Here is a 41554-nt window from a genome sequence, read left to right as displayed (position 1 = left end):
GTGGGTGGGTGGGAGCTGGCGGGTCTGAGTCCGTGTCAGGGCAGCCATCGTTTGATCAGGTCATGTTCGGGCTTGGCAGGGTCGGCGTAGACGGCCGCGTCGACGTGCCAGAGTTTGCGCTCGCGGTCCCAGCGGGCTTGGGCGATCCGCTTGGCGGTGTCCTTGTCGTCGAAGGGTACGTTCAGGAAGAGTCTGCCGTCGACGACGGTCCCCGCGCCTGTGGTCTCGCTGCTGGAGTCCGGTGGTGCCGGTGCCGGTGCGTTGCCCGGCCGGCCGGTGTTCCAGGTTCGGGCGGGTCGGTCCTCGCGGGCGCTGTCCAGGATCCTGCGCACCCGCTCGCATGCCGATGCGCTGGTCAGCCGCATCATCAGGTCGCGCGAGCCGGTGTGGGAGAGCAGGTTCAGCGAGCCGTGCCACAGGACTTCGGAGTCCAGGATCAGTACCTTCTCGTGCATCCTGTCGCGGGTCTGCACGTCGCACCCGGCGGCGCGGAGGCGGTCGATCTGTGTTCGCTGTCCGTCGCCGGCGGAGCCGGATTCGCCGGGCCTGGTGTAGACCGTGACGGTTACACCGGCATCGACTCGATGCTGGAGGTGGCGCAGCCATCGGGCGACGGCGGTGGTGCCGAGGAAGGCGCAGTAGATCTCGACGTTCTTTCGGGCCCGTTCGATGTCCCACTCGACGGCCTTGGTCACCTCGTCGGCGGGAAAGAACGCCGGGCGCTCGAGCTCGTCGGCGGACATGCGGCCGAGGTCGGAGGCTTCGCGGATGGGGATGAGCTCCTCGACCGGCCAGCGGGTCGCGTGCTGCTCCAGGTGGTCCAGCATGCGCAGGGCCGGTCCGCCGGTGAGCTTGCCGCGCAGGAACTCCACGTCGGCCAGGACGATCAGGTGGTCCTGGGCGCGGGAGAGCCCGACGTTGAGAAGGCGGCAGGTCGTCGAGGAGAGTTCGGTGCCCTCGTAGAACTGCCCCGGTTTGGTCCCCGCGCCGGCGACGGTGTCGAAGATGACGATCGGGCGCTGGCTGCCTTGGAAGCGGTGGACGGTGTCGGCCAGTCCGTCGTGGCTCTCGCCGAACCTGTACTTGATGCTGGCGGCCAGGTTCTTCACCTGCTTGCGGTAGGGCGCGATGACGGCCAGCCGATCGGTGGTGCCGTGTCCTTGCTCTGGTCTTCCGTGCTTACGCCCGGGTAGTGCGCCGTCGTATTGGAGTGCTCTGATGATCTCGTGGACCAGCGCTTCGTGGACCTCGTTGGCGAGGTGTGCTTCGCCGCGATGGTGGTGGGTGATTCGCCTGGTGGAGGTGTCGACCAGGACGAGGGCGGAGTCGAGCAGTCCGGACAGGTCAGCCAGCGGGGCCCGGTCGTCGCGGCCGGTGTGAGGTGGTGAGTCGGGGTAGGCGACGGCGTTGACGAGCTGACAGATGGGCTCCCGCATCCGGTACTGGGTCCGGAGCGACACCAGGCGCGAATCGCGTTCGGCGACCGCGCCGTCGTGGGCGATGCCGGCGGCGTGGAAGGCGTCGCGGGCGGTCCAGTCGGCCGCGTGGCGACGGTCGTCCGGGCTGGCCTTGCGGTCCTGCACGCCCTTGGTCACCGCTGGGAGTTGGCGAAAGTCGCCGGCCACGATCAGGCGTCGCCCGGCCAGGCCGGCCGCGTACCAGGCCGACGGCAGGTCGACCATGCCGGCCTCGTCAATGACCACCACGTCGACGCTCTGGAGCAGGCGCTGGGAGACGATCGCCTTGGCGACGGTCGCGCCCATGACCCGGCACCGGTCGCGGACGGTCTCGATGACCTTCCGCAGTCGCTCGTCGACCTGCTTCGTCCGGGCGGCGAGGTCGCGCTCGTGTTGCCGCAGTTCTGCGGTGCTGGGGAGTCCTGTGACGTTGTTCTCCGGAAGCCCAAGCGTCGTGACGGCGGTCTCGTAGGCCCGGTGCGCGTCGGTGCGGCTCGCAGCGACCTCGCGCGACTGCTGTTGGTGGACCGAGAGTTGGGACCGTGCCTGGTCGAGTTGGGCGGCCAGCCGGTCCAGTCGGGACTGCTTCCGGAGGACGAATCCGCTCTCCAGCCTCGTGGCCTCGTCGGTGAGGTGTGCGATGTCGGCTTCGGCCTGGGCCGCGAGTCCTGTCAGTTGAACGCCGCGCTGATCCAGGGCTTGCCACTGGTTCGAGGCGGTGTCGCGCTGCTGCTCCAAGGTCTCGACCCGACGCCGGGCGGCCGTCTGGGCGGCGACGGTCGCCGTTTGCCGGGCGAGGAGCTCAATCTCCTGCTTCAGCTCCGCTGACAGCCGCTCCGCGATCTCCTCGGATCGGATCCGGTCGCCGTAGGAGGCCGCCAACGTCGGCAGGGCGATCTTCCCGGCCCGCTGTACGAGGTCCTCGTCGAAGCCGGACTCGGGCTCCAGCAAGCGGCAGATCCGTTGCAGCGCCTGGTCGACGGCGACGTTCGTCGGGGCCAGGAACAGCACCGAGAGTCCCTGTCGGTAGCAGCCTTCGACGATGTGCGAGACCACGTCGGTCTTGCCCGTTCCCGGCGGTCCCCACAGGAACAGCACGTCGCTGCCCAGCGCCCGTTCCACGGCAGCTCGCTGCTCGGGGTTGAGTGTCAGCAGGTCCCAGCCCTGGACTAGCTCGGCCACGGCATGCTCGGTTCCCAGGGCTGGACGGCCGGCGCCCAGAACCCAGTCCGCGGCCTTGACGTCGGCGGCGTCCGGTTTGTCGAGCGCGGCTTGCAGGCGGGCGGCGAGCTTCTCCCACCCGGCCGCGTTGTCCTCGCGAACCTGCAAGTTCGGCGGCCGGGCGCCCAGATCGGTCTCCGTGACTACCCTGCGCCGCCCGTCGGGGCCCGACGTGACCTCGGCGGGCACCCACTCGCCCCGGCCGGAAGCCGGGCGAATGACCAGGTCCACGTCATCGAACGACACTGGCCAGAACCGGCAGGCGAAGCGGTACTCATACCGGCTCCCCTCAGCGCCCGCGATCCGTTCGCCACCGGTCAGCGTTGCCTTGTCCGCGGTCTTCGCGTCGTCCCGACGTGCCGCGACGATCTCCAGCTGCGCTGCCTTGAGCAGATGCCCGACGGCGCCGCCCGACCGCTCGATCATGCCGTCCCCGATTCCCCAGTGCCGCTATCGGTCTATTTACGCGGAAGTCTGACACGGTACCAGCCACCGATATCAGAGTGCTGTGAAACTTGACGGTGCCCCACGGCTTGAGGGCTTGCGGGGGAGGAGGCTGTTGAGGTCCGAGCCAGTCAGCGGTCGTCGTGGACCGGGTGGCCGCGGAGATACCCCCGCCAGACGTCGGCGCTGATCCGGCCCCGCTGGGAGACCTCGACGTCGCACATGCGTGCCCAGGCGCGCACGTCGGCCGCAGTGGGCTTGGCGGTCCGGTCGGGCCCGCTGTGACCGGGCCCGGCGATCCGGGCGGTCGCGTGACGGGACGGTCCGGGTGGTGGAGCGCTGGTTGTGGTGAAGCCGAGCCTTTCCAGCAGCCGTCTGCGTTTTCGGTGTGAGCGTTCCAGCCGGGGAACGACAGCGTCGAGGTAGTCGTGGACTTCGACGCCTGTCTTGTCCGGTCCGGTGCGCATGACGCGGCCGACTTGCTGGATGACGCGGCCCCGGAACGATACGGGGTTCATCAGGAACAGCGTGTCCAGGCCGGCGTCCAGCCCTTCACCGGCGATCTTGTCGATGGTGAGGACGACGAGTGGCCCGGGACTGTGCGGCGACATGGCGGCGCGGACGCGGGCGCGGGCGCGTTCGGCCGGTCTCAGGCCGCCGTGCAGTTGCAGGGCTGGTACACCATGTCCGGTCAGGGCGGCGGCGACGGCGGTGAGGTGTTCGACGCGGTTGGCCAGGGCCAGGATGCGTCGTCCGCGGGCGTGGGCGTCGGAGTCGGCCACGACGGAAGTGCGTCCCAGCTGCCAACCTGTACGGTCCGGCGCTTAACCTCTATCTTTCAGCCGCTCGGCAATGATGGCCTCGAACGACTCACGCTCAGCCGGGGTTACGTCCTGGCAGCTACGGCCGTCCTCACAACCGTAGACGTCTTGCTCGACGCTCCACTCGGCGTCCCTTACCTCGTAGCGTTCGCCGGCTAGCTCGACCGCCCGGTCGCCCTCGCGGACGTGACGTTCGGCGATCGCGACCGCTAGGGGATTGAGACCGGTGCGGCGTCGGTTGAGCGCATTGATGATCTCGGCTTCCGTCCCATTCGTGGGAAGGGCTCCGTGTATCTCGTCAGCCATGCCGCTGCCACCCTAGTTCCTTCGTAAAGCGCGGGTATCCCGCGGCCGGCTGAATCACCGCGGCCACGAGCGCCACGAAATCGTTTCGGAGGGTGACTGACTCTGTCAGGGCCGATGGCAAGTCAGGCAGCAAGACCTCAATTCACCCCTCCAGGACGTCGCCACTAGGTACCGGCGGGGTCTGTCTAGGGTACTGATCACGCATCACGCGTGCGGTCATACTCGGAAAAGCCGGTTGCCCGGGTCGACTGGCCCCTGAGAAGCGTCGATCGATCGCAATGCGACGGAGTACCCCAGCTGATGTGCTCAAATGGCGCCGGGGTCGTAGCGTCGCGGATCTGGGCGGCGGACACGAACACATTGTCGTCCAGTTCATCTTGGGTTTCCCCGACGGGGTCCGGGACGATAGTGCCGGGAGCCGGGGTGATGAAGCCGTACCCTTGATTGGCGTCGAAGGAGGCGATCTGTCCGGTGAAGTCTGCCATGGGCTTCTCCTGGATCGGTCGGTCCGGGCGGGCAGGCACGGCGCCGGTCAGGGATTCTGGATGTTGCTGGCCTGCTTGCCCTTCGGGCCGTCCGTAACTTCGAACTTGACCTTCTGACCTTCCTTCAGGGTCTTGAAGCCGTCCATCTGGATCGCGGAGAAGTGGGCGAACAAGTCCTCGCCTCCTCCGTCCGGAGTGATGAAGCCGAACCCCTTGCCGTCGTTGAACCACTTGACGATGCCGGTGGCCATTCGATACTACTCTATATCTGGGTCCTAATTCGCAGCTCGGCGACGACCGCGCCTTCGTCCTCCTGCCTTCGGTGTAGTCGCCACAACCTGATCCACACGATCCGGACCCACGTCGGTGGACCAACCTGACATGGCGCCGGGGCAGGCTCATCGGGAATCAGGGCACGTCCATCGGAGCGGCGAAACTAGTCGACGCCGTAGCCCGCTTCGGCGCCTTGGACAACGCTCCCTACGACATCACCCTGGACCCCGAGACGCATCACGCCTACCAGCCGACCTACTATCACGCCCTTGGCCACGACGGTGTGGAGGAGCTGATCGGCAAGTACTACCGGGCGATGTTCGACTCCTTGTGCTGGCCATCGAGATCGAACTCGAACGCGCCACCAGCGACTGACCATGCCGGCCAGCGCTGCTCGGATCGAGCCGAGAGGCGCCGGCCGGTGGAACTGCCGCGACGAGGTAGCCGTCCAGCGAGTGGGGGTTGTGCAGTAGGTCCATGATTACGCTCGTCGTGACGCACCCGAGCAGCGAGACTCTGGTGGCGACGTTCATGTGGCGCTGTAGTGTCTCGTAGAGGCACTGGGGAGATACGCCAGCCGTTCCGGCGCCCAGGAGCAGGGCACAGGCCCTCGTCGAGCGGCGTTTAGGGGACCTGTCAAAGGCACGATTCGTTGATTGACGCGGGGATCCACCTCAGAATCCGCCTTAGGACCGGCTTGCCGCAAGACCTGCATCGAAACGTTCGTCGGCGTCCGCCTCCTGGGCTACCGGCGCCTCGCAACACACCACTGCGAACGTGGACGAGCAAAGCGGAGCAGCCGGCCGACGCCGAGGTTCCGCTCGCTACCGGATCGTTACAGATGGAGAGCCGATAGTATCGATGTTCCAGCAGCACGAGGCCGGATCACGGATGTGCCGTACTGGCTGGTGGATCGCGGGGTGCCAGTTGGTCTTCTCCACGCCGGACACATCGGCTCCGGAAGCATCGGCGAGGACTTCTCCCACTGGGTGTCGATATCACCACCGATGCTTCCGGCCGGGTATTCCGCGTCGCGCGACGCAGTGTTCGACCGATGCGGCGTCAGCCGTGGACGAGCATGGAGGACGTGGCGGCGTCGTCACGGTAGACGCGCGCCGGCATATGCGGCCTGAACCCGTCGGCGAAGATCGACTCCACGTTGGCGATCTCCGACGCGTCCGGGTGGTCGTTCGTGCAGTCGGTACCGGCGCTGTGGCCGGACATCAGAGCTGCGCAGTCGCCGTTGTAGTTGTCGGGGAGGCCGAGTATGTGGCCGAGTTCGTGCGCGGTGATCCGTGGTGCGGAGTAGCCCTCGGACACCGCCTCCTGGCCGAGCTCCACGGTGCCCGAGCCGGGGTCGTCCGAGCTGGTCTCCGGCCACCCGCTGGTGGCGATCAGGTGCACGGTGGCCTGGTGCTCGCTGTCGGCCTCGACGAACTTGACGTCGTCGACGCTGCTGTTCCAGACCGCCGTGGCCGTGGCCACGTCGGACTGCCAATCGCCGGCGTCAGTGTCCTCGTAGTACACGACGCGGACTGAGTCGTGCGGCGTCGCAGCGGTTGCGAACGACGCGGTCTGGGACGACGCGGCCTGGCTGACGGAGGCTGTCGCCAGCGGGAGGAGCACGCATACGCCGAGGGCGAACGCACGCGCAGTGAGTCTGGTACGCATCTGCGGTCCTTTGCGGAAGGGGAGTAGGGCGAACCGGCCGCCGGGATGGTGAACCCGGTGGCCGAACAGGTGGCGGGACGAACGTCCGGTGGCGCCGCTGACCGTCAATCCGCTATCAGGGTTCGAAGTCTATTTGCGGCCTCGTACCAGCGACAAGGGCGTGACCTTGTCCAGAACTGGACAAGGCAGGATTAGGCCGACGGTGTCCGGCGCTCCTAGCCGTACCAATGGAGTGATGGGATGGCCGGCGGCAACAGACCTGTTCCACAGGTGTATCGCTATGGTGCGCAATCCGCGATTCCATGCTGCCTGGCCGAGGCGGGCCTGATCTTCGCGATCAGGCGTGTGCTTGAGAAGGGCAGCCCATAGCGCCTCGCTGCCTCGTCGGTCGGCACGCATGCGGCGAGTGTGCTGGTCTAGGTAGTCGGCCGGTTCGTATGCGGGAGGGGCGCCGCTGCGGGGCCGAACAGCTGTCATCGCGGTGAGCGCGTTGCGGATGACGGTGGTGGTGCCGTCGTTGCGCTTGCCGTTGGCCAGGGCTTGTAGTCCACTGTGAGCCCAGTTCCCATCGGAAGAACGGTGCCGAGGATTCAAGTCGCCGTCGGCAGCCTCGGCCAGCAGATCGGCGGTCAGCGGTCCGTGATGGCCGAGCCGTCGCGCGTCGAGCGCCGCAGTAAGCAGCGCGTGTTCGCGGGGGGTGAAGAATTCGCCTGGGCCTTCAAGGTAGGCGGTGAGCAGCTCCGGCCCACCGCTGAGGTGCTGGACTACGCGGCCATCGCTTGCTCCCGCGTCTAGGGCGTGCCGCAGGCGGAAGTCGTCGGTGCTGTCAGCAAGGTCCTGCCACGCTGCCAGGTCCTCGCCACGGACGTGCGTGGGAACCTGAATGCGTATCGCGAACTGCGGGTGTGTCAGCAGGGCCCGGGCTTGTCCGTGTGGATCGCCCTCGGAAGTGGCTGTCAGCTGGTTCCAGTAGGGTTTGGACCACATAGTACCCACGGCCGCAATCCCTGAGGTGCGAGCCAACAGGTTGTGCAGCCGGCTCGCGGCCCTCTCTCCGCCTGCGCCGTACAGGTAGCGCTGCGCCTCGTTCAACCACAACACGCATCCGGACGGAATTCGTTTAGACTCCAGCAGCAAGAGCAGGTCTGCGGTGTCCGTGACACGAAGCAACGGCGCCTGAGGCGCGCCCTCAAGTAAGGCTTCGTACAGGGCGCGCGTCTTGCCAGTCGAGGACTCCCCGGTCAGCATTACCAGCCGAGAAGGTCCGCCGGCGAGCGCGAGGGATAGCACGTTCCGGAGCTCTGCATCGAAGGCACGGGGTAGGTAGGCCGTCAACTGAGTCTCGAGCTCTGCTGCTGCACGGCCTGAGGCTGCATGCGCGATGTCGCCTGCGTTGTGTACCTCCAACGCGGCTGGTCCGAGGCTTGTGGCGGTTTTTACTGGCGGATCCCGGTCTCCACGAGCAGCCTGGAGTAGCAGACGTTTGACGGTGGCGTAGGTGCGGTGATCGTGCGACGTCGGTCGGGCGATCGAAAAGTGGTCACCGGGCAGTGCCGCGGCCTCCGGGAACATCGCTTGTGCCGAGGCTCGAGTGACCACCCCGTCTTGCTCGCCGACGTAGATGGAGAACGGGATTCGGCAGGACCGATCACTCGGCTCGCTGGGGGCGTAGATCACGTCGAGTGCGATGACGCGCAGCGTGTCGGCCATCAGTTCGTCATACGGGCGCAGGGCCCTCTCCTGAGGGTTGCTGCGGATCAGAGCCCGTCGGGCGGCTAGCGCCAACTGGGATCCGGTGTTCGGTGTGGCCAGCAGGACCACCCGTCGGATCCGGGCCAGTTCCCGGCCCCGGCCCTCAGACAGCAATCGCACCAGGCATCGTTGAATCACCAGGCCGCCCTGACTGTGACCGACAAGAACCAGGCCTTCGTACCTGCCGGCTTCGGTAGTGAGGTATTCCTTCAGGCTGTCGGCGGCGGTGGTAATCGATGGGATCACCTGTAGTGGGCGCCACCACGGCCGCCATAGGCCTGTGGCGTAGCCGAACCGCGGTGTCGGCTCGGCTAGGATCTGCGTCAGCTCTGGATCGTGAGCCAGTAGATCGGCGAACGCGTCCCACATGCTTGGTGACGAGTTGATTCCGTGTACGAACACGATGCCCAGCATTCACACCCACCCCTCCGAAGACGTGCCGTCCGGTACGAGGCCGTCGAGGTGAGCCAGACTACTGAATGGTTGTGTGGAGCATGCCCGCGCGGCGGCGTGTTCGATGGCGGTGCGGATGCCGGAGTGGCTCCTGCTGAACGCGGCCTGGCGTTCATGCAGGGCAGGGCCGGTAGGCGTTAACCGGGACGAGGTCGCTGCTGCTGACGCCGTCGTATCCGAGGTCTACCATGGTGTGCTGTCCTGCGAGCAGTTCGGCCTGGCTGGAGGCCGCATAGGCGTGTGCCAACGCATTCCGCCGCGACCGGCGCGCTACCCCTGTTCGCGTTCCCTGCGGGCCGATGGCCGGTAGGCCCTCTCCGCGGCTCGACCGTATATCAGAATCTTCCTATGCTGGTATTCTCCGACTGGTCTTCGAGGTGCATGATCGGGCTGAGGGGGCGAATGTGCGATCTCGGGCGTCGGTGACTTCTCGGTGCGATACACGGTGACGGGGCGGTCTCGCCACGCTGGGGAAGGTAGCGACCGGATCGACGTCGCGAGCGCCGATCGTGGCGTCGGCGGGCTCCCTCGCGCTGCGGATGTGCTGCGTCGTGCGGCGGGGACTCAGAGACAAGCTGGTGCAGACTGACGGAGACGTCCACGGTGGCGTCCATATGTGAGCTCAAGTTCAGGCTGAAGGCTCCGCATCCAGGCTCTAGGGCCAGGTCGGCGTTTCGCGAGCCACTAGGCTGAGCTCATCGACGCCTTCAGCCGATCGATGAGATCAAGGACCGGATCGACGCCGATGTCGACTTCGTACCACTGCGCGCGAAACTTCAGTTCGAGGGCGGCGTCTTCCAGAACCGCCGGGTCGGTCGTCTCATGTGTCAACGCCTCGAGCTCGCCCATGATGATGTCCGCGGCCCGGCGGCGAGCGATTCGACGTACCTCGGTTGTCGCCATCGAGACGGGGAGATCCTCGTATGCGTCCAGGTCACGGATGCTGGCGGCGTTGCCGAGAGCCGTCTCAGTCAGCCGGTGCAGGAGGGTGTCGGGCACGGTCGGCAGCAGGCGAACCTGCCGTGCCAACGCTAGCGACTCGACGCACGGCATCCTGCTCGCCTGGCTGTCGATCAGTGTGTGCACCTCCTCTACGATCCAAGCCGACGTCTCCGCGTCGCCGTATAGGCCTAGCAGCGCGGCTGTGTCGCGGAGGCGAAGCAGAGTGAGCCCCAAAGTGCTGCTCGTGCGCGCTTTCCAGTCGTGCCACCAGCGCTCGAGGTGTGTCGTGAATTCTGTTCGGTACTCCATAAGTACGTCGGCCAGAGTTCCGCGTCTATGCGGTGCAGTGAACGGATCCGCGGCGTTCGGAGGGAGGAGCCCGGCAGCCTGGCTGATGGAGATGAGTTGTTCCAGCTGTCGCAGGCGGTCGGCGACGCAATCCCGGGCGAGATCGTCGTCGTCGAGAAGCCCGAGCAGGTAGTCGCGGCAGCTGGGATTGGCGAACCGCGCCGCCCTGCGGCTCGCGGTGCCGATGATGGTGATCCAAGTGGGCTCAAGGGACTGCAGGGAGCGCTTCCAGGCAAGGCTTCCGCCGTCCGGTGAGGCGATGCTTCGCAGGTTCTTGAACGAGACCGGCCTGGCGGGGAACGAGGCGAGGGCCAGGACGATCTGTTGGGCCAAGTCGTCGAGTACGTCGAACGAGACTTTCCACAACTCTGCCGGGTTGCCGAGCGCCGCTGTCAGCCGCTCCGCCAGTGCCTGCCTGGTCGGTTCGGATGTGCGCTGCTCGATCGCGGTGCGAATCAGACGCGGATTGAATCCGGGATGTGCCGCGACGGCTCCCCAACGTGGGTCCCGCGCCGCCTCGTCGACCGGGTAGCCGGAGAAGTGCAGGTGGTTCTGCAAAATCTCTATCCTGGTCTCATCGTTGAGTGCTGACATGGCCAGTCTGCAGCGGGTGGGCTCGATGGCCAGCGTACGGAGGCGGTCGCTGTCGCTATGGGCGGCCTGGCTGAGGACTTGTTCCCTGGCCGTCAGAACCAGGCGTAGGCGGCTCTTGTTTCTCCGGACGAAGGAGACGAGATCCTGCAGCTCGGACGCCGTGTCTGCGGCGTCATGGCGCAGCCTGGCCTGCCCGAGAAAGTCGTCGATCCACAACAGTCGCCTGCCTTCGTTGCCGACCACGGCCCAGGCGGCAGTGACGCCACCGGATAAGTCCACGATCTGCCAATCCTCCTGGACCGCGTCGAGCATGAGCTTCTCGGCGAGGAACGTCTTGCCGACGCCCGGGTCCCCGGTGATCACGCAGACGCCATCGGTCGCGAGAGTTTCGCGTGCTTGCGCGTACGCGGGGATCTCGGCCCAGTACTTGATGCGGCTCGCGACTTCTTCGAGTCGGGCCTCGGTTCGCTGCCACAGGCCCGCGTTGACGACCTGCGACAGCACTGTCGTCGAGTTCAGCCAGAGCTTGAAGTGCCGGCGCTCGATCTCGGGATGCTCTCTGAGCACACGGTTGATCCGGCCGGGGCCCCAGACGTCACTCACGCTGATGCCGAGAATTCCGGCGACTCTCGTCTCGCGTCCCGGCGACAGCGGGCGCGAGGTGACAAGGAGATACCACCCCGCGCTCTTTACCGCTGATTTGTTCGACTCGGTCTCGATGGCCCGCAGGAACGTCGAATCGCTCGAATCGACATAGTGCTTGCACTGTGCGACGACAGTGGATCCGTCGTCTGCGATCTCGCGTAGGTCGATGCCGTCGTCCCGGCCGGCGGGAAAGGAGTGCAGGCGTAGCCCCAGGTCGGTGTTGAGCACGTCGCATGCCAACCGCTCGAAGTCGCCGGGTGAGAGCGTCCGGAAGTCGTACTCCGTCAATGGATTCCCGCCGATCGCACGTAGATCTCCTTTGGGCCGTGCAGTCTAGTCCTGTCATCATGACTCGAAGATTCTCGCCAAGAGGGGCGGATCCGTGAAAATAAACCTCGTCGCATATACGCGTGTGGCTGCCGGCCTTGCACCGAAACCTCCGGTGTCGCAGCGCGTCGACTCGCCGATCGAGGGCTTTCTGAGCGCTCATGTCACAGATCTGCTCGAAAAGGCGAACAAGGATGATGCCATGCCGCCGGGCAGGTTCAACGACCCGGAGGTTCGGGACCTCTTCCAGCTGCTGTATCAGGGTTCAGATGACGACTTCCCCGGTGCGACGCTTCAGCTGGCCGAACGCCTGATCGCCGTGATGAACGGGAGGACGCGGGAAGGGTTGTTGCTCGCGCTGCGCGCCGACGGCGACGCCGGCCGCGTCGCCGGCTTGCTCAAGCTCCAGGTCGTTGCCGAGCACGGTGCGGTGCTCGAACGCCTTGATTCGGGGGAGCTGCAACTGTCGGCTGTGACGGACATGCTGGAGAAGCCGGGAGATCTTCAAAAGGGGGCGCTGGTCACGCGTTCGCTGCCACCGGACGAGGTGTACTGCGCGGATCGCCTGGTTACCGCCGCGCACTACTTCCCTGAGGCGTTCGGCATCCGGCTGTTTGCGAAGCCCTCGGCCGCGACGAAGACGTTCTTCGAGGTCGCGCACCGGGTCGCCCCGGAGCAGATGGCAGAGATCGCCGCGCGTTGGCCGGCACTGGAGTCCGGATATACGCGCGATGTCATAGGCCGCCTGGCGGCGGAGGTGCCGGATCTCACGCAGGAGATGCAGGAGGAGATGATCGAGAGGTTGGCGGACTCCCCGCGCTCTGTAGTCCGACTCGACACCGGCCGCCGGGTAAAGGAGACTTACAAGATCGGCGGGATCACCCTCTCGGGCCCGATCGAAGAGATGGTCGGCGGGGTGCACGTGCAAGAGCGGCCGGAGGGCGGCTGGACTATCACGCTTAACTCCTCGGACGAGCCGTCGCCTGTCTACACCTCGACGATGGCGAGGTGAGCCGGGCGCGGCGGGAGCATGCCGTTACGCGGGTCGACCGCGGCCGACGGCTCCCAGTCCGACGTTGGCCGAACCGCGTCTACGGTTTCGCCTGGTCGTCGCGCCGACGCCGCCCCGGTCCCGGTCCGGTACGGGCGACTACTTCGTCTCTGGTTAGTGGCGCAGGAGCATGGTGCGTTAGGCATAGGGGTGTCTGGACCCTGGTAAAGCCCTCGCCTGGACGTGCCGCGTAGAACGTTCCGGTGGTCAGTACGCCGATATCTGGGATGGAACTCCCCTTGGATTTCGCGATATCGCGGGCCGCGTCCAGGTTTGCAGTGCCGCTGAGCATGCCGACGAACTGGGTGGCGCAGTTGTTGGCGATCTTGGTCTGGAGGTTGCGCGGCGCTTGTGTCGCGAACACGAGTCCCAGGCCGTACTTGCGGGCTTGCGCGGCCAGAACGTTGGTGCTTCCGGTGCACGGCGTCTTCCCGCTCGTCGGTGCGAAGGTCTGGGCTTCGTCCATGACATAGAGCCCGCCTAAGGGGCGGTCTCGCTCGGGGTGCGCTTTGATCCAGGTGAACAAGGCGATCTGCAGCTGGTTGACAAAGGCCTGCCGTTGTTCCTCCGAGCTCAGGCCGATGAAGCTGATCACCGACACGCGTGCGCGCTTCCCTGGGCTCGGGGTCAGAAGGAGTCCCGGGTCCAGAGGTGTGCCGCTGCCGGCGAACAGTGAGTCGTTGGTCTTCGCCGCCTCCAGCAGCCCGGCCAGATCCGCGGCGATCTTGGGGCCGTCCGGTATCGACAGCGCCGCCGCAGGGAGATTCGCGAGCTGCTTGATGAACGCAGTCAATGACGTGGATTCGTTCGGTTGTCGGCGTGCATGGTAGAGCAACGCCTGACGGAGAATCGCCTCGCCCTTGGCTGCCTTGCCGGTAGCTCCGGTCAGTTTTGCCCGCGGGCCGAGGATGTTGATTGCCTCGTCGAGGATCTCGCGCTGTTCGTCGCTGTCGTCCGGCGCGGCGCTCAGGTCTGGAAGGCTGGGCAGGATGAGGGGGCGTCCGTCAGACACGCCTGGCGTCCAGATGACCACCTCCACTGATGCGTGGTACTGCGCCGCCTTCGTAGAGTCTCCCGGACTCCACGCTGCGGGCTGAGTCGGCCACGGATCGCCGAGACGTGCCAGATCGTTGTTCGGGTCCAGGACGATCGACGAGACGCCGAGCAGTGCGCACTCCTCGACCATCCTGCGAATGAGCACGGTCTTGCCGGAACCTGAGCCCGCGAACACGATCGTGTGCTTGCGCAGCGACGCCAGGTCGATCGCATACGCGCCGCCGGTCTCGACCTCGGTGCCGACAGCGATGGCGGGCAGGGTCGAGTCTTCCGTGATGAACGGGTCAGTGGACGATGCCTCGGAGTCCGGACTGCTGCCTCGGAGGTCCGGTACGCCGGCGGGTACCGGTTCCAGACGCGGTCTATCCGTGGCCGTGCCTCGTGGCGGTACGGCCCCGACCGTTGCGGGGGCGTCCGCGAACGGGACGACGCCGACCAGAATCTCTTGCAGTAAGGCCGTGCTCCGAGCCGGACGGCGGGTCGCGAGCCAGGCCGGAAGCTGGTTGTCGTCCTCGTTCAACAGCGTGCGAAGGGCCGCGAAGATCCTCAGGTCCGACTCGGAGACCGGGCGGACTTCGCCGCCCTGCTGGGTGAACGCTTCGACGACCTCCGTGGTGCGGGGGCCGCGCGGCCACGGCGTGTTGCGCAGCAGGATCACACGGCGGGCATAGCGGCCCGTAACGGGGACAGCAGTTGTGCAGGCCGCTCTGACCCGACTGATGACCGCGTTGGCGTTTGGGCTGGCGATCCCGCGGAACAACCACCGGACTTCGAGTTCGTGGGCCGGTTCCAGGACTTGCCGCAGCGTGGCGTGAACCGGTGGTCGAGGCGTGGTCGTGACGCGCACGTTGTAGGCGTCTTCGCTTACTCGCGATTCGATGACCCAGGCCCGAAGGCCGGCGGCGAGCAACTCGGGCAGCACCTTGTCTTCCTTCAGCGGATCGAGAGCCGCTGCGACGTCGGCTCCGAGCCGTAGTTCCGCGAACCGGGCATCAAGGGCTGCGAATGTGGTCGGACCGAACGGGCGCGCTGACGATCCGGGCCCAGACGCACGTACGGAGCCTTCGTCGTACCCGGTGTTCGCCGTCGCCGCCACGGCGTCGAGGTGGTCCAACGTGAGGATCTCGTCTTTGCGTACGCACATGGCGATGTGCGCCTCGACTCGCTTGATCAGTACTCGCGGCGTGTAGTGGCCGGCTGTGTCGTCGAACGCCGTCGGCGCGACGGGCCAGGTCGGAAACGGCGGCCGGAACCCGGCTTCGGCGAATTTGATCTCGAGTCGCTTGGCGACGATGAGGCGGGCCATGCCATCCGTCGGTATCCGTCCCAAGATGAGCGTCTCGCGGAACCTGTCGGGCACCGGTCCAGCTGCGTCGCGTTTGATCAGGGCCCACGTGTCGGGGAGGCACGCCACGACGGTGAGCGTGCGGCGCGTGGTTTCGCGCAATTGGAGCAGGCTGTCGGCGATCTGGCCTAGGGTGCGCTGGATCTCGGGGTCATCGCCGGAGCCGGAGTGCAGCACCGACCCGGTCGACTGGGCGAACAGCGAGTCGAGCTGGTCGATCGCGATGACCGTCGGGCCGGTCAGTGCGAGCAGGCGCGACATCTCCCGCAGCACTTGCTGCGGGACCTTCACGGGCCCACGGAAACCCCACGCGTCACGCAGCCCGGGGTCGCTGGACCGATCGCTTTGGAGATACGAATCACCTACGTCTTGAGCGGCCAGATCGGACGATGCCAACAGGATCAGTGCGCGCAGGGTGTCCTGGACCTCGAGGCCGAGGGGCGCGTCGTACCGGCGTAGCGTCGCTACGATGAGGTCCAACACCTGCGGCGTCAGACCGCTTCGTCCATTCAGGACGATCTCGCGCACGTCGTTGGGTACGGTGATGATCTCTGCAAGCCGCCCTAGGAAATCATGCAGCTGGCTGCGCTTCTCGGCACCCGATTTCAGCAGATCCTGCTTCAGGGCCGCGGCAGCGCTCTGCCAGAAGGGGACACCCTTGGTCAGTTCGATGAGGGAGAAGTAGCCGCCGGCTCTCTGGGTCCGTTCGCGGACCGTACCCAGCAGGTGGGTTTTACCCGCGCCGGCCTCGCCTCTCACAGCGACGCCGATCGGGCTGGATTCCGCGCAGGCCCGAGCGTCCTCCAAGCCGTCGGTGATCCGCTCGACGGCTTCGGCGTGCAGCTCGGCGATGTGGTACGGCGAGCCCCGCCAGACGTCGCCGGACGTCTGGGCGTGGTCGAACCTCAGATGACGCAGAACCCTGCGTTCCTCGGGGTTCATTCGGCCTCGATGGCCAGGGCGTGGCAGTCTTGGCCGCCGAGCCGCAGCGCGGCGAGGCGATCAGCCTCGGTCAGGGACTTGAGATTCGCCACCGGGATGATGTGCACTCCTGACCGACGGGCCAGCTGACGCAACGCCGCGTCGATCTCCGACGGTGCGAACACGGCGAGATGGGCACGCAGCGGAGCCAGACCGACCCAGTCGCCGCCCGTCGCGGCCAGTTTCCCGTAGGCAGTGCGGATCGCCCACTCGACTTCGGCGGGATCTGCAGCAGCCGACTCGACGGCTGAGGCCGCGTCGGTGGTCGCAGGTCCGCTCGAGTCCTCGGCTCGGCTCGGGTCGAAGAACTGTCGTGGATCCAGGTCACGCCGGTTCAGCGCGGCACCTAGCCCAGCCAGCACCGCGAACAGCGCACCGCCGAACGATCCGGCCCGTGCGGGACGTTCGGCGGCCGCGAGCAGGTCCCGGCAAACGAGCCAGCCGTCGGCGGTGAGTTCGTGAGTGAAGGCCCGGCCTTGCTTGCGGGATCTGACGAGGCCCAAGTCGTTGAGCGTGCGGCGTTCCTTGCCGGTCAAGTCGAATCCAGCGAGTTCCTTGAGCTGTGGATTCGTCAGTGCTTGGGCCCCTGACATCAGGACGATCAGACTGGCGAACTCGGGTTGGGTCAACTTGGGTAGGGCGCGGACGGCTGGCACGTCGACTGGTCTCCAAGGTCTGCGGGGCGGGGGCGGCGGCTGCGCAGGAGCCGCTCTATCTGGGTGAGCACGTCGACCACGTCAGTCAGGACGTGGTCGTTGGTGAAACGCAGAACTGACTGGCCGTCGAGTTGGAGCTGGACGTCTCGGCGCCGGTCGGCCTCATAGCGTTCAGCGGACCGATGTTCCGGGCCGTCGACTTCGATGACACAGCGTTCGTGTTCCCACCAAAGGTCCAAGCGGTAACTCGGGGCCAACGGGCCGCTCTGATACGTTCGATTCCATGCTCGTCCGCCCGCCCAAGGCCGGTTTCGCAACGCCGCCTCGAGAGCGAGTTCAGCAGGGCTATCCGGGCGGGGGGCGCCCGTTACGCGCGAATGGATGGGCGCATTGCGGTCGGGGAGCCCGCTTTCTGCTCGGCGACCTGAGACCGACGGGCTGATGGCGGACGGTTCAGCAGAGTCGTTTGCGCGCGGCGCCTTCGCGGTCGGTATGACCGGCACCAACCCGACGATCCACCCACCGTGATACGCGATCCAGCTCGCGGCAGCGGTCAGCGATTCTTCGGCTGTGACGGGCAATCCTGACGGAATCTCGAACAGCGCGGCGGCGGCAGATCGCTTATGGCTGGCCGCGATGACGAGAGCGAGAGCCGCGGCGCGAGTCGGAGCGGGGAATCTATGGTCGGAAATGGCGACGTCGACGCGGGCCGAAGCAACATCGACGCCAGAGAGAGTGTCGGAAGCGGCACGCAGTGCCCGTTCGGCCAAGTCGGCGAGAAACGGACCGTAGTGTGTCGACCTCGCGGCGATGTCGGCGGCGATTGATCGCACCGCAGCGACTCCAGCTCCTTGTGGACTGACGATCCCCGCCGAGTCGGGAAGCCAGAGCGGAAGGATCCGGATCGCGGCGCGTTCAATCTCATCCAGCAGGCCCTCGACGCCATAGACTCGATCCGTTCCGGAGCCGGCGTCGGCCGATCGGCACCACACGATTGCGGGTGCTCCGATGGGCAGAGGGTCGAGCGACTTGCGTAGCCGATCGGCGGTGCTGCCCTCCAGCCTGACAACTCGTCCGGGTTCGACGCCCGTCCACCAATCCAAGGCGGCCCGCTGTGCCCACGTCACAACACATCAGACTACTGATGACACGCCGGCGATGACTACGAGATGCGAAAAACTCAGGGCGCACGGCGCCGAGGGCAGTCTTGGTCGCCGGTGGAGAGTAGCAGCGCCCACTTCCACGGTCCTCACCGTCGCGGGCGGTCCGATATCGTGGCTCAGCCGCGCCGTACGGGCGTCGCCTAGCGCACCGGTTGCCGCCGGTGCCGTGGGCGGGAACCGCACTTCGGGAGGCAACTCACGGGGCCCTGGGTTGCCCCGCTGCAACGGCGGGGGTGGCCGCGTCGGCGGCTGCGCACGGGGCAGACGAACCGTCGCGGATCGCAGGGGAGCGGTGGCCTTAGATCCCGTCGAATTCGCCGCTGCGCGCGCCGTGGAGGAAAGCCGTGAACTCGGCGTCGGTGAACAGCAGGCGGGGTCCGTCAGGGTTCTTGCTGTCGCGCACGGCTATGCCTTGGGTGGTTCGCGCGACCTGGACGCAGTTGCCGCCGCTGTCGCTCATGCTCGCCTTGTGCCACGTCAGCGTCTCGCCCGATCCGCTTCCTCGGGCTCGTCGGCTCGTCGGCTCGTCGGCTCGTCGGCTCGTCCTGCGGCGATTGTATTGTCCGTTTGGTCGAGTTGGGGGATGTGCTTCGGCATGTCGCCTCATTCCACTCGTTTGTGTCCGGTGCGCCAGGGTAGCGCTTTTCCGGCGCCGGGTAGGAGGGGCCTGATTTACTAGCAGGAGGAGCGTCGGGATCCCCGGCGTTCGGGACGGCGTGGACTGTCGTGGGGGTGCGGATGGGCGGCGATCGGGTATCGCACGGCGGGGACGTTCGGTCGGAGCTGTCCGGGTCGGCGGCGAACGCGGTGCTGGCGCGGGACATCGACGGTGGAGTCCATTTCCATGCTGCCGCGTCGGCTTTGCTTGTGCCGTGGCAGTTGCCGCGAGCTGTCTCACACTTTCGCAACCGCGAGGCCGAACTGGCCGAACTCGACGCCGCGGCGGATGTGCCGACCGGTCCCGGTTCGTGCCCGGTCGCGGTAGTCCGGGGCCCGGCGGGCGTCGGTAAGACCGCGCTGGCGTTGCGCTGGGGGCATCGGTCGGCCGCGCGGTTCCCCGACGGTCAGCTCTATGTGAACCTGCGCGGCTACGACCGGCTGGACCCGCTGGCGGTGTCGGCGGCGCTGGAGTCTCTTCTGCTCGGGGGCGGTGTCGATCCGTCCGCAGTCCCGGCAGGGGCCGAGGCCCGGGCCGCCCTCTACCGGTCGGTCATGTCCGGCAGGCGCCGGATGGTGATGCTGGACAACGCGGCGTCCTCCGATCAGATCACGGACCTTCTGCCGACCGCATCCGGGAGCTTCGTCCTGGTGACCAGCCGCGACCGGCTCAGTGAACTCGGGGCGTCGGAAGAGGTGCGCGAGGTGGCTGTCGACGTGTTGTCCGAGACTGAGGCCGTGGCCCTACTGCGCGGTGTGGCCGGGCGGTCCGGCGCCGCTGATGCCGACCTGCTCGCTGAGCTGGCCGAATTGTGCGCACACCTTCCGTTGGCGTTGCGCATCGCCGGGGAGAAACTCGCTGCTGGCCCGTCTACCCCGTTGGGGGAGTTCGTCGAGGGCCTGCGCGAAGAGTCGACCAGGATCGACAAGCTTTCCGGCACCAGCGGACGGACCGCGGTGCGTACGGTGTTCGGCTGGTCCTACCGTTCCCTGTCGGACGACGGCGCGCGGTTGTTCCGCGCACTGGGCTTGCACCCCGGGAGCGATTTCTCCGCCCCTTCGGCGGCGGCGTTGACGCAGGCGCCCGAGGACCGAGTCCGGGTTTGGCTGGACGAACTGGCACGGGCGCATCTGGTGTGGAGGAAAGACGACGGGCGGTTCGAGTTCCACGACCTGCTGCGGGTCTTCGCCGCAGACCTCGCCCGGGCCGAAGAGGGCCCGCAGGTCGCAGCCCGGGCCGTCACGGACCTGGCCGCCTGGTACCTGCGCGGCGCCCTGAGTGCCGGGAGAGCGATGGGCGTGGACAGTCTTCGCCTGCCGGAGCCGCCTGACGCCTTGCACGCCGCCGCGCCATCCTTCACGTCCTACGACGAGGCTCTGCGGTGGTATCTGGCCGAGCGGGCGAACCTGGCGGCGGCAGTCGGCGCCGCGTCCGATGCCGGTCGTTACGACCTGGCCTGGCTGCTGGCCGGGGCGCTGCTGGGGATCTACGAGGTGACCAACGAGTTCGACGACTGGATCTCCACATCCCACGCCGGCCTGGGTGCGGCGCGCCGATGCGGCGACCGCTTCGGCGAGGCCGTGATGCTGGAGAGTCTGGGCAAGGCCTGCCGCGCGGGGCACCAGCTCGACTTCGCCGAGCAGTACCAGCGTGAGGCGCTGCAGATTCGGGAGGCGATCGGCGACCGTCACGGGCGCATCCGATCGGTCAATGCCTTGGGCCTGGTCCACAGGCGCGCCGGGCGGCCGGATGAAGCACGCGACTGCTTCCAGCTGGCCCACACCCTCGCCGAGGAAGCGGGCGACGTCTGCTTCCAGGCCCTGGCTCTGCTGAACCTCGGCGGCCTGGACGTCGAGACGCGCCGGTACGTGGCGGCGCACGCCGAACTCGAACAAGCGCTGCCGCTGCTGCGCGCGACCGGTCAGCACGTGTACACGGTGAACGCACTGCAAGACCTCGCCGGCGCCCTGGCCGGCCTCGGCCGCCTGGCCGAGGCGCTGTCCTCGGCCACGGCGGCCGTCCAAACCGCCACCGGCCTCGGGAACCGGCTGTTCCTGGCTCGAGCGCTCATGGAACTGGCCCGGGTGCGCCGCGCACTGGGCGACCCAGAGCAGGCGCTGACCGACTATGAGCAGGCCATCGCATTGCACCGCGAACTCGGCGACCGCAACCGCGAAGCGATCACCCTCGACGAGGCCGGTACGGCCCACGCCGAGGCCGGGCGCTTCGACCGCGCCGTCGAACTCCATGCCGCAGCCGCCGGCCTTCATCACGAGCTGGGTGACACCGCACGCGAGGAGCAGGCACTGTCGCACCTCGCCGCCGCGCGGCGGCGGCAAGGGGCGGACCCGTCCACCGACCACGTCTGAGATCGGAGTGTGAGAACAAGCCATGGACTTCTCCGCGCTGCTCCTACCTGGAGCGCAGAAACTTGCCACCGCCATGCTCGGCGACGCGTGGGCGGTCACCCGCGACGCCCTGGCCCGTCGCTGGGGCCACGGCGACCGGGCCACTACCGCCGAGGCGTCAGCCGAACTCGATGACGCACGCTCCAGTGCGATCGCGAATTTCGGTGTCGACCAGGCGGACCAGCGGCTTGTGAACGCCTATCTCGCCGGCTACCTCGCCGCGATGCTCAGGGCCCACCCTGATCGCTGCGAGGCCTTGCTGAGCATGACGCAGGACTTTGCCCCGCCGGCGGTCGGGAGGACCGGGAACGTCAACAGCGGCAGAGTCGAAAAGCTCGTCCAGGTCGACGGCGACCTTCACGGCGGAGTTCACATGTGATGTGGTCAGCCCGCGTCTTCGTCGTCGAACTCACCGCCCTTGGCACCCACCAGGAACGAGTCCCACTCCGCGCGGGTGAAGCGCAGGACGGGTCCGTGCGGTTCCAGGCTGTGCCGGACCAGGACGTCGCCACCCGGCGGCCACGCCACTTCTGCGCACGTCGGGTTGTTCGCACTCTGCGAAGACTTCCGCCAGGTCAGCTCGCCGGAATCGGTCACGACTCACCCGACCCGACGACCCGACGACCCGCTTCTGATCGTATTGTCCTGAACCCTCCGGTGTGGGACGCGCGCCGCGCGCACCGGAAGGTTCAGGCGAATGTGTGGCCGCGTAGTGCGGTTCCTTCATCTGCCTCGCCCCCTTTCGTCGGAACGGTAGCGGGTGCGTCCGACGCTCCGCCAGCGCCGATCGTCAGGACCCTGAGTCATTTGCGTGCGTCCGTCGGTTCGGCGCCGGAGGCTCGGTGAACAGCCAGCCGCCTCGCCAGGAGGTCTCCGGCTCGCCACACGCCGCCGTCCAGGCTGGCAACATCTACGGCGGCGTGCACATCGCCGCGCCGCCGGATGTTGCACGCGTCGTACCGGTCGAACTCGCCCTGGCACCCCGGGTGTTCGTCAACCGGGACGCCGAACAGCGCGCGCTCGACACCGCCGTCGAGCGCGGCGACGGCGACACCCGGCCGCGCCTCGTGGTCGTGGACGGTACCGCCGGCGTCGGGAAGACGGCGCTGGTTCTCCACTGGGCACACCGCGCCTTCTTCCGCTATCCCGACGGCCAGCTCTACGTGGACCTTCGCGGATTCGATCCCCGGCCGCCGACGGCGCCAGTGGAAGTCCTGTGGCGGTTCCTGCGATCCCTGGGAGTCGACCCGCTCGCTGTGCCCCACGACCTGGAGGAGAGCTCTGCGCTGTTCCGCTCACGCGCCGCCGGGCGCCGGATGCTCATCGTCCTGGACAACGCCGCCGACGCGGCCCAGGTGCGCCCGCTCCTGCCGGGAACCGGCGCATGCGACGTGATCGTCACCAGTCGCAACGCGCTGCAGCGTCTGGTCACCCGGGAAGGGGCGCATCGGCTTACCCTCGGCTTGCTGCCCCGCCGGGAGGCGGTCATGCTCCTGACAGAGGTCTCCGCGCCGCTTCGGGCCCACGCGGACACCCCGGACCAGCTCGGCGCGCTGGCCGATCTATGTGTGCGGCTCCCGCTGGCGCTGCAGATCGGCGCCGAGCGCGCAGCGGCAGACCCGAACCGCACCCTGCCGGACCTGATAGCAGAACTTCGCCAGGAGCCGCGCCGCTGGGAGCTGCTGTCCGCCGACGACGCCGACGGAGACGCGACCGAGGCGGCACGCAGCGTATTCGCGTGGTCACTGCGCCGGCTGCCGTCAGAATCCGCACGCCTATTCCGCCTGCTGGGGCTGCATCCGGGTCCGGACTTCACATCGGCAAGCGCAGCGGCGGCCGCAGGCGTCGCCGAAGCCGACGCACGGCGCCAACTCGGCGTGCTCAAAGACGCCCACCTGGTCCAGGAGATCGGCGGCGGCCGCTATCAGATGCATGACCTGCTGCGCGGGTTCGCCGCCGAACGCTGCATCCGGGACGAGACCGCGCAGGATCGGCTGCAGGCTCTGACCCGCACGGTTGACTGGTACACCCTGCACTGCCACGCGGCCGCGGTGGCGTTGGGCAGCGACAACCTTCGGCCTACGCCGTGCGGGCAGGCCTGGCTGTTCGCGACTCCCGCCTTCGACGGTCCGTCCGGGGCCCGCGCCTGGTTCGAGCGCGAACGGGCCAACCTGCGAGGTGCTGTGCGCGACGCGGCAGAGGCCGGGCTGGACGAGCGGACCTGGCGGCTGGCCACCCTGCTGATGAGCTTCTACGAGGTGGAGAACACCTTCGCGGATTGGTTCGCCGCCAACGAGCACGCCCTGTCTGCCGCCCGGCGGCTCGGTGACCGCGGCGCTCAGGCGCTCATTCTGGAAAGCCTCGGCAAGGCCTGCCGGCAGAGCGGACGGAACGAGGAGGCGGCGTCGTTCTTGATCGAATCGTTCGATATTCGCAAGGAAATCGGCGACCTCGCCGGCCAGGCGCGCGCACTGCTCATCTTGGGGCTGGTGGACTGGGCCGCGGGACGGCTGGAGGACGCCTCTGAGCGTTTCGGCCGCGCCGAGTTGTCCGCCGCACAGGACCGTGCCGACGTCGAGCAGGCCTACAGTCGGCTGTCCCTGGCCGCGCTCGCGAACACGCAGGCCCGCCATGCCGACGCCTTGGTCCTGTTGGACGACGTCGCCGCGCTGTTCGGTTCCCGCGGTCTGTGGTTCGACGAGCAGCGAGCCTTGCAGGACACCAGCACGACGCTGCGCGGGCTGGGCCGGCCCGCCGAGGCCTGGGCGAACGCCGAGCTGTCCGTCGCGCGTGCCCGGGTGCTGGACAACGGCATGTACCTCGCCCAGGCGCTGCGCGAGGCGGCCTTCGTCCAGGCCGACCTCGGAGCGTGGGACGCCGCGGACGGGCTGCTGGGCGAGGCGTTGGGTATCCAACAGGTCGCAGGCGATCGCCGGCGCGAGGCCGCGGCCCATGAGGATATGGCCGGGCTGTGCGAGCGGATGGGCCGGCTGGACCGGGCCGCCGAGTGCCGGAGGGTGGCAGCCCGGCTAACGGCTGAGCTGGATCGCGAGTAGGGCGGTGCGGTGGGCGAGGGAAATCGGCGAATCGTCCGCTGACACGCGCACGGACGACTCTCGAGTCCGCTGACGTCACGGGTCGGCGCCCAAAGCTTCGAAGCGAACGAGGCACTGTCGGGCGTCCGGCTGGCGCTGTCAGGCGGTTTGAGCCGATGGGCGTCATGGAGGGCGTACTGAGTGCCCCAGATGATCGGGACCACCACGAAGGATCCCTCCGCCTGCAAGGAACACCGCCATCGGTTCGCTCCTGAAACCGCATGAGGACGTCTCATCCTCGCCGGTGCGGGGAGAGCTATTCATGCCCTGCGACGTGGCGGCTCAGTGCACGGCTACCAGTATTCAGTGTCTGACCACTACAGCTGCATAGCAGCCTTCCCGACGGGAAGGGCGGTGGTGCGCCGAAAGCCGCCGAGCGTGCTGTGCCAGACTCGACAGGTGGCTTCCGAGGTCTTCGACATCGCCGTCATCGGTGCTGGTCCCGCCGGTGCATTCGCCGCGTTCCAGGCCGCCGGGCGTGGGTTCACCGTCGCTCTGGTCGACCGGGCGGTCTTCCCCCGGGACAAAACCTGCGGCGACGGGATCGGTCCGGCCGCTGTGAAGGCACTCCAAGGGGCCGGACTGAGCGGGGTGTTCGACGGGTACGCACCAGTCGACACCGTCACGGTGTTCGGCCGGAATGGAGCCCGGTCCGACAGCCCGATCCCGGATATTGGCGGCCAGCCGGCCAGCGGCTTCATCATTCCTCGGGCGGCATGGTCGTGATTCTCATGGTGGGGTTCACGACGGCGAACGGGATGTGGGGCTGTTTCAAGGCCGTCACGATGATCCGCGCCGCGACGGGCGGCGCCCCGGCCGAGTGGCTGCCGTCCCGGCCCGAGCAGCCCACGGGCGTCAGCGCGCTGCACGAGTTCTGCTGGACCACCGCCGTGATCTTCAGTGCCGGCAGTATTTCCCTGCCGACGCTGTTCGTGGTGCAGGCCGAGCTGCCGCCCGCGGCCCGCGCGATCGTCCTGGTGTTCATCGCGATCCTGGCTGTGGGCGGGCTGGTGTTGTCCACGGTGCCGATCCTGTGGCTTCGCCGCCTCGGCGGCGACCAGAAGAACCAGGTCCTGGACTCCCTGGCCGCCCCGATCGAGGAGAGCCAGGACGCCGTCCTGCACGCCGACCAGTACTCGGTGGACGACCTGCGGCGTCGGGGCGATGTGCTTGACATGGCTTTGAAGCTGCGCCGGGAGATCGCCGCGCAGAACCCGGTCCCGCTGCCCCAGCTGGTCACCCGGGGCGCCACCACCCTGGCGCTGCCGCTGCTGTTGAGCGTCCTCCAGCTGTTCGTCACCGGCATGCTCAGCTGAGCCCAGCGGATGCCGAGCCGGATCGGCCACGGCAAACGGTTGTACCGGACGCGCTCCGTACTATCGCTATGGTATATAAGGATTTTGCGAACGTGGAGGTGGCATGCCAGCGGGAGGATCAGCGGCGTCGGGCGCACGCAAGGCGCGGGAGGAGGCCTTCGCGCTGGCCCGGATGGCTAAGGCCGCCCGCGACCGCGCCGGTCGCTTCGACGCGGCCGAGGCCTCCGAACGGCTGGTCGCCGAGACCCTTCTGACCTTGACTGGGCGGGGGTGGCGGCTGCTGGTGGATCGGCAGTGGCCCGGCACCCGCGCGGCGAACGTCGACATGATCCTGATCGGTCCCGGCGGGGTGTTCGTGATCGACGTCAAGAACTGGCGGGCCATGCCGTCGGTGTCCAGCGGCCGGCTGGTGGCCGGCGACAAGGACTGGCACGGCGAGATCGGGAAGATCCTCGCGCAGGCGCGGATCGCTGAGGACGCGGTCGCGAGCCTGGGCCTGGCTCCGGTCGCCGTGCAGCCGGTCCTGGCGTTCTGCGGCCACCGGCTGGATGACAGCTTGGGCCGGGTGCTGCTGCTCGGGCAGCTGGACATCGCGCGCGCATTTGTCACTCTGCCCCGCCGGCTAACGCCGGCGCAGGTCCGAGCGGTCGCCGACCACCTGGAGGAAGTGTTCCCCGCCTACGAACCCACGGCGATCGACATACCCGGGGCCCAGGCGGCCGGCAGCATCGCCGAGGCGGCGACGCTGTTCGACGTCGAGGAGATCGCTGACGCCACGCTGCGCTCGGCGCTGGCCGCGCCGATCGAGGGCTGGATGACGTTCCTGCACCCCGACCAGGCCGCGCTGGTCAAGCGCCGGTTCACTGGTCCCGCGCGGATCAGCGGCCCGGCCGGTACCGGGAAGACCGTCGTCGGGCTGCACCGCGCCGTGCACCTGGCCCAGCACAGCCCGCACCGCGTGCTCTATGTGACGTTCGCGAACAACCTGCCCCGGATCGGCCGCACCCTGGTGGAGTGCTTCGCCCCGGCCACCGTCGACCGGATCGAGTTCACCAGCCTGCACAACCTGGCCCGTGAACTGCTCACCGAGGCGAATGTCCCGGTGCGGCTGCATGGCGACCGGGCCGGAAGTTTGATGTCCCGGGCGTGGTATCGAACCGGGAGGGAGAGCGTCCTGCCACGGCTGGAGGCCAACCCCAACTACTGGAGTGACGAGGTCGAGTACGTCATCAAAGGCCGCGGCCTGACCGACCTCAAGCAGTACCTTGCCATCGAGCGGCGCGGCCGGGGCACGATGCTGCGGGCCGAGCACCGCGAAGCCGTGTGGGCGCTGTTCGAGCACTACGAGCAGCTGCGCACCGAGGACGGTGTCCACGACTTCAACGACGTCCTGGCCCTCGCGGCGGCTGCGGTCGCCGACGGCCGCACCACCCGCCGCTACTCGGCAGTCGTCGTCGACGAGGTCCAGGACCTCACCCTGGTCGGCGTCCGGCTCCTGCACGCCCTGGTCGGCGACGCCCCCAACGGGCTGCTGCTCGTCGGCGACGGCCAGCAGGCCGTCTATCCCGGCGGATACCGCCTGTCGGAGGCGGGGATCGCCATCGCGGGGGCCCGCGGGGTGGTACTGCGCACCAACTATCGCAACGCCGAACAGATCTGGAAGACGGCGATGGCGGTCGTCGCCGACGACGCCTTCGAAGACGTCGACGAGACCCGCGCCGCCGGCCGCCGGGACGTGGAGACCACTTATCGGGACGGCGCCGTCGTCCACGTGCAAGCCCCCACCGAGGCCGAACACGACAGGCTGCTGCTCGAAGCGCTGCGGGACCTGGGCGACGGCATCGCGGACGCCGCGGTGCTGTGCGCGAGGACGAAGGACGTCGAGTATTACCTGCGCCTGCTGGCCAAGGCCGGGACCCCGGTCCAGCGCCTGGAACGCTACGACGGAGCCTCCGGCGACGGCTGCAAGGTCGGCACGTTCCACCGTGTCAAAGGCCTGGAGTTCAAGCACGTGTTCCTGCCCATCCACGACACGCTGCTGCGCGATCAGGCCGGATACTCCGGCGCGGCCTCAGAACGCAGCGAACTCATCCGCCGCCAACTGTTCGTCGCCATGACCCGCGCCCGCGACACCCTCTGGCTCGGCTCCATCCGGCCGCCGGCCAGCTAGCCAAGACGCCCGGCGTTGCGGCACCGACACCCTCTGACCCGACCGCCGACAAGCTCTGCGCACCCTTCAAGGAGACAACCCGTGTTCGTGTACCACCTCGTAGACCCCCTCGACGACTTCGGCGGCCTGACCGCGTTGCCCGACTGGTTGCGCAACGCGACGCCGGACAACACCGCGTGGGTCTTGCAGGCGGTCCTCGCCCTGCAGACCGCGGCCAAGGAGATCGGCTGGGAGGGAGAAATGCGCCACCTGCCATGGGTCGGGATCCTCGATGTCGGCAGGGAGCCCCAGCGCTACCTGGTCGTCAAGCAGGACAACAACGGCGAGACGTTCCTCGTCAGCACGGATCGGCTGTACTGGCCCGAGAACGAGATCGGTGAAGTCCACGAGACCGTGACGCCACGAATCGGAGTCTGCCACCACCCGACCTTCGACGACGACCTCGATGATGCGACGGGCTGGCCGACTCGGTGACCGGCACGGCTTCCCGTCTCACTCCTTCCCCACAAGGCAGGAGCCCTCACTCGAAGTTGACCGACATGGACCGGGCCAGGATTCGAGTGCAGGTGACGGTCACAGACCCGAGCGACAAGGGGAGGCTCCAACCGAATTTCGAGACCGACGCGATCATCTTCGGCGAGGACACGGTTGCTCTGCGGCTCGGCGGCGAGCGGGTGGACGCGCTGGAGGCATACCGGCAGGGTGCAGGTCAGCCTGTGGCGGTCTATCCCACCGCCTGGGTGAAAGTGATCACGTTCCTCCCTCGAACCCCGCTTCCTGACTCGCCGATCCACGTGCCGTGGCCTCACAGCCGCACGAGACGCGCATGTGAAGCTTGCACGCTGTGTGTCGGTACTTGGACCAGGGACCGAGGACGCGGACGGCTATCCTGTCGCGGTGAAGGCGGCCAGCTTGTCGGGGTTGTTCAGCGCGATCCCGGCATACTCGTCCACCACGGTCGGCGCGACGCCTGGAGAGTCCTGCCGGTCGACGCCGCTGTGCGCGTCCAGCACAACCGGCCCGTAGTAGGTGCGGCCGTAGACGGCGCCGTGCCCGACCCCCGTCACCCACAGCGCAGTCCGATTCGCCGCAGTGTCCGGCAACGTCCACAGCTGCTTGCCGGTGACCGCGTCGAACCCGACGACGAAATCCTCCCCGGTGATAGTCGGGGTGCACACGGTCGACGACAGGCCGTCGAACGCGCACGAGGAGTACTTGAGCGGCGCGGTCGGCTGGGGTGCCGGTCCGGGAGTCGAGGAAGCTGTAGCGCGGGACTGTCGGGACTGTAAATTCAGCTTTGACAGACCCACTGCCGGTGGCCGCGGGTAATTCGACGCTACGTCGGATCGAGTTCGTCACCAGAGCGGCGAGCCAGGCTGTGCTCAAGTTGGCGCGCGATTCGAGACCCTGCGTCCGACCACGGCCGCGAACGGAACCACGCCGAATCCGGCCAACGCCCCAGCGCCTTACGCTGCAGTTACAGCGATCGCTCGGTGGCGCGCAGCGCGCGGGACAAGACGCCGCTCACCGGGTTCGTATACAGCCCGGCTGTGATGGCTGTGGTGGCGTGACCGGCGAGCATCGAGACGTCGGTGAGTGGCAGATGCCAGTCGTTCAACGCGGTGGTGCAGAACACGTGCCGCAGACTGTGCCAAGTCCACGCGTTGCCTCGATCAGCCCAACCTGCTGCGGCGCGTGCAGGGCCGAGGACCTGTCGTGTGAAGTTCGAGGCGCGTAGCAAGCCGCCGCGCGGCGCGGGAAACACCAACGAGGCCGTGCCGCCTTTCCCCGACCCGACGTCGTCGAGTTCGCGCAGCCTTCGATCGATCATCGCCCCCAGCGGGTAGCCCCTCGGGGTGACCGCCGGGTAGACCGTGGTACGGGCCTTGCCGCCTTTCGGCGCGGACTGCCTGATTCTGCCACGGAACTCCGAAGCCTGCTCGACAACCTGAATCGCTCTGGCCTCCGCATCGACACGGTTCGCACGCAGCGCCGCCATCTCGCCGAAGCGCAGTCCGGAACATGCGGCCAGGTGGACTGCAAGCTCCAGCTGCCAGGAATGGCGGGCCGCGAGCGCTGCGGCGAGCGCGGCGACCTCGCCATGGCCTGGAATCTGGTCGGGTTCGATGAATACCGCCGAGCACCCGTGCACGGCACCGCCGGACCGGCCCACGGCGACGATGCCGTCGCGCCAGTCGACGGAGGACAGCGACGTGTCGGCCAGGAAGCCTCCGTCCAGTCCTGCACGAACGAGACCGCCGATGACAGCCGCCAGCCGCGTCGCTGTGGTCGCGCTGGCGGGGGATCCCACCAAGGCGCGCAACAGGTTTGCCGTGACGTCGCCGCATCGCAGCTCGGCCGCGTGCGGCAGTATGTGGTTGTTGATGAGCACTTCCACCGACTCGCGGTAGGACGGCGCCCACTTCACCGTCTCGATCGCGCAGGTGAGCGCGGGTGCGACAGATCCGGCACGGCGCGAGCCGTTGGCCCTTGAGGTCCCTGGATACCAGACCGGGAAGCGGCAGACACGCTGGGCGGACGGCAAGCGACGCAAGATCGAGGACGTGCTCGCCGTCTTGTTCGAGGAACTTGAACTTCAGGCCGGGCAGGCGGCCCAGCGGAAGATCGACGAACAACAAGCGGAGGACGAGCGACGCCAGCAGTGGCAAGCGGCGATGGCGAAAGCCAGGGAGGCGGCAACCTTAGCGTTCTATATCAAGACCCTTGAGAAACAGCACAAACAGTGGCGCGAGGCTGAACGGCTTCGCGAATACTTGGCTGCGGTCGATGCCCGTGTCGCGCAGGCGGTGGCGGACGAGGATCCTGGAGTGAAGAAGGCCCAAGAGTGGATGATCTTCGTGAAGGCGTACATCATGACACTTGACCCTTTGAGCGGCCTCCCCACCATGCCGGATCCGCCGGCGCTGACGAACGACGACCTGAAGCCCTTTCTGGGACGTTGGAGCCCATACGGACCAGGCTGATTGCATTCTGCCAGGTAGGTCCATCCGGGACCCTGAGATTCGCCCTCTGGCCAATCTTGGTGAACGCGATCGTCTCGTCGACGACTTGGCGCATCAGGTGTGAGGGTTCTGATGCTCCTCTGTCCGTGACAGAATTTGATCGTTCTCGTAGCGCCTACCACGACGAAAGGGGATTCGTGTCGCGTGCCGAACCTGAGGACCAGCCCATCGGCCAAGTCGGTGGTGCTACCGCGAACGAGATTTCGGGGAGGGTCTCGGGACATGTGATCCAAGCACGGTCCATCGCCGGTGGCGTTCATTTCCACGCGCCGACGTCCTGGGGTCCAGTCCCGCGGCAGCTGTCCGCGCGAGTGGCGTCGTTCGTGAACCGTTCGGCTGAGCTTGCAGCGCTTGACCGGCACGCTGCCGAAGCCGGACCGGGAATCGCCGTGATCGCCGGCGGTCCGGGCTCGGGAAAGACCGCGCTGGCACTGCATTGGGCACACCGAACCCGAGCCTAGTTCCCCGACGGCGACTTGTTCGTGAACCTGCGCGGATACGACGCTGGCCCACCACTGTCGACGGACTGGGTACTGGACGGTTTCCTACGAGCGCTGAACGTCCCGCCCGGACACATTCCTGCGGCCACCGATGCCAAGGCCGCGCTGTATCGGTCGCTGCTGGCCGAGCGCAGGATCCTGATCGTGCTGGACAACGCCGCCGACGCCGAACAGGTGCGGGCGCTCTTACCCTGATCGGACGGTTGCGCCACAGTGATCACGAGTCGCAGCCGCTTGGCCGGGCTCACAGCTCGCGAGGGCGCGGCCCGGATGGATCTGTCAGCGCTTCCCGAAGCCGAAGCGCTGGAGCTGCTTCGAGCAGTGGCTGGCGCTGAACGGATCGATGAGACGCCGAACGCAGCCGCCCAGCTCGCAGTGCTCTGCGGGTACCGAGCCCGGCCCAGGCAGACCCGTACAACAAGAACCTCACTGATGCCCAGCGCACGTTCTTCCCGCTGACCGACCAGGTGCTGTTCAAACACCTGAGCCGACAGGCTGGCGAGCCCGACCGCGAAGACCTGCATGCCGGGCTCTACCCGATGCTGGCTGACGACCGCTGCCAGCTGCTGGTCGCGGATTTCGACGGCAAGGACGGCTCGGATTGGCGCGACGACGCGGTGGCGTTCCACGCCGCTTGCCGCGCGCACGCCGTCCCGGCGCATGTCGAGATCAGCCGCTCCGGCGCCGGAGCCCACGTGTGGATCTTCTTCGAAGGCCCCGTGGACGCGGCGACCGCGCGCGCGATGGGCCTGGGTTTGGTACGACAGGCGATCGGCGCCCGCCCCGGCATGTCGTTGAACAGCTACGACCGGCTGTTCCCGGCTCAGGACTTCCTCCCGGTCAACGCCAAGGGCGGATTCCGATTCGGGAACCTGATTGCGTTGCCGCTGCATGGCAGATCCCGCGCCGCCGGGACCTGCGTGTTCGTCGATCCCGGCACCTGGGCGGTCCACGGCGACCAGTTCGCCTATCTGGCCGCCGCCGAAAGGCTGTCGCCGCTGCGCGCGGCTGAGTTGGCCGAGCATCTGGGCCAGATCGACGCTGGACCTGCACCGGCCGACTCCCCGATGCCGGCCCGGCCGCGCCGCAGCCAACTCGGAAAAGCCCCGGCAGTCGTCCACGCCCGATCCGGAGCCATGCTCACGATCGCCACCGTCGGCATGGCGCCCCAACTGCTCGCCGCGATCAAGCACGCGTCCTCGTTCTTCAACCCCGAGTTCTTCCGCAAACAGGCCCAGCGGTTTTCCACCTGGAACGAGCCACGCCTGATCCGCCGGTTCAACGACACCGACCCCGACTACATCGTTGTGCCCCGCGGGCTGCGCGACGAGGCGGCGAAACTGATCGCTGCGGCCGGAGGTGAGTTGGCCGTCACCGATGAACTGCCCTGCCAGACCGAGATCGACCCCCGCTTCACCGGCACCCTCACCGAACCGCAACAACGCGCCGTCAAGGCTATGAGTGCCCACGACGCCGGCGTGCTGCAGGCTCCCACGGGCTTCGGTAAGACGGTGGTGGCCTGCGCCTTGATCGAACACTATCGACAGAGGACCGCGATCGTGGTGAACCGGGCCGAACTCGTGGCCCAGTGGACTGAGCGGCTGCGCCAGTTCCTCGACCTGCCCGGTACGGCCGTCGGAACTCTCGGGGCCGGGAAGGATCGCCGCGGCTTTGCCGTGGATGTCGTCATGCTGCAGTCCCTGGCCCGCCGCGACGCTGCCGAGCACCTGCTCGACGACTACGGTTTGGTGATCGTCGACGAGTGCCACTGCGTCGCCGCACCCGCGGCCGAGGCCGTCCTCCAAGCCGCCAAGGTCGGCCGTTGGATCGGCCTGTCAGCCACCCCATATCGCGCCGACTCGATGGACCCCCTGATCACCATGTTGCTCGGGCCGATCCGCCACGAAGCCGACGACACCAACCCCCTGGCCAAGCACCTGATCGTGCATCCCACAGCTTTCCGCACCGCCGAGACTGGCACCGACGGCGCCGCCATCCAGGCCGTGTACTCCGAACTCGCCGCCGATCCGGACCGCAATGCCCTGATCGCCGCCCACCTTGCCGACGCCCACGTTCGCGGACGACGCGTCCTGGCGCTGGCCAACCGCGTCGAACACCTCGCCGCCGTTGCCGACGCTTTGAGTATGCACGGCGTCGCAGCCATGCAGCTGCATGGCGGACTGCCGCCAGCCGAGCGCACCCGCGTTCGCTCCGCCATGTCGGCGGCCCACCTCGGCCCGCTGGTCGTCCTGGCCATCGACAAGATCGCAGGCGAAGGGCTCGACGCCGATCTGGACGCACTGTTCCTGATGAACCCCGTGTCGTTCAAAGGGCGCGTCATCCAACAGGTCGGGCGGATCATGCGCACTGGCCCCGGCAAGACCAACATCGAAGTCCACGACTACCTCGATGCCGCGGTGCCGAGGCTGGAGCGCAACCACCACAAGCGCCGGCGTCTGTTGGAAAAGCGAGGCTTCACTGTCACGAGCGCCCCTCGATCCACAGCCGCCACCCGACGACCGGCCGTGCCGGTCACCGCTGCACCACACCCTGGACGACCTGGACCCGCCGAACACACCGAACCCACTGCCTCCGAAGTGCGTGCCTGGGCCCACGCTGCGAACATCCCGGTTTCTCTGCGCGGCCGGATCAGCGCCGACCTGCGGCAGGCATACCGCGACGCACACCGTGTGGAGGATCAATGCCCTCCCACAGGCTACCGCTCCGGACCTGGCAGCGGTCTTCGTTGAGGGCGATCGCCTGCGGACGAGCAACCACCGCACCGAGTCGTTCTCGTCGACCGGGGCGGAAGGATCATCCGTCAACAGCAGGCGGAAGGTCGCCGCAGGGCGCAGTGGCTTGACCGCGAGTCTGGCAGCGGGGACTATCGCCAGCTCGTACGCCTGTACTGCGGTAATGTCCCAAGCGGCCGGCGAGTCGAGTTCGACCTCCCAGTACCAGGGGATACCGGCTGGTCCATCTTCCACACCCGCCGCTTAGGGGTACAGAACCTCGCCCTGAGCGACGTCGCCAAACTGGTCGGACACTCGAACATTCGCATTACGCAGAAACCTACCCGGGCACGATCGCCGGAATCCTGGAGTGCGTCTTCGGACACACTAAGACACCGGACCCCGATCGGGACTCCGGCCGCGCCAAGCATCCGCTGGCCGACATTCAAGCGCGAGGAGACTTCAACGACGCCGAGCGTCGACGCTCCAGCCCTCCCCAAGCCAGGAGACGTCCACGTGGGGCCTCTCGCATGCGACAGACCGGCCGGATCGCAGTAGCACGGTCATGACGTCGCCCGCAACGCTTTGATTGCCAGTACCGGACGGACAACGACTGGGGTTCTCCTCCAGCGACAGTACAGAACGGGTCGCCCTCACGGACATGCGCCGACTGCGACCTCGATGTGGGCGTCCTTGACGTGGCCCGAAGCGGGTTCCGCTCGTAGGCCATCTTCAGCAGCATACGCATGAGGAGGAGCTTCGGATCGATGTAGCTTCGGCACTGCCCGGCCAGCTTGGCCCGCCGCAGCGGGCGGGGCCGGTCGCCGACCTGCAGTGCATGTTCGCCAGTAGCGGGTCGGTCAGGTATTCCGCGGCCACCCCGGCGTTGACCAGCCCGGAGATTGAACATGCGCATGCGGTCCCCCGTTTTCGAGGTGTTCGCGCCGTTCACGATCTGCTGCATGTGCCAGGTCTCGATGTCCCGGCACTTGACGTGCCCGATCACTGCCGCCCCGGACCCCGTTTACGTTGCGCCTCCCGCCCACGATGTCCAGTACGTCGCAGCGGCTGGGAGCACTCGGTGTGCGGTGGGCGGGGTCGGTGCGTGCGCATGCGTGGGGCAGGCCCGTTCGGGTCGCCGGTCGCGTCGGCCGTGGATTCATGCTTTGGACCGTCTGCAGCGGCAGCGGCGGCGTGACCCGAAACCAACACATGCCGCTCGAGGTCGGTATCAGTGTGCGATCTGCGCTGGGTCGGCCGGATCCAGGTCGGCAGCGGCCTGTGATTGCTCATGGCGGGTGTGTCTTTCGTGTGGTTCGACCGCGCCCCGAGCCGTCGCGAGGGCAGTTGCCCTGAAGCGATTATGCACAGCTGTTCATGGTTCTTCGATCATTGCGCCGTTTCAGTCGACACGTGTCCTCAACTGGCGATTCGCCCGAGCCGCGTCTTCTGAAACTCGGCCTGCGTATCCGGCAGCTGCGGGAGGAACAGGACCTCAGTCTCGAAGAACTCGCCCATCGCAGCGACCTGAGCTTCCGCGGTTTGATCTACATCGAGCATGGACGCCGGAACGCCGGGGTGCCGACGCTCCTGAAGATCGCCGACGGGCTCGGCATCTCACCGGCTGACCTCTTCGGTCCAGGATGGTCGAAGGGTGCCGTGAACGGATCCGCGTCAGAACCCGGATGAGGAAGCGGGCCGCGCCGCACGTCGGTTGACGGCGCGGCCCTGAGCGTTCTTAGATCCGGCAGATCCGGTCTTCGGAACCCGGCTTGTCGGGGAACTGTGCGGCGCCGGTCTTGTCGAACGCCCGCTGCAGCGTTCCTGCGACGCTGCCGAGATACATCTCGATGGTAATCCTCGTGCTGGAGTGGCCGGCCAGGGCCGCGACGTCGGTGACGTCCAGGCCCCAGTCGTTGAGCGCCGTGGTGCAGAACAGGTGGCGCATCGAATGCCACGTCCACACCCGCCGGTCCTCGGCGTCCCGCCAGCGCGCCAAGCGGCAGGCGGGGACTGCGACGCGGTTGTCGAAGTTCGACGGCCAGAAGTGCCCGCGCGGCGCAGGGAACATCAGGCCCATCGGGTTGCGCCCCTCCACCTGCTCGGTGACGGCCTCCTCGGCCCGCCTGCGCATCGCCTCCGCGAGCCGATAGCCGGTTGGCGTCTCGGCCGGGTAGATCGTGGTGCGCCGCTTGCCGCCTTTGGGCGGGACACGCAGCAACTTGCCGTCGACCTCGATGACCTGCCAGGCTACGGAGATGGTCCGCCGCAGCACCGCGGCATAACTCGCCTCCAAGGCGAGTAGCTCGCCGATGCGCAGGCCGCTGTAGGCGGCCGCGTACGGCATCAGCTCGTGCCACCACGGGGCCAGGCGTTTGCGGATCATCGACGACCCGAGGGCTGCGACCGACTCGTGGCCGGGGATCTCGTCGGCGTTCACGAACTCGCCGCTCTGCCCGGCCACCGACACCGTCTGCTCGGGCCGGGCGCGGTCTCCGGGCTGCCAATGCACCATCGCCAGCCGCGGGTTGGTCAGGTAGTCCGCCTTGATCCCGGCCTTGACTATCGAGCCGATCGTCTTGGCCACCCGCCGTCCGCCGTCGGCAGTGTTGGGTGCGTTGACCGCGGCCTGCATGTGCGCGACCCGGATCTTGTCGCGCTTGACGCTGGCGATCACCGGGAGGATGTAGTTCTCGCAGTACCGGCGCTGCTTGGACGCATACGACGGCGCCCAACCCTTGCCGACGGGGTGCCGGTCGGCCGACAGGTAGCGCGTGACCAGGGCCGCGCCGAGCTCCTCGGTCAGCGTCGCCTCGAAGGACAGGCGCGCCTTCACCGGCTCCAGCTTTGCCGCCAGCGTCTCCTCGTCGCGGGCCCGGCGGAAGCGACGCTTGTCGTCCAGGTCGTAGAACAGGGCCCGCCAGTCCTCGTCCTCGTTGCGCGGCGGGTAGATGGTGATCCCCTCGGGGGGGTCACGATGATGTCGGGGTCGGCCGGCCTCTTGTCCTTCACGCGGCGGCCCCGCCCCGGCGTCGAGGGGATCGTCCTGGATGCCAGGAACGCCTCCACCGCCGGCCGCGGCCACCGGTAACAGGAGCTCGACAGCCGCACCGGGTCCGGGAACCCCGGGCTGTGCGTCAGGGCGTAGGCCGCGCTTCGCCCGAGGCGGAGCAGGGCGCGCAGGTCGTTGATGCTCAGGTACTCGTCCATGGGCGGGACCGTCCGCAGGTGCCCCCGGCTCCGCATGGTCGACATGGCGACCGCCGCGCTGGGGGGAACGGAATGATTACGGCCCCGGCCTGCTCGTTCTCTGACACGCGTCGGCCGGTCTGCTGTGTCATTTTGTGTCACCGCGGGTGGCAAATACGGGCCCTCCGGGCATGGAAAAACCCCTTCCGATTTGCGTTTCCGCAGACCAGAAGGGGTTTCGACGGTCGGGCTGACAGGATTTGAACCTGCGACCCCCTGACCCCCAGTCAGGTGCGCTACCAAGCTGCGCTACAGCCCGCCGCCCGCATCAGCGGGCAGGAAGACCATACCGCACCCGGGGCCTGCGAATCACATCGGTTAGCGTCCCCCGGGGTGGCGCGTCGTCCTGGTTCCTGTGGTCCTGTTTTCCGCGGTCCTGCTTCTCGCCGTCCTACTTCTTGCGGTCCTTGTTCTTCTGGCGGACCTTGACCGAGATTTGGATCGGGGAGCCGACGAAGCCGAACTCCTCGCGCAGGCGGCGTTCGATGAAGCGGCGGTAGCCGGCTTCGATGAAGCCGCTGGCGAATAGGACGAAGCGGGGTGGGCGGGTGGCGGCCTGGGTGCCGAACAGGATGCGGGGTTGTTTGCCGCCGCGGAGGGGGTGCGGGTGCTCGGCTACCAGGGTGCCGAGGAAGGCGTTGAGTTTGCCGGTGGGGACGCGGGTTCCCCAGCCTTCCAGGGCCTGTTCCAGGGCCGGGACTAGCTTGTCGACGTGGCGGCCGGTGCGGGCGGCTAGGTTGACGCGGGGGGCCCAGCGGACTTGGACCAGGTCGCGTTCGATTTCGCGTTCCAGGTAGTAGCGGCGTTCCTCGTCCATGAGGTCCCACTTGTTGTAGGCGATGACCAGGGCTCGGCCGGCTTCGGCGACCATGGTGATGATGCGGAGGTCCTGTTCGGTCAGGGAGTCGCTGGCGTCGACCAGGACTACTGCGACTTCGGCCTTCTCGATGGCGCCCTGGGTGCGCAGGGAGGCGTAGAAGTCGGCGCCGTAGGTTTGGTTGACGCGGCGGCGGATGCCTGCGGTGTCGACGAAGCGCCAGGTTTTGCCGCCCAGTTCGATCAGTTCGTCCACCGGGTCGCGGGTGGTGCCGGCGGTGGCGTCGACGACTACGCGTTCCTCGCCGGCCAGTTTGTTCAGCAGTGAGCTCTTGCCGACGTTGGGCTTGCCGACCAGGGCCACGCGGCGGGGGCCGCCCATCAGCGCGCCGAAGCGGACCGCCGGGGTCTGCGGGAGGGCCTCCAGGACCGCGTCCAGGAGGTCGCCGGAGCCGCGGCCGTGCAGGGCCGAGACCGGGTGGGGCTCGCCCAGGCCCAGGTTCCACAGTGCCGCGGCCTCGGCCTCCGTGCGCTCGTCGTCCACCTTGTTCGCGACCAGTACCACCGGCTTGCCGGCCCGGCGCAGGACCCGGACCACCGCTTCGTCGGTGTCGGTGATGCCGACTGTGGCGTCCACCACGAACATCACCGCGTCGGCGGCGTTGATGGCGGCCTCGGCCTGGAAGGCGACGGCCTTGGCCATGCCCTCCACGTCCCGTTCCCAGCCGCCGGTGTCGACCAGCGTGAAGCGGCGGCCGTTCCAGTGCGCGTCGTAGGACACCCGGTCGCGGGTGACGCCGGGCACGTCCTGCACCACGGCCTCGCGGCGGCCCAGGATGCGGTTGACCAGCGTGGACTTGCCGACGTTGGGGCGGCCGACGACGGCCAGCACCGGCAGCCGGACACCCTCGCCCTCACCGCGTTCCCAGTCCTCCGAGTCGAGTCCTTCGGCGTAGGCCTCGTAGTCGAAGTCCTCGTCGAAGTACTCCTCGGCGGTGACGCCGCCGGCGCCGGTTTCGGCTTCGGCGACGTCGCCGGGAGTGTAGTCCTCGGTCTCGGGCTGCATCAGGGATTCCTCGTGTCTTCAGTGGAAGCGTGCTGCCGTGCCGGCGGCCCCGCACGCAGGCGGGGCCGCCGGGTCCGGCTGTGTCTAATTGTCGCGCCCGGTGAGCTGCTTGGCGTACTGCACGTGCGCCGCCAGGCGGACCCGCAGGTCCTCGCTGATGGCGGCGATCTTCTGCCGCCGGCCCAGGCCCTCGGACCCCTGGGTCAACTCCGCCAGCGTCACCGGTGTTCCGTACACCAGGTCCAGGTGGGAGCGCGGGGTCGGCAGCGAGCCGACCGTCTTGCCGTTGGTAGCCGTGCCCAGGCAGGCCACCGGCAGGATCGGGGCACCGGTGGCCAGCGCGAAGTAGGCCAGGCCGTTGTGTACCGACTCGAACTCCCCGGTGGTGCGGGTGCCCTCGGGGAACACCCCCAGGACGCCGCCGGAGCGCAGGGTGGCCAGCGCGGATTGGATCGCCGCGCGGTCCGGGTGGTCCCGGTCGACCGGGATCTGCCCCAACGCCAGCAGTATCGGGCCCAGCGGGCCGACGAACATCTCCTTCTTGACCAGGAAGTGCACCGGTCGCGGCGCCACGCCGGCGATCAGCGGGCCGTCCAGGAAGCCGGTGTGGTTGCCGGCCAGCAGCAGCGGGCCGTCGGTCGGGACGTTCTCGGTGTTGTGCTGGGTGACGTGCCACAGCGAGTGCATCAGCGGTACGCCGATGCGGTGGGCGCGCTTGGCGCCGCGCGCGCTGGGCGGCGTGTGGTTGTGCGGGCCGGCGGACCGGTCCCGGTCCCGGTCGTGGCCTGGGCTCGGGACTGGGCCTGGGCCTGGGCCGCGCGTGGCGTCGGCGACCCGGCCGCGCCAGGGGACCGACGGTCGGTGCGGCATGTCTCGGAGAACCTTCATCTGGTGAGTCCCACCCCTTGGGAGGCGGCGTTCGGCGCGGAGCCCTGGGCCGCGTGGATGACGATGCCGGCGACCTGGTCGATCACCTGCTCCAGGGTCAGCTCGGTGGCGTCGACCACCACCGCCCCCGGCGCCGCTTCCAGCGTGTTGGTCCGGTTGTCGACGCTGTCGCGGCGGGTCAGCGCCTCGCGGGTGGCCGCCACGGTCCCGGCCCCGCCGCCGTTCTCGGTGTTGCGGCGGGCGGCCCGGGCGTCTTCGGAGGCGGTCAGGTAGATCTTGGCGCCGGCGTCCGGGGCCACCACCGAGGCGATGTCCCGGCCCTCGACCACGATCCCGCCGGCCCCGATGAGCTCCCGTTGCAGCGCGATCAGCCGGGCCCGCACCTCCGGCACCGCCGCCACCGCGCTCACCGCGCCGGTGACGTCGGCCTCCCGGATCGCCACCGCCACGTCGTGCCCGTCCACGCTGATCGCCGGCGCCGCCGGATCGGTCCCCGAGCCGATCGCCGGCGCCCCGGCGTCGGCCGCCACCGCGGCCGGGTCGGTGGTGTCGATCTTGTTCTGCAGCATCCAGTAGGTCATCGCCCGGTACTGCGCGCCGGTGTCCAGGTAGCGCAGCCCCAGGCGCGCGGCGACCCCGCGCGACACGCTCGACTTGCCCGACCCCGACGGACCGTCGATCGCGACGACCATCCGGGACAGGGTGTGCTGGCTGGGCAGCGGCATGCGGTTGACTCCAAGCGACGTGATCAGCGACCGGGACCTGCGGCCCATCAAGAGTATCTGGTGGCCGGGCTCACGGGTTTCCCATTAGCCCCGAGCGGCCCGGGGTTGATTGGATGGGTCATCGGATATTCGGCGGTGGTTCGCGTGCTTGGCGCGCGAACACCGCCGATGCGTTTTTTCGAGGACTTTGGCGGCATCGGCGATCGGAAGGCGAGGTGTACGGCAGTGGACTGGATCGTCCTGGTCGTCTCGGGGCGCATGGAAGCGGTCTGGGCGACCGCGTTGGGCAAGTCCGAGGGCCTGCACCGGCTGGGCCCGACCGCCGTCTTCGGCCTGGGCGTGCTGTTGAGCATGGCGGGGCTGGCCTACGCGCTGCGCACGCTCCCGGTCGGCACCGGCTATGCCGTCTGGGTGGGCATCGGCGCGGTGCTGACGGTGGCCTACGGGATGGTGTTCGACGGCGAGACGGTGTCGGTGGGGAAGGTGCTGCTGCTGGCCGGGATCGTCGGATGTGTGATTGGTCTCAAAATGCTGCACTGAGTACTGGACCGAGAACTGCACCGAGTACTGCGCTGATCGCCGCGCTGACGGCTCGCGGCCGCGCGCCGAGGATGTCACGGGACGTACTTGGCCAGCTACGATCGGGTCCGTGATCAGAACCCTGATCACGGACCCGACGTATGTGGGGAGCGCGGGCTATGGAGCTGGAGCCCACTTTGCTGTTGGTGGGGGCGGTGAAGGCGGCGGCCAACGCCGGGGCCGCGGAGATCGGGAAGAAGACCGGGTCGGCGGTCGCGGAGCGGACCAAGGGGCTGCTGGTCCGGATGCATATGGCTCGGCGGGGCGACGAAGCGGGCGCGCAGGTAGTTGATGACGGTCTGCTGGGTCGAGACGTCGAAGTGGCAGCCCTCCTGCGA

33 protein-coding genes and 1 tRNA gene are annotated in these 41554 nt (G+C 68.0%); 14 read left to right on the top strand and 20 right to left on the bottom strand.

Features of this window, described 5'->3' with window-relative positions; translation table 11 throughout:
* Positions 1 to 35 precede the first annotated feature (35 nt).
* The 8 genes from IZR01_RS21740 to IZR01_RS21705 all read right to left on the bottom strand — a co-directional run bounded on the left by IZR01_RS21740 (position 36) and on the right by IZR01_RS21705 (position 11700).
* A complete protein-coding gene (locus tag IZR01_RS21740) occupies positions 36 to 3104 on the bottom strand; it encodes an AAA domain-containing protein (protein WP_194924920.1) in 3069 nt (1022 codons plus the stop codon).
* A 149-nt stretch (positions 3105 to 3253) separates the two neighbouring features.
* Positions 3254 to 3904 (bottom strand): Lsr2 family DNA-binding protein, encoded by a 651-nt coding sequence (locus tag IZR01_RS21735; protein ID WP_194924919.1) that lies wholly within the window; start codon positions 3902 to 3904, stop codon positions 3254 to 3256.
* Positions 3905 to 3946: 42 nt separating this feature from the next.
* Positions 3947 to 4249, bottom strand: coding sequence for a hypothetical protein (locus IZR01_RS21730; RefSeq protein WP_194894602.1), 303 nt, complete (start codon positions 4247 to 4249; stop codon positions 3947 to 3949).
* Positions 4250 to 4446: 197 nt separating this feature from the next.
* Complete coding sequence (locus IZR01_RS21725) at positions 4447 to 4734, bottom strand: S1 domain-containing protein (RefSeq protein WP_194894603.1); 288 nt, start codon at positions 4732 to 4734, stop codon at positions 4447 to 4449.
* 47 nt (positions 4735 to 4781) lie between these two features.
* A complete protein-coding gene (locus tag IZR01_RS21720; RefSeq protein ID WP_194894604.1) occupies positions 4782 to 4985 on the bottom strand; it encodes a cold-shock protein in 204 nt (67 codons plus the stop codon).
* Between the two features lie 1084 nt (positions 4986 to 6069).
* Positions 6070 to 6678 (bottom strand): snapalysin family zinc-dependent metalloprotease, encoded by a 609-nt coding sequence (locus tag IZR01_RS21715; RefSeq protein WP_194894605.1) that lies wholly within the window; start codon positions 6676 to 6678, stop codon positions 6070 to 6072.
* Positions 6679 to 6807: 129 nt separating this feature from the next.
* Complete coding sequence (locus IZR01_RS21710) at positions 6808 to 8844, bottom strand: esterase/lipase family protein (protein WP_194924918.1); 2037 nt, start codon at positions 8842 to 8844, stop codon at positions 6808 to 6810.
* A gap of 723 nt (positions 8845 to 9567) precedes the next feature.
* Complete coding sequence (locus IZR01_RS21705) at positions 9568 to 11700, bottom strand: nSTAND3 domain-containing NTPase (protein ID WP_194894607.1); 2133 nt, start codon at positions 11698 to 11700, stop codon at positions 9568 to 9570.
* A 94-nt stretch (positions 11701 to 11794) separates the two neighbouring features.
* Here IZR01_RS21705 and IZR01_RS21700 point away from each other — a divergent pair, with 94 nt between their 5' ends.
* On the top strand, positions 11795 to 12751 hold the full coding sequence (locus IZR01_RS21700; RefSeq protein WP_194894608.1) for a hypothetical protein: 957 nt from the start codon (positions 11795 to 11797) through the stop codon (positions 12749 to 12751).
* Between the two features lie 79 nt (positions 12752 to 12830).
* Here IZR01_RS21700 and IZR01_RS21695 read toward each other — a convergent pair whose 3' ends face one another.
* From IZR01_RS21695 to IZR01_RS54325, 4 genes are all read right to left on the bottom strand, one after another.
* Entirely contained in the window at positions 12831 to 16133 is a 3303-nt protein-coding gene (locus IZR01_RS21695; protein WP_194894609.1) for a helicase HerA domain-containing protein, read from the bottom strand.
* Complete coding sequence (locus IZR01_RS21690; RefSeq protein ID WP_194894610.1) at positions 16130 to 16801, bottom strand: hypothetical protein; 672 nt, start codon at positions 16799 to 16801, stop codon at positions 16130 to 16132. Before IZR01_RS21690 ends, IZR01_RS21695 begins: the two co-directional genes overlap by 4 nt.
* Complete coding sequence (locus tag IZR01_RS21685) at positions 16798 to 17931, bottom strand: endonuclease domain-containing protein (RefSeq protein WP_194894611.1); 1134 nt, start codon at positions 17929 to 17931, stop codon at positions 16798 to 16800. The genes IZR01_RS21690 and IZR01_RS21685 overlap by 4 nt, the downstream gene beginning before the upstream one ends.
* Before the next feature lie 358 nt (positions 17932 to 18289).
* Positions 18290 to 18472: a DUF397 domain-containing protein gene (locus IZR01_RS54325; protein WP_369125383.1), complete on the bottom strand. Its 183-nt coding sequence runs from the start codon at positions 18470 to 18472 to the stop codon at positions 18290 to 18292.
* 257 nt (positions 18473 to 18729) lie between these two features.
* Here IZR01_RS54325 and IZR01_RS21675 point away from each other — a divergent pair, with 257 nt between their 5' ends.
* Positions 18730 to 21018 carry a tetratricopeptide repeat protein gene (locus tag IZR01_RS21675; RefSeq protein ID WP_194924916.1) on the top strand — a complete coding sequence of 763 codons (2289 nt, stop codon included), beginning with the start codon at positions 18730 to 18732 and terminating at the stop codon, positions 21016 to 21018.
* Positions 21019 to 21040: 22 nt separating this feature from the next.
* Positions 21041 to 21436 (top strand): hypothetical protein, encoded by a 396-nt coding sequence (locus IZR01_RS21670; RefSeq protein WP_194894614.1) that lies wholly within the window; start codon positions 21041 to 21043, stop codon positions 21434 to 21436.
* Between the two features lie 5 nt (positions 21437 to 21441).
* Here the strand turns inward: IZR01_RS21670 and IZR01_RS21665 are convergent, their stop codons facing one another.
* On the bottom strand, positions 21442 to 21654 hold the full coding sequence (locus IZR01_RS21665; protein ID WP_194894615.1) for a DUF397 domain-containing protein: 213 nt from the start codon (positions 21652 to 21654) through the stop codon (positions 21442 to 21444).
* Between the two features lie 245 nt (positions 21655 to 21899).
* Here IZR01_RS21665 and IZR01_RS53400 point away from each other — a divergent pair, with 245 nt between their 5' ends.
* The 5 genes from IZR01_RS53400 to IZR01_RS21640 all read left to right on the top strand — a co-directional run bounded on the left by IZR01_RS53400 (position 21900) and on the right by IZR01_RS21640 (position 28112).
* The gene (locus tag IZR01_RS53400; RefSeq protein ID WP_194894616.1) at positions 21900 to 24113 is read left to right on the top strand and encodes an ATP-binding protein; all 2214 of its coding nucleotides are present in this window, start codon (positions 21900 to 21902) and stop codon (positions 24111 to 24113) included.
* Between the two features lie 438 nt (positions 24114 to 24551).
* Positions 24552 to 24878: an NAD(P)/FAD-dependent oxidoreductase gene (locus IZR01_RS21655; protein ID WP_323746340.1), complete on the top strand. Its 327-nt coding sequence runs from the start codon at positions 24552 to 24554 to the stop codon at positions 24876 to 24878.
* Complete coding sequence (locus IZR01_RS21650; protein WP_194894617.1) at positions 24869 to 25468, top strand: hypothetical protein; 600 nt, start codon at positions 24869 to 24871, stop codon at positions 25466 to 25468. Before IZR01_RS21655 ends, IZR01_RS21650 begins: the two co-directional genes overlap by 10 nt.
* A gap of 103 nt (positions 25469 to 25571) precedes the next feature.
* Complete coding sequence (locus tag IZR01_RS21645) at positions 25572 to 27638, top strand: nuclease-related domain-containing DEAD/DEAH box helicase (protein WP_194924915.1); 2067 nt, start codon at positions 25572 to 25574, stop codon at positions 27636 to 27638.
* An 81-nt stretch (positions 27639 to 27719) separates the two neighbouring features.
* Positions 27720 to 28112, top strand: a complete 393-nt coding sequence (locus IZR01_RS21640) for a hypothetical protein (protein WP_194894618.1) — start codon at positions 27720 to 27722, stop codon at positions 28110 to 28112.
* 410 nt (positions 28113 to 28522) lie between these two features.
* Here IZR01_RS21640 and IZR01_RS21635 read toward each other — a convergent pair whose 3' ends face one another.
* Entirely contained in the window at positions 28523 to 28816 is a 294-nt protein-coding gene (locus tag IZR01_RS21635) for a hypothetical protein (RefSeq protein WP_194894619.1), read from the bottom strand.
* A 299-nt stretch (positions 28817 to 29115) separates the two neighbouring features.
* Positions 29116 to 30036 (bottom strand): tyrosine-type recombinase/integrase, encoded by a 921-nt coding sequence (locus IZR01_RS21630; protein WP_194894620.1) that lies wholly within the window; start codon positions 30034 to 30036, stop codon positions 29116 to 29118.
* A 46-nt stretch (positions 30037 to 30082) separates the two neighbouring features.
* On the opposite strand from IZR01_RS21630, the gene IZR01_RS21625 reads away from it, so the two are divergent.
* The 4 genes from IZR01_RS21625 to IZR01_RS21610 all read left to right on the top strand — a co-directional run bounded on the left by IZR01_RS21625 (position 30083) and on the right by IZR01_RS21610 (position 35582).
* Positions 30083 to 30622: a hypothetical protein gene (locus tag IZR01_RS21625; protein ID WP_194894621.1), complete on the top strand. Its 540-nt coding sequence runs from the start codon at positions 30083 to 30085 to the stop codon at positions 30620 to 30622.
* Positions 30623 to 31143: 521 nt separating this feature from the next.
* Entirely contained in the window at positions 31144 to 31356 is a 213-nt protein-coding gene (locus IZR01_RS21620) for a hypothetical protein (RefSeq protein ID WP_194924914.1), read from the top strand.
* Between the two features lie 185 nt (positions 31357 to 31541).
* Positions 31542 to 33911, top strand: a complete 2370-nt coding sequence (locus tag IZR01_RS21615) for a TOTE conflict system archaeo-eukaryotic primase domain-containing protein (RefSeq protein WP_438939702.1) — start codon at positions 31542 to 31544, stop codon at positions 33909 to 33911.
* A gap of 1359 nt (positions 33912 to 35270) precedes the next feature.
* Positions 35271 to 35582 carry a helix-turn-helix domain-containing protein gene (locus IZR01_RS21610; protein ID WP_228555888.1) on the top strand — a complete coding sequence of 104 codons (312 nt, stop codon included), beginning with the start codon at positions 35271 to 35273 and terminating at the stop codon, positions 35580 to 35582.
* A gap of 49 nt (positions 35583 to 35631) precedes the next feature.
* On the opposite strand, the gene IZR01_RS53395 is transcribed toward IZR01_RS21610, so the two are convergent.
* The 5 genes from IZR01_RS53395 to cmk all read right to left on the bottom strand — a co-directional run bounded on the left by IZR01_RS53395 (position 35632) and on the right by cmk (position 40637).
* Complete coding sequence (locus IZR01_RS53395; protein WP_194924912.1) at positions 35632 to 36978, bottom strand: tyrosine-type recombinase/integrase; 1347 nt, start codon at positions 36976 to 36978, stop codon at positions 35632 to 35634.
* A 349-nt stretch (positions 36979 to 37327) separates the two neighbouring features.
* A tRNA-Pro gene (locus IZR01_RS21600) sits at positions 37328 to 37401 on the bottom strand.
* Between the two features lie 132 nt (positions 37402 to 37533).
* Positions 37534 to 39024, bottom strand: a complete 1491-nt coding sequence (gene der, locus IZR01_RS21595) for a ribosome biogenesis GTPase Der (RefSeq protein WP_194898703.1) — start codon at positions 39022 to 39024, stop codon at positions 37534 to 37536.
* 84 nt (positions 39025 to 39108) lie between these two features.
* Complete coding sequence (locus tag IZR01_RS21590; RefSeq protein WP_194924911.1) at positions 39109 to 39894, bottom strand: lysophospholipid acyltransferase family protein; 786 nt, start codon at positions 39892 to 39894, stop codon at positions 39109 to 39111.
* A gap of 14 nt (positions 39895 to 39908) precedes the next feature.
* Positions 39909 to 40637, bottom strand: coding sequence for a (d)CMP kinase (cmk, locus tag IZR01_RS21585; protein WP_194924910.1), 729 nt, complete (start codon positions 40635 to 40637; stop codon positions 39909 to 39911).
* 225 nt (positions 40638 to 40862) lie between these two features.
* Between cmk and IZR01_RS21580 the strand changes: the two genes are divergently transcribed.
* Together IZR01_RS21580 and IZR01_RS21575 are read left to right on the top strand one after the other, a co-directional pair.
* The gene (locus IZR01_RS21580; RefSeq protein ID WP_194924909.1) at positions 40863 to 41177 is read left to right on the top strand and encodes a DMT family transporter; all 315 of its coding nucleotides are present in this window, start codon (positions 40863 to 40865) and stop codon (positions 41175 to 41177) included.
* Between the two features lie 158 nt (positions 41178 to 41335).
* Positions 41336 to 41554, top strand: a 219-nt coding sequence (locus IZR01_RS21575) for a hypothetical protein (protein ID WP_194924908.1), incomplete at its 3' end; no start/stop codon positions are given.

The organism is Catenulispora pinisilvae (genome assembly GCF_015356865.1).
In the GTDB taxonomy this organism is placed as follows: Bacteria; Actinomycetota; Actinomycetes; order Streptomycetales; family Catenulisporaceae; genus Catenulispora; species Catenulispora pinisilvae.
Note: the sequence above shows the minus strand (reverse complement) of the source record. Positions and strands in the feature narration are given on the sequence as shown.

Excerpts from the sequence above, each read along its gene's own strand:
- IZR01_RS21670 (WP_194894614.1), top strand. The coding sequence starts at position 21,041 with ATGGACTTCTCCGCGCTGCTCCTACCTGGAGCGCAGAAACTTGCCACC.
- IZR01_RS21720 (WP_194894604.1), bottom strand. The coding sequence starts at position 4,985 with ATGGCCACCGGCATCGTCAAGTGGTTCAACGACGGCAAGGGGTTCGGC.
- IZR01_RS21650 (WP_194894617.1), top strand. The coding sequence starts at position 24,869 with ATGGTCGTGATTCTCATGGTGGGGTTCACGACGGCGAACGGGATGTGG.
- IZR01_RS21740 (WP_194924920.1), bottom strand. The coding sequence starts at position 3,104 with ATGATCGAGCGGTCGGGCGGCGCCGTCGGGCATCTGCTCAAGGCAGCG.
- IZR01_RS21695 (WP_194894609.1), bottom strand. The coding sequence starts at position 16,133 with ATGAACCCCGAGGAACGCAGGGTTCTGCGTCATCTGAGGTTCGACCAC.
- IZR01_RS21715 (WP_194894605.1), bottom strand. The coding sequence starts at position 6,678 with ATGCGTACCAGACTCACTGCGCGTGCGTTCGCCCTCGGCGTATGCGTG.
- IZR01_RS21725 (WP_194894603.1), bottom strand. The coding sequence starts at position 4,734 with ATGGCAGACTTCACCGGACAGATCGCCTCCTTCGACGCCAATCAAGGG.
- der (WP_194898703.1), bottom strand. The coding sequence starts at position 39,024 with ATGCAGCCCGAGACCGAGGACTACACTCCCGGCGACGTCGCCGAAGCC.
- IZR01_RS21675 (WP_194924916.1), top strand. The coding sequence starts at position 18,730 with ATGGGCGGCGATCGGGTATCGCACGGCGGGGACGTTCGGTCGGAGCTG.
- IZR01_RS21645 (WP_194924915.1), top strand. The coding sequence starts at position 25,572 with ATGCCAGCGGGAGGATCAGCGGCGTCGGGCGCACGCAAGGCGCGGGAG.
- IZR01_RS21610 (WP_228555888.1), top strand. The coding sequence starts at position 35,271 with ATGGTTCTTCGATCATTGCGCCGTTTCAGTCGACACGTGTCCTCAACT.
- IZR01_RS21730 (WP_194894602.1), bottom strand. The coding sequence starts at position 4,249 with ATGGCTGACGAGATACACGGAGCCCTTCCCACGAATGGGACGGAAGCC.
- IZR01_RS21710 (WP_194924918.1), bottom strand. The coding sequence starts at position 8,844 with ATGCTGGGCATCGTGTTCGTACACGGAATCAACTCGTCACCAAGCATG.
- cmk (WP_194924910.1), bottom strand. The coding sequence starts at position 40,637 with ATGCCGCTGCCCAGCCAGCACACCCTGTCCCGGATGGTCGTCGCGATC.
- IZR01_RS21590 (WP_194924911.1), bottom strand. The coding sequence starts at position 39,894 with ATGCCGCACCGACCGTCGGTCCCCTGGCGCGGCCGGGTCGCCGACGCC.